The following is a 57,671-nucleotide window of genomic DNA, read 5'->3' as shown; positions in this document are numbered from 1 at the left end:
GTGCGAGATCTGGCAGGCCGTGCTCGGGCTGGAACAGGTGGGCGTCACGGATAACTTCTTTGCCCTTGGCGGCGACTCGATCATCTCTATCCAGGTGGTCAGCCGTGCACGTCAGGCCGGCCTGCGTATCACCCCCAAGGATTTGTTCCAGTACCAGACCGTGCAAGGTCTGGCCCGGGTCGCCCAGCGTGGCGACGCGGCGTTCGGCATCGAGCAGGGCGCCGTCACCGGCAGCACGCCGTTGCTGCCGTTCCAGCAACGATTCTTCGAGCTGGCGATTCCCGAGCGTCAGCGCTGGAACCAGTCGTTGCTGCTGAAACCTTCGCAAGCGGTCGACGCCGATGTCCTCGAGCACGCCTTGCAGGCACTGGTTGCGCATCACGACGTCTTGCGCCTGAGCTTCAGCGAAGGTGCCGAAGGCTGGACGGCCACGCACCGCGCGCCGGATAACCGGCCGTTGCTGCAACAGGCGAGCGTGCAGCACGCCGACGAAATCGAAGCGGTGTGCGACGCCGCGCAAGGCAGCCTCGATCTGCAAGACGGCCCGCTGTTGCGCGCCGTGCTGCTGAATGTGGCCGATGGCAGCCAGCGCCTGTTGCTGGCGATCCATCACCTGGTGGTCGACGGTGTGTCCTGGCGCGTGTTGCTGGAAGATTTGCAGAACGCTTGCGAGCAGCTGCAGAACGGCCAGACAGTCAAACTGCCGGCCAAGACCAGCCCGTTCAAGGACTGGGCGCAACGCCTGCAAGCGTTCGCCGGTGGTGAGCTGCAACAGGAACTGACGTGGTGGGCCGGCCAGTTGGGCGAAGCGCCCGCCGATCTGCCTTGTGACAACCCTGCGGCAAGCTTGCAGAACCGTCACGCGGTGAGCGTGGAAACCCGCCTGAATGCGGATCAGACCCGCCAACTGTTGCAGCAGGCGCCCGCCGCCTATCGCACGCAGATCAACGATCTGCTGCTGACGGCGCTGGCGCGAGTGATCTGCCGCTGGACCGGTCAGGCCTCGACCCTGATCCAGCTCGAAGGTCATGGCCGTGAAGCGCTGTTCGACGACATCGACCTGAGCCGCACCGTGGGTTGGTTCACCAGCCTGTTCCCGGTGCGTCTGACCCCGGCCATGGGCCTGGCCGACTCGCTGAAGGCGGTCAAGGAACAGCTGCGTGGCGTACCGAACAAGGGCCTGGGTTTTGGTGCCCTGCGTTACCTGGGCGACGAACACGCGCGGCAGACGCTCGCCGCGCAGCCGGTGCCGCGCATTACCTTCAACTATCTGGGGCAGTTCGACAGCCAGTTCGACGAGGCCGCGCTGTTCGTGCCCGCCAGTGAAAGCACCGGCCGCGAGCAGAGTTCGCTGGCACCGTTGGCCAACTGGCTGGACATCAACGGCAAGGTCTATGGCGGTGAGCTCAGCCTCAGCTGGTCGTTCAGCCACGAAATGTTCAATCAGGCGACGATCCAGCGTCTGGCTGACGACTATGCACAAGAGCTCAATGCGCTGATCGCCCATTGCTGTGAGGCGCACAACCGCGGTGTGACGCCGTCGGACTTCCCGCTGGCTGACCTGACTCAGGCGCAGCTCGATACGCTGATCACCGATCCGCCATCGGTGAACAACATCTATCCGCTGTCGCCGATGCAACAGGGCATGCTGTTCCACACCCTGTACGAACAGGGTTCGGGCGATTACATCAACCAGATGCGGGTGTCGGTGGAAGGGCTTGATGTCGAGCGTTTCCGTCAGGCCTGGCAAGCGGCGCTGGAGGCCCATGACATTCTGCGCACGCGGTTTGTCTGGGGCGGGGCGCAGGCTCAGCCGCTGCAAATCGTCGAACGCTCGGCCACGCTGCCGTTCACCGTTCACGATTGGCGCGGCCAACCGGGCGAAGCGCTGGATGCGCTGGCCGAGGCCGAGCGCAACCGTCCGTTCGATCTGAACGAGGTGCCACTGTTGCGCCTGGTGGTGGTGCGCACCGCGCAAGACCGCCACGAACTGCTCTACACCAGCCACCACATTTTGCTCGACGGCTGGAGCAACTCGCAGTTACTCGGTGAAGTGCTGCAACGCTATGCCGGGCAGGTGCCTGCAGCGCCCATTGGCCGCTACAGCGATTACATCGCCTGGCTGCAGCGTCAGGACAGTCAGCTCAGCGAGCAATTCTGGCTCGAGCGTCTGGCTCAATTTGATGAGCCAACCCGCCTGGCCCAGGGGCTGGCGGATCGGTCGACGAGCGCCGAGGGCGGTACCGGGCACTATCAGCAGTGGATCGACGCCACGGGCACATTGCGCTTGAGCGAGTTTGCCCGTCAGCAAAAAGTCACCCTCAACACCCTGGTGCAAGCGGCGTGGCTGTTGCTGTTGCAACGTTACACCGGGCAATCGACCGTGGCCTTCGGCGCCACTGTGTCGGGGCGTCCGGCCAATTTGCCGGGGGTCGAGCAGCAGGTCGGCCTGTTCATCAACACCCTGCCGGTGATTGCCCGTCCAGAGCCGCAACTGACGGTCAGCCAGTGGCTGCAAACCGTGCAGGAACTCAACGTTGGCCTGCGTGATTTCGAACACACGCCACTGGCCGATATCCAGCGCTGGTCGGGGCAGGGCAGCGATGGCCTGTTCGACAACCTGTTGGTGTTCGAGAACTACCCGATCTCCGAAGCGCTGGAGCAAGGCTCGTCGCTGGGTCTGAATTTCGGCGCGGTCGACACCCGTGAACAAACCAACTTCCCGCTGACGGTCGGGGTCAACCTCGGCGAAACCCTGTCGGTGCATTACAGCTTTGCCGCCGCCTGTTTCAGCGCGCAGGCGATTGTGCGTTTGCACGCGCAACTGGCTTCGTTGCTGGAGCAGTTCGTGCAGTCGGCGAATGCGCGTCTCGGCGCGTTGACCCTGCTCAGCGGTGAAGAACAGCGCCGTCTGCAGGACAGCAATCGTGCGCAACCGTGCACGGATCCGTTGCTGGTGCATCAGCGCATCGCGGTGATCGCGGCGCAGCAGGCGCAACGGGAAGCCGTGCGTTGTGGCGATCAGGCGTTGACTTTCGCCGAGCTTGAAAGCCGGGCCAACCGCCTCGCGCATGTGCTGATCCATGAAGGCGTCGGGCCGGAAGTGCGTGTCGGCGTCGCCCTGCCGCGCAGCCCATCGATGCTGGTGGCGTTGCTCGCGGTGCTCAAGGCCGGCGGCGCCTATGTGCCACTGGATGCCGGTTATCCGCGCGAGCGCCTGGCCTATCTGATCGAAGATTCGGGCATCGCGCTGTTGCTCAGCGATTCGCAACTGCGCCCGCGGTTGCCGCTGAGCACCGGTTTGCGCGCACTGGATCTGGACACGTTGCCGACCGCCGAGTGGCCAGACGTGGCGCCGCAGGTCGAGGTGCACCCGCAAAACCTTGCTTACGTGATTTACACCTCCGGTTCCACCGGCCAGCCCAAGGGTGTATGCGTGGAACACGGACCGCTGGCGATGCATTGCCAGGCGATCGGCCAGCGCTATGAAATGACCCCGGACGATTGCGAGCTGCACTTCATGTCGTTCGCTTTCGACGGCGCTCATGAACGCTGGTTGACCCCGCTGACCCATGGCTCGCGGCTGTTGCTGCGCGATGACAGTCTGTGGAGTCCGGAGCAGACCTATGCCGCCATGCAACAGCACGGCGTGACGGTGGCGGCGTTCCCGCCGGTGTACTTGCAGCAATTGGCCGAGCACGCCGAACAGGTCGGCCAGCCGCCAGCGGTGCGCATCTACTGTTTCGGCGGCGATGCCGTGCCCAACGACAGTTTCGAACGGGCGCGTGCGGCGCTGGCGCCACAGCACATCATCAACGGTTACGGGCCGACCGAAACCGTGGTCACCCCGTTGATCTGGAAGGCCGGGCGCCACGACGAGTGTGGCGCGGCCTATGCACCGATCGGTACGCGGATCGGCGACCGCAGCACCTGCGTGCTCAGCGCTGACCTCAACGCATTGCCACAGGGCGTGATGGGCGAGTTGTATCTGGGCGGCACCGGACTGGCCCGGGGTTATCTGGATCGCCCGGCGATGACCGCTGAACGCTTCGTACCCGATCCGTTCGGGGCGCCGGGCAGTCGTCTGTACCGCAGCGGAGACCTGGTGCGTGAACGCGCCGATGGCGTGTTCGACTATCAGGGCCGCGTCGACAATCAGGTGAAAATCCGTGGTTTCCGCATCGAATTGGGCGAAATCGAAGCGCGCCTGCTGGAGTTGAGCCGGGTGCGTGAAGCCGTGGTGCTGGCGCACGCCGGGCCGAGCGGCAAGCAACTGGTGGCCTATCTGGTACCGACGCAGCCGGTGGAGGAGGCACAACTGGGCGAATGGCGCGACAGCGTGCGCGACGCCCTCAAGGAGAGTCTGCCGGCGCACATGGTGCCGGCGCACTTGATGGTGCTGGCGAACCTGCCGGTGACCCCGAACGGCAAACTGGACCGCAAGGCGCTGCCGGCACCGGACGCCAGCCTGATGCAGAACAGCTACGTGGCGCCGCGCAATGACATGGAGCAACGCATCGCCACGATCTGGGCCGATGTCCTGCGCCTTGAGCGGGTCAGCGCTACGGACAACTTCTTCGAACTGGGTGGTGATTCGATCATCTCGATTCAAGTGGTCGGCCGTGCGCGGCAGGCCGGTATCCAGTTCACGCCCAAGGATCTGTTCCAGCACCAGACCGTGCAGGCACTGGCGGCGGTCGCACAATCGGGCGGCACGGTGCTGAGCATCGATCAGGGGCCGGTCAGCGGGGCGACGCCGTTGTTGCCGTTCCAGCAATGGTTCTTCGCCAGCGAGATCCCCGAGCGGCATCACTGGAACCAGTCGCTGCTGCTCAAACCGGCGATGACTCTGCATGCCGGGACCGTCGCGCAGGTGCTTCAGGCACTGGTTGCGCATCACGATGCCTTGCGCCTGTCGTTCATTGAAACGACTGAAGGCTGGACCGCCACGCACCGCCCGCTCGAGCCTGTGCAGGAACTGCTCTGGCAGCGCACGCTGACGGATTCGGCTGACATCGAAGGGATCTGTCAGCAGGCCCAGGGCAGTCTCGATCTGCTCGACGGGCCGCTGCTGCGCGGTGTGTTGTTCGATCTGCCGGATCACACTCAGCGCTTGATGCTGGTGGTGCATCACCTGGTGGTCGATGGTGTCTCGTGGCGGATCCTGCTGGAAGATCTGCAAACCGCGTTCAGCCAGATCCAGGCCGGGCGCGAGGTCGCGTTGCCGGCCAAGACCAGCGCCTTCAAAGCCTGGGCCGAACGCTTGCAGGCACACACCGCCACCCTCGATGACGAGCAGGCCTTCTGGCGTGAGCACTTGCGCGGGGCGACCGCCACTTTGCCGTGCGAACGTCCGGACGGCAGCCTGGAAAACCGCTACGCGCAAAGTGTGCAGACGCGCCTTGCGCCGGAGCTGACCCGACAATTGTTGCAACAGGCCCCGGCGGCTTATCGCACGCAGGTCAACGACTTGCTGCTGACCGCACTGGCGCGGGTCATCAGTCGCTGGAACGGGCATGCTTCGGCACTGATTCAGCTGGAAGGTCATGGTCGTGAAGACCTGTTCGACGACATCGATCTGAGCCGCACCCTCGGCTGGTTCACCAGCGTGTTCCCGGTACACCTGACGCCGGCCAGCGGTTTCGCTGAATCGATCAAACAGATCAAGGAGCAACTGCGTGCGATTCCCGACAAGGGCATCGGTTTTGGCGCCTTGCGTTATCTGGGCGATGCCTCGGCGCGTCAGGCTCTGGCAGCGCTGCCTGTGCCCAAAATCACCTTCAACTACCTTGGCCAGTTCGATAGCCAGTTCGACGAAGCCGCGCTGTTTCTGCCGGCCGGCGAAAGTGCCGGCAGTGACCTCGGCGAACAGGCCCCGCTGGGCAACTGGCTGTCGGTCAACGGTCAGGTGTATGGCGGTGAACTGAGCCTGTCGTGGAGCTTCAGCGAGCAAATGTTCGACAGCGCGACCGTGCAGGCCGTGGCCGATGAATACGGGCGTGAACTGACGGCGCTGATCGAACACTGCGTGACCCCGGGCAACCACGGCCTGACGCCGTCGGACTTCCCGCTGGCAGCGCTGGACCAGGCACGTCTGGACGGTTTGCCGGTGCCGGTCGCGGACATCGAAGACATCTATCCGTTGTCGCCGATGCAGCAGGGCATGTTGTTCCACACCTTGTCCGATGATGGCGACGATCTTTACGTCAACCAGCTCAACCTGTCGGTCGAAGGCCTCGATATCGAGCGCTTCCGTGCCGCGTGGGAATGCGTGGTGCAGCGTCACGAAATCCTGCGCACGTCGTTCCACTGGCAAGACAGCCAGGCGTCACCGGTGCAGGTCGTCCACCGTCAGGGCATTGTTGACCTGCAAGCGCTGGACACGCCGATGGATGAGGCGCAACTCGCCGAGTTCGCCCGCCAGCAGCGGGTTCAGGGTTTTGAGCTGGATCGCATGCCGTTGCAACGCACGCGCCTGATTCGTCTGGACGCCGACAAGTACCAGTTGATCTGGACCAGCCATCACATCCTGATGGACGGCTGGAGCAGTTCGCAGTTGTTCGGCGAAGTCCTGCAGCACTACGCCACCGGCCAGATCGAGGGCGAGAGCGGTCGTTACCGCGACTTTATCGCGTGGTTGCAGCAGCAGGATTCGGCGCAACTCGAGCAGTTCTGGCGCGGCCACTTGCAGACACTGGTGGAACCGACCGCGCTGAGCCAGGCGATGCACCCGCGTCACGAATCCGCCGAGCACGGCCACCAGGCGTTGTACACCCGTTGGGATGCACAGCAGACCGCCTTGTTGCAGCAGCATTGCCGGGCTCAGGGCATTACCGCCAACACCTTGATTCAAGGCGCATGGTTGCTGCTGTTGCAGCGCTACACCGGTCAGCACAGCGTGGCATTCGGTGCCACCGTGGCCGGGCGCCCGGAAGGGTTGCCGAATGCCGGCAACATGCTGGGGCTGTTCATCAACACCTTGCCGGTGATCCAGACCCTCGATCCGGCGCAGCCGCTGAATGCCTGGCTGAGCAGTCTGCAGGCCTATAACCTCGATCTGCGTGAACATGCTCACGCACCGCTGGCGGATATTCAGCGCTGGTCGGGGCAGGGCGGGCAAGCCTTGTTCGACAGCATCATCGTGTTCGAGAACTACCCGATCGACCAGCGTCTGGAACAGGCACCGGGCGGCCTGCGCTTCGGCGCCTCGGCGAGCCATGACGTGACCAACTTCCCGATGGACCTGGCGGTGCATCTGGGAGAAGAGTTCTCCATCGAGTACCTGTTCCTGCGTGATCGTTTCAGTGTCGAAGCGGTCGAGCGGATCCGCCAGACCATGGAAGTGTTGCTGCACAGCATGATGCGGCAGCCGACGGAGCGTCTGGGCAACCTGCAGCGTCTGGCCGCGGCACAATGGCAGGCCTTGCAGCAGTGGGGCGCAGAACCGGCGGCGGTGCATCGGCGCGCGCTGTTGCCGGCGATGATTGCCGCGCAACGCCCTGAGGCCATTGCCGCCGAATGTGGTGCCGAACAGTTGAGCTACGCGCAACTCGAGTGCCGTGCCAATCAGCTGGCGCATCATTTGATCGCCGCGGATGCCGGTCCGGAAGTGCTGATCGGTGTCGCACTGGAACGTTCGCTCGACATGCTGGTGGCTCTGCTCGCCGTGTTCAAAAGCGGCGCTGCCTATGTGCCGCTGGACATCGACTATCCGGCCGATCGCCTGGCTTTCATGATCGAAGACTCCGGCATGCGTCAGATGATCAGCCGTGGCGCCGCCAGCCAGCGTTTGCCATTGCCGGCGAACCTGCCATTGCTTGATCTCGACCTTTTCGACGGCAATCAGTACCCCGACACGGCCCCGCAAGTACAGACCTGTGATGACAGCCTCGCCTACCTGATCTACACCTCGGGCTCCACCGGTTTGCCCAAAGGTGTGGCGGTGACCCACGGACCGCTGAGCATGCATTGCCAGGCAATCCGTGAGTTGTACGAGATGGATGCCGGCACGCGCGAATTGCACTTCATGTCGTTCGCGTTCGACGGCGCCCATGAACGCTGGCTGACCACCCTGGCCTTTGGCGGCACGCTGGTGCTGCGCGATCATGAACTGTGGACACCGGAGCAGACCAGCCACGCCTTGCTCAACCGTTCGATCGATATTGCCTGCTTCCCGCCGGCCTACCTCAAACAGGTGGCCGAGTATGTCGAGGCCAGCGGCATGGCCGTGCCGAAGGTGCGCATTTACTGCCTTGGGGGTGACGCGGTGCCGGAGCAGACCCTGGCGCAAGTGCGCCGCGTGTTGCAACCGCAGTACATCACCAACGGTTACGGCCCGACCGAAACCGTGGTCACGCCAATGCTCTGGAAAGCGCCGAACAATGAAGCCTGCGCTGCCGCCTATGCGCCGATCGGGCGAGTGGTCGGCCAACGCTCGCTGTGGGTACTGGACGACGATCTCAATCCGCTGCCACAGGACTTGTCCGGCCAGTTGTATATCGGCGGCTACGGGGTTGCCCGTGGTTACCATGGCCGTGCGGCCATCACCGCCGAGCGCTTCGTGCCGGATCCGTTCGGGGCACCGGGCAGCCGTCTGTACCGCAGCGGCGACCTGGTGCGCCTGCGCCATGACGGCATCCTCGATTACGTCGGCCGCGCCGACCATCAGGTGAAGATTCGCGGTTTCCGCATCGAACTGGGTGAAATCGAAGCCTGCCTGCGCGCTCAGGACGGTGTCACCGATGCCGTGGTCATCGCCCGTGACGGCGTCTCCGGCAAACAGTTGATCGGCTATGTGGTCAGCACCGACGACAACGCCGGCGAGCGTCTGAAGACCCTGTTGCGCGCACAGTTGCCCGAATACATGGTGCCGCTGCAGATCATGAGTCTGGCGCGCCTGCCGATCTCGCCGAACGGCAAACTGGACCGCAAGGCGCTGCCCGAGCCTGAGTTTTGCGCCGATCAATATCAGGCGCCGCGCAACGAGCAGGAAGCGTGGCTGGCCGAGATCTGGGCCGATGTCCTGCAAGTGGAGCAGGTCGGCATCAGCGACAACTTCTTCGAGTTGGGCGGTGATTCGATTCTCAGCCTGCAAGTGATTTCCCGGGCGCGGAACCATCCGCAACTGAAACTGGACATCAAGCTGCGCGACCTGATGCGCTTCCAGACCATTGGCAACCTGTTCGACCAGCAAGCGGTCGCGCGCTCGAGCCAGACCGCCGACAGCAGTCATGTAGCTCAGGCGGGGGCGTTTGGTCTGTTGCCGATCCAGGAATGGTTCTTCGCCGAGGGGATGAGCGAACCGCATCATTTCAACCAGGCGATGATGCTGCGTTCGCGCCAGGCGCTGGATGCCCCGGCGCTGGAGCAGACGCTGCGGTTGATGCTGGCGCAGCACGACTCATTGCGGCTGCGCTTCTATCAGGATCAGGGCCGCTGGTTGCAGCACTATCAAACGCTGCAGGACAGCTTGTGCATCGCCGGGCACAACCCGTTGCTGTGGCAGCGTGAGATCAGCGACATCGAGCAACTCGACGCACTGGTCAATGAAGCCCAGCGCAGCCTCAACCTGCTCGAAGGGCCACTGATGCGCGGCCTGCTGGTGAATCTGCCGGACGGCGAGGTGCGCTTGCTGTTGGTGGTGCATCACCTGGTAATCGATGCGGTGTCGTGGCGGGTGTTCCTGCAAGACCTGCAACTCGCGTACGAGGCGTTCAGCCAGGGTCGCGAGCCGCAACTGGCGCAGCGCACCAGCAGCTATCGCGCCTGGGCCGATGGCCTGGCGGCGCAGGTGCCGGCACTGGTCGGGCAAGAGCTGGATTACTGGCTCGGACAACTGGATCAGCCGGGCAAGGATCTGCCGTGTGACAACCCGCGCGGCAAGAACCTGGTGCGTTTTCGCGAAGAAACGTTCATGGGGCTCGACGCCACCCGCACCGGGCAACTGCTCAAACAGGCGCCGGCGGTGTACGGCACCCAGATCAACGATCTGCTGCTGACCGCCCTCGGTCGTGTGCTGTGTCGCTGGAGCGAGGCCGAGTCGGTGCTGGTGCAACTGGAAGGGCACGGTCGTGAGGACCTGGTCGAAGGTCTGGATCTGAGCCGCACGCTTGGCTGGTTCACCACCATGTTCCCGGTGCGGCTGGCGCCGTTGGCGGAGCAGGATTTTGGCGCTTCGATCCTGGCGGTCCGCGAGCAGTTGGCTGCTGTGCCGCAGAAAGGCGTCGGCTACGGCGCGCTGCGCTACATGGCGGATGCATCGGTGCAACAGCGTCTGGCGGCGTTGCCCCAGGCGCGGCTGACCTTCAACTATCTGGGACAGTTCGACCAGACCTTTGACGAGCAGGCGATGTTGATGCCGGCGCACGAGCACATCGGCGATGTCTACAGCCTGGATGCCAACCTCGGCAACTGGCTGGAAATTGTCGGTCAGGTGTTCGACGGCAAGCTGTCGATGCGTTGCATGTACAGCACCCGTCGCTTCCGCCCAAGCACCATCGAGACCTTGATGCAGCAGTATCAGGCCGAGCTGGAAGCGCTGGTCGAGCATTGCCTGCAACAGTCGGCGGGTTGAGCCGGTCTTTAACTTTTTGAGAGGGCCGGTGCGCATTGTGCGCATCGGCCCGGGATGGGGTGCATGTCATTGAATTCGGAAGTAGCGGCGTTTCTTGATCTGGTCGAAGACAGTCGGAACGTTGCGTTTCACCAAGGGACACCCGAGCAGGCCCGGGAGGCGTTCGAGCAGTCCTCGCAACAGATGCGTTGGGAGGTGCCGGATGTCGAAGTGAGTGAGGTGCGACACCTTGCCCGCGACGGCGCCGAGCTGACCTTGCGGCTGTACCGTCCGTTGCACAAGGACGGTGTCTTGCCGGTGCTGCTGTTTTTGCACGGCGGTGGTTTCGTCGTCGGCAGCCTCGACTCCCACGACGGTATTTGCCGTGAGTTCTGCGCGCACACCCCGTGTGCGGTGCTGTCGGTGGGTTACCGCCGCGCGCCGGAACACAAATTCCCGGTGGCGTTGCACGATTGTGCCGATGCCCTGGATTGGCTGCGCGAACAGGCCGGCGAATTCGATCTCGATCTGTCGCGCCTGGTGTTTGGCGGCGACAGCGTCGGCGCCACGCTGGCGACCGTGCTGGCGCTTGAGGCGCGCGCGCCCGGCGCGCTGAAGCCGTGCCTGCAATTGCTCTGCTACCCGGTGACCGACGCCTCGCAGCGCCGAGAGTCGATGGACTTGCTCGGTGAAGGCTACCTGCTGGAAAGCGAAACGCTGGAATGGTTCTACCAGCACTACGCCCGCAGCATCGAGGATCGCCGCGACTGGCGCTTCTCGCCACTGCTGAGCCCCGACCTCCAGGGCGCAGCCCCGGCCTACGTGGCGCTGGCCGGTTTCGATCCGCTGGTCGATGAAGGCCGCGCCTACGCCGAGCGTCTGGCGGCGGCGGGCGGCTTGCTCGAATGCCGCGAGTTCGGCGGCCACGTGCATGACTTTTTACGCATGCGCATGGTCACCGAAGAGGTCGAGGCGATCTATCAGGAACTGGTGAGCGTGCTGCGCACCGTGATGTATCCCGAAACGGTCTGATCCGCCCTGGCCTGATGTGCGCTTCATTCCACATCAGGCCTTCAATACCCGTCCCTGTGGGAGCGAGCCTGCTCGCGAAGAGGCCGGTCGTGACGTCCGGTTTCAGGCGCTTGGCTGTTCCGGTTTGAAACCTTGTCTGCCGTTGGTGTAGTTCGAATTACACCTGGCTTCCTTCCGCATGCTTTGCTGTGTCATTAAACGTTCATCCCAAAAAAAAGCGCCACGGTCAGACCGGGGCGCTTTTTGTATTGCAGCGGTTAAATCAGAACGTGTACTTGAAGCCGGTCATGATGTTGCGCGGTGCGCCGTACATGCCGTGGTCGCCGGCGTAGCTGAGGTATTCGCGGTCGAATACGTTGTTCAGGTTGACCGAGGCGCTGAGGTTTTTGCTGATGTCGTAGCGTGCCAGCAGGTTGGTGACGGCGTAGCTGCCTTGCTGGAAGGTATGCAGGTCGGCACCGGTCTTGCTCTGCCAGTTCACGCCGCCGCCGACGGTGACTTTGTCCAGGATGCCCGGCAGGCGATAGCTGGTGAAGGTCTTGAGGCTGTGACGGGGCAGGGTGGTGACGATGCGGTTGTCATCGGCATCGGTGCTGACGGCATAGGCGTAACCGGCAGACGCTTGCCAGCCTTCGGCCAGTTCGCCATCGAGGGTGAATTCAGCACCTTTGGTGGTGGTGCCCTGTTCGGACTTGTAGGTGTTGCCGCCCGGGGTGTCGATCCAGATCGCCAGGTTGTCCTGCTCGATCTTGAACAGCGCGAAGCTGGAGTTCAGCTTGCCATCGAAGTGGCTGCCCTTGACGCCGACTTCGTAGCCGGTGCCTTCCATCGGATCCAGAGGCTTGTTGTTGATGTCGCGAACCCAGGACGATTGCGGGTTGAAGATCTTGGTGTAGCTGGCATACAGCGACCAGGTGTCGTTGACGTCGTAGACCACACCCGCGTAAGGAATGTAGACACCGGTTTCCGATTCTTTGGTCTTGGTTTCTGCTGCGCCGTACGGCTTGTCTTCGGTGTCACGATGCCAGTCGACCACGCGGCTGCCGAGCAGGATGCTCAGGTCATCGGTGGCGCGCAGCCGGGTGGCCAGGTAAGCGGCGTATTGCGTTTCATCGACGGTGGATTTGCCGGTGACGTTGAATTCGGGTTTGACCGAGTTGCCGTTCCAGTTCAGCAGGTTGTCGATGGCACCGGCCGGGGAATTGGAGTAGTCGGTTTTCCAGCCACCGTAGCTCGGCACGTTTTCGTAGTAGTTGGACAGGGTCACACCGGCAATCAGCTCGTGCTCGCGTCCCAGCAGGCCGAACGGGCCGGTCAGGTAGGCGTCGATGTTGTTCTGGCGCGGGGTGCCGGAGAAGCGTACCGGCAGTTGGGTGGTGCCGCTGCCGTCTGGGTTCAGGGTGCCGTTGACGTAGTTGAAGACCTCGTCGAATTTGTTTTCGGAGTGAGTCAGTTCGACCTTGCCGCTCCAGCCATTGCCGAACTGTTGTTCGATCGAGGTGAAGAAGCTGGTTTGTTCGTGGTCGTTGTAAGACCAGGTCTGCGCCGAGTTCAGGGAACGCTTGAGGTTGGTGCGCGAACCGTCGGTGAAGCGCGTCGGCAGGCCCGAACGCATTGGCGAATCGACGTCGGTGCGCTGGTAGCTGAAGCCCATGGTCAGCAAGGTGTCTTCGCTCAGGTCGAATTCGGTGATGCCATACATCAGCTGCGAATCCTGCTTGTAGCGGTCAATCCAGGACTGTTCGGTCTTGAAGTCGCCGACCAGACGGCCACGGATGTTGCCGGTTTCGGTCAACGGCCCGGAGACATCGAAACCGGTGCCGTAGCGATCCCAGTTGCCGGCCTCGGCGGTGACGCTGGCCTGAGCCTCGGCGGTCGGGCGCTTGCGGATCAGGTTGATGGTGGCCGAAGGGCTGCCCAGGCCGCTGATCAGGCCGGTGGCGCCACGCACCACTTCCACCCGGTCGTACATCGCCATGCTCTGGGTGTAGTTGTCCATGCGCTTGACGGTCGGCACGCCGTCGATTTCGAAGTTCTGGATCTCGAAACCACGGGAGAAGTAGCCGTCGGACTCGGCGCCCTGACCGTCACGCAGCACGATGATGCCCGGAGTGGCGTCGAGGGTATCGCTGAGGTTGGTCAGGTGCTGGTCGTCCAGGCGCTGACGGGTCATGACGGTCAGGGACTGCGGGGTTTCCTTGGGAGTCAGGTTCAGGCGCGTCGAACTGCTGGACGAGTACGTGGTGTACAGCCCGGACCCTTCAGTGGTCGAGCCCGGCGCCTTGCCGGAAATCGATACCGCGCCCAGCTCCAGCGCGTTTCCCGCGTCTGCACCGGTGGCCGGCACCAGCGAAACCGAGTTGCCGGTCAGTTGATAGGTCATGCCGCTCCCCAGCAGCAAGTTGTCCAGCGCCTGTTTCGGTTCCAGGTGACCGGATACCGCGGTCGAGTTCAGGCCAGCCAGGGATTCCGGGCTGTAGAGAATCTGCAGATTGGCTTGTTGCCCAAGCTGTTGCAGTGCCCGGGACAGCGGTTGCGCAGGGATGTTGACGTCGACCGGCGTCGCTTGAACCTGGGTGCTGCCCAATAGCATCAGCGTCAGCAGAGCACCTGACAGCATTGCGCCACGCGGATTGCGGCGGGAGATGGCCTCGGCCAGAGGGGTGCGGGACAACTTTAAGGCTTGCATTTGCTCGGGATGCTCCTGAAGTGCGAGTGCAGTTTTATTAGTTAATGATAATTAGACGCAACACTGCGTAAAAACCGGAAAAAATCCCGCGACCCGCGAAGAACTCTGCTATCGCGCGAAAGCGGGATCAGCTCATCCCTGAGCGGTTGGCGTATCAGGCCGGGTTGAGCGCGGTTTTGACTTTGCCGGCATCCATGCGCACCAACTGGTCGGCGACATCGAAATAACGGTCATCGTGGGAGATCACGATGATGGTCTTGCCCAGTCGTTTGAGGTCGGGCAGCAGCTCGGTGTAGAAGATCCGGCGGAAGGTCGGGTCCTGATCCGCGGCCCATTCGTCGAACACCAGCACCGGGCGCTCCTCCAGCCACGCATTGACCAGCGCCAGACGCTTGCGCTGCCCGGTGGACAGGTCAGTGGTGGTGAAGCTGCCGTCCTGCACGCTGACCTTGTGGGCGATTTCCAGGCGTTGCAGGTATTTGTTGGCGTCGTCGGGAATGTGCGTATCGCCTTGCACCACGTCATCGAACAGGTAGTAGTCGGCAAAGACCGTGGTGAACAACTGGCGGTAATCATCGCGGGTGAGGGCGGTCACGCATTCGCCGTTGAGGCGGATTTCTCCCTGCTGCGGCGGATACAGACCCAGCAGCAGTTTGATCAGGGTGGTCTTGCCGCAGCCGTTCTCGCCGACGATGAAGACGATGTCGCCTTGTTCGATCTTCAGGTTCACCGGCCCCAGCGTGAACGGGTTGGCCTCGCCCACGGCCGGGAAGGCGTAGCGCACGTCTTTGAGTTCCAGGCTCTGCACCGGCTCGGCTTTCTGGCCCTGATCGCTGAGCAGCAGATGCGGCTCGGGCGAGGAGAATTGCGCCGACAGTTCAGCGATGCGGCGGAAGGCGATCTGCGCGCGGCTGACCACCGGCAAGGTGCCGACCAGGTGTTCCAGCGGACCTTTCATGTACAGCAGCACCAGAACAAAACCGCTCATCACGGTTTTGTCAGCGCTGGGCCAGAACGATTGCAGGGCCAGCGCCAGACCGATGACCACAAAGAACAGCATCGAGCCGAAACTCTTGGCAATCACGAACGTGTTGATCGATTTGATCTGGGTCTTGCAGATGAAATCGGCAGTGCCCTTGATGCCGCTGTTGAACATGCGCTGGCGGCGCGGGCGATGAATGCGCAGTTCCTTGGCGCCTTCGGCAATCGCGTTGTAGTGCTTTTGCAGTTCGTCTTCAGCGTCACGGGCGGCGAAGAAGCCCTTGATCCCGCGACCCTGGGCGAAGTACTGGATGCCAGTGCCGATCAGGATCGCCACAACCATGATCAGGAACATTGGCCACGACAGCATCGCCAGGTAGCCCATGCAACCGAGGGTGACGGTCAGCGAGATGGCCAGGGGGGCGAAGGCGAAGGCGAAGTCGCTGATGGTGTCAACGTCATGCGTCAGCACCGGAATCAGGCGATGGCTGCGATAGCGTTCAATCTGCTCGATCGGTGCCGACAGCACTTTCTCACCCAGCTGTTTGCGCAGGGTGGCGATGATGTGCTGGCCGACATAGTTGGTGCCGATGTCGGAACAGATCGAGCTGAGCAGTGCCAGCACGCACAGGCCGCCGAACAGCGCGACTACGCCTTGGGTCAGACCGGATTCGGAGTGCAGCGCATTATTGATGGTGGCCAGCAGGACCGTGACACTCAGGCCACCGACCATACCCAGAATGACCGACAGTGCGACGACGAGCCGAAAAGGTTTGAGTAGGGTGAACAATTCATGAATTGCACCGCGCGTAGGCTGGGTCATGACAGGACAGTTCCTTGGGTCGTAAGGCAGATACCCAGTAGAACGTCTGATCAGGTGCGTAATTTAGACGGTCGCCGACTGGCGGCGACCGGGGGAGGGGGAGAAGCGTTACTGCCGATTACAACTCACGCACGACACGGAAACCGATCCAGTCGCCACGGGTTTTCGGATCGATGTCGTTGCGGTTGCCCGAGCGGGAGAATACCGGCGCCTCACCCCAGTCATTGCCGCGAATGCGCAGGGTCTCGCAGTTGGGTTCAAGCCACGCGCTGCCATCGGTTGGCGCACCGTTGTAGTCCGGGTGATAGCAGTCTTCGACCCACTCATAGACATTGCCGTGCATGTCGTACAGGCCAAAGGCGTTGGCCGGGTAGCTGCCCACCGGCGAGCTGAAGCTGTAACCGTCCGCCGGGCCGTAGGTGTTGGCGTGTTTGGCGATGCTGTAGCCCTTGCCCTCGTCGAACGGGAAGGGGAACGGTCCTTTGGATCCTGCCCGGGCACCGTATTCGCGCTGGGCTTCGCTGAGCATGCTGTATTTCTGCCCGGTTTTTTTCGACAGCCAGGCGACGTAGTTCTTGATGTCCTGGAAATCCATGCACACGGCCGGCTGACGCGGGGTTTGCGGGTAGCGCGGTTTGCTTGCGATGCACTCGCGACCAGGGCGCGTGTCGCCGTTGGCGATCACCGCACCGCTCTCGCGAATGTAGCTGTCCCATTCACCTGCGGTGATCTGGAAGCGGCTCATGGCGAAGGGTTTGGCGAAGGTCACTTCGTGCATCGGGCCCTCGTCGGGTTCGCGGCCCACTTCATCCTCCGGCGTGCCCATGGTGAAGGTGCCGGCAGGCAGTACGACCATTTCCGGGCAGTCTTTGCAGTCCTTGAATACTTTGCCTGCGGCGGGCGGTGTCGCGGCCTGCGCGGCGCTCGGCAGCAGACCGGTCATAAGGGCGGCGAGGGCCAGTGCCTTGAGCGCGCTGGCGCCGTGGGCAGGGGTCAACAGATCACGTTTCATGAGTCATCTCGTTTAAAGGAAAGCGGGGTCTCACAACTGTTTGTCGAGTACGGCCATGAAACGCTCAATGTCGTTTTCGCTGTTCAGCAGGCCGGGCGCAATGCGGATCACCGGGCCGACGTCGCGCTCCACCGCGTCACACACCACGCGGTTTTGCATGAGCCGGGCGGCGACCTGATCGCAGTCGCGATCCTTGATCCGGAAGAAGGTGAAACCGGCGGACAGATCGGTGCTGCGGGGTGTCACCAGTTCCATCGAGCGGTGTTCCAGCAAGCGGTTCTTGGCGTAGGTGTTGAGTTCGTGAATGCGCGTTTGCACCTCGCGCTTGCCCAGCGACAAATGCAGCTTGAACGCTTCGTCCAGCGCCCAGCGGTGTTCGAAACTGTGATACCCGCCGGGGGTCATGATGGTCGAGAACGTGGTGGCTTCAGAGAAGGTCGGGATGGTCGGGGTGACGTCCTTGAGTTCGCTGGAACGTGCGCAAATGATCCCGGTGCCGCGGGGGCCGAACATCCACTTGTGGGTGCCGGCGATAAAGAAGTCGCAGTGCATGTCGGGGAAGTCGAGGTCGTCGACACCGAAACCATGCACGCCGTCGACGACGTACAGGATGCGATCCTTTTCCTCTCGCTGGCGATTGTGCCGGTCCACCAGTTTGCCGATCTCGCCGATCGGCAGTTTCACGCCGCTGCCCGATTGCACCCAGGTCATGCCCAGTACGCGGGTTTCGGGGCGAATGCCCTGGTCGATACGGGTCAGTATTTCGTCGACGGACGCCTTTGCGCTGCTGTCGAACAACTTCAGTTTGCGCACCTTTACGCCATCTTTCTGTTGGCGATAACCCAGCGTGTAGTGGGTTGAGTAGTGCTCGTGTTCGGTGGTGAGAATTTCCTGATCGGCACGCACATGGATGCCGCCATAGATCAGCGCCAGACCTTCGGTGGTGCTGCCGGTGAGTGCGATCTGTTCGGGCTTGGCCTTGAGGTAGCGACCGGCCCATTCGCGCACGGCTTGCTCGCGTTTTTCGGTTTCACCCAGATCCCAGTCCATCGCTCGTCCGGGATTGCGGTCGAGGGTCACTCGATAGCGTTCGATGGCTTCGCGTACCGGGCGCGGATGGGATGTCACGAGGAAGTTGGCGAAATGCAGATAATCCGGATCCTGATCGAACAGCTGGCGCAATCGGTCCCATTTGTTCCCGGCGAGCGGTTGTGGGTTGGCGGCGCGGGCCGGCAGGTTGATGGCAGCGCCCAGGGGCAGGCCGGCGGCAAGGATGCCGGCCTGCTTGAGGAAAGAACGACGGTTGGTCATGAGTTCTGATCGCTTGTTCGAGAGGTGTCAGCGGTTGACGACAGGTTTGGAGGATTTTTGTACCTGTTCCCAGACTCGCAGGAAGTTGCCGCCCCACAATTTGGCAATGTCGGCCTCGCTGTAACCACGGGAGATCAACTCGGCGGTTACGTTGCGCGCTTCGCTGACGTCCTTCCAGCCGTCCAGGCCGCCGCCGTCGTTGAAGTCGGAACTGATCCCGACATGGTCGATACCGATTTTCTTCACGGCGTAATCAATGGCGTCGCCGAAATCCTTGAGGTTGGCTTTGGGCTCTTCGTCGACGATTGCGTAGAGCTGGCCGGCGTACTCGCCAAAGCGTTGTTCCGGCCACACGGTGATGATCGGGTCGCCCGGCATCAGCGCCATCTCCAGGCCCTGCAACGGCTGCAGGTCAAACCTGGCCCGCAATGCGTTGAGCTTGTCCCGGGTCGCCTGGCTCAACGGACGCAAGTAAGTCGGGAAACCGACGATCTGCACCACGCCGCCGCTGTTCTTGATCAGTTGCATTTCCTGGTCGCTGATATTGCGCGGGATATCCACCAGCGCCCGCGGTGCCGAATGGGAGGCCACGATCGGTGCGCGACTCAGCTGTGCGACCTGTTCCAGTGCCTTGGTCGACATCTGCGAGACATCGATGATGACGCCCAGATCGTTGAGGCGATGCACGGCCTGTTTGCCAATGTCCGACAGACCGCCAAGCGCATCGCGGGTGTCATTGAAAAACGGCAGTGGTCGTGAAGAATCGGCCCAGTCGTTGTTGCCCACGTAACTGAAACCGAACATGCGCATGCCGCGTGCGGCCCACTTGTCCAGGGCGTTCAGATCGTTGCCCAGTGGATAGGCGTTGAGCATGCTCATGAAAATCGCAAACTTGCCTTCGCCATGCAGGCGGCGGAAATCGTCCGGGGTGTAGGCGATGGCAACCTGATTGGGGAAATCGCGCACCAGGGAGCTGATGATCTTGTAGCGGGTTTCCTGTTCCAAGCGTGCTTCTTCGACAAATCCGGCAGTCGGACGGTGTGGCGCGTTGGCGCCGTTCCAGATTTCCGGCCAGCCGAAGATCGTCAGGGCGGCCCCGGACAGGCGTCCGCGGGCGGTTTTCACCAGATCGAACTGGCCGCTGCCATCCTTGTCGGCTTCGTTGCCGGCCGTGCCGAAATCCAGCGGCACGGTGATGTGGCTGTCGAAAGAGAGGATGCGATCCTGCAGCGCATCGGCTTGCTGCATGACTTTGACCGGGTAACCGGGATTGTCCTTGAACCAGTGTTCCCAGACCGCAAAGCCTGCGGCAGCACTGATCGCCAGGGCCAGCGGCAGGCCGATGTAAAGAGCCTTTTTCGAACGTGGTTTTGTCATTGCCATCTCAGTCAGGTTCGCCGTCGAGGTGCAGGCGCAAGGGCCTTTGCTATCTGGGTGGAACGACTGAGCAGCCGGGTAATTTAGGTCTGGCGCAAAAGAACACAGCTTGAGGCAGGCACTGCCCAGGGCTGCGATCTTTCCGGGACGCCATAAATTTCCCTCTGCAACAAACGTTCTAGCTTGGATAAAGCCTGCTTCATGGCTGACACAGGTAGGGCAATGAAGATTTCTCGACGATGGTTCATGGCGGGCCTGGCATTGACCGGCGCCGCTGTGCCTGCAGCGTATTTTGGGCATCGTGAATGGACGAAGCCGGATCCGACGATCACCCCGGGTGAGGCGTCGTTCGATGTCGCGGATGTCGCCGGGCAACGCCTGGCGGATGCGTTGCGCGGTGTCTGGCAGATTCGTTTCGAGGGCCATGACGCCGGTATCGCGGGTTTGCCCAGAGACGGTCTGGAAGTGTTTCTCGATGTTGCCCACAAAGGGCGCGGCGTGACCGGTTTTCTCGACACGGCCGAGCGTTTGCGCTCGTCACAGGCGCCGCGCTATCGAATTCTCGCGGACCTCGCCGACGTCAAAGCCTCGCAATTGAGTTGGCGTCTGGTCAGCACATCGGCGGCCGACGGTGCACCGGACTACGAATTCAACATGGCGCTGGATGAAGTCTGGGGCGGTTTCGGCAACGCCGGCAGCGGCAGCCTCAGCGGGCGCGTCCTCAACCTTGATCGACCCTTGATGCTGCCGGCGCAGGACCATCGTTTCATTGCCGTCAAGCGTGTGTTCCCCGAGGCCCGCGAACGCACAGGGTTGAACCCGACGTTGCTGGCCTGGCTGATCTCTCCCGAGCACCGCTTGTTCCATCAGCTCTGGCACGCCAGCCGCGACAAGTGGCATACCTTGAGCGAGGAAAAACGCGGCGCCCTGCGCGGTATCGGCTGGCAGCCCGGCCCGCGTGACAAGGAGCGTGACGCCCGTGGCCCGCGCAAGGATCGCAATGGTTCGGGGATCGATTTCTTCTTCATGCACCGCCACATGCTGGGCACGGCGCGTTCAATGCAGGATCTGCCGTCGTGGCAGCATTTTCCGCTGCCGCAGCCGGAGTTGATCCGCGATCGCCAGGGTTTCGCCGCCTACTTCGACAACCACGACGGCACTTCGCTGCCGCCGACCTGGCTGGCCGAGGACGATGACGAATATTCGCAATGGGTCAGCGACATCAAGACGGCCGAGACGTATCACAGTAATTTCCTGGTGTGGGAATCGCGCTACCGTGACCCGCGCTACCTGGCCAAACTGACCCTGGGACAGTTTGGCTCGGAAGTTGAACTGGGGCTGCACGACTGGCTGCACATGCGCTGGGCGTCCGTGCCGCGCGATCCTTCCAACGGGCAACCGGTGCCGTTTGCGCGTGATCCGGCCGATTTTTCCGCGCGCTGGTACGCCGCTGAAAACGATTTTCTGGGTGATCCGTTCTCCTCTCATGTGAGCCCGGTGTTCTGGGCGTTCCATGGCTGGATCGATGATCGCCTGGAGGACTGGTTCCGCGCGCACGAACGCTTTCATCCGGGCGAGGTCAGTCGCTTGCAGGTCAATGGTGTGCCGTGGTTTGCACCGGGACGCTGGGTGGAAGTCGCCGACCCGTGGCTCGGGCCGATCACTCACGGCTGCAGCACGGTGCCGGGCCTGCAGCCTGGCAAGTCCGTGGAGATGGATCCGGAAACCATGAAGCTGGCCCTGCGCATCACCTTCAGCGACGACGAGAAGGTGTTGTCGTCGTTGTTCCGCAAGGTGCCGCGGCGTCCATGGTATGCGCGTCATCTGAAGCCCAGACAGACGCCGGTCTGAGACGCTCTTCACTGCACTCGCCGGCAGGTCGACGCCCACGCATTCAGTTGCATCGATGAATGTTGTGGGCTTCGGCCTGCTGGCGATTGCATTTGCAGGTCAGCGTGATGCCAGTGTCTGCCAGCCGCCGCCCAACGCCTTGTACAACGCGATGCTTGCCTGCATTCGCGACAATCGCAACTGCACATTCAAGTCCTGCGCGGCATAGAGCGTGCGCTGGGTTTCCAGTACCGTCAGCAAATCCTCTGCGCCGGCCTGGTAGCGACTCTGGGCGATGTCGAACGCCGTCTGCGCTTGCCGCAGTTCCTCGCTTTGCCATTGCCGTTGTTCATCGAGGCCGCGAATGCTGTTCAAGGCTTTTTCGACATCGGCGAAGCCGTTGATGATCGCGCCGCGATAGTTCTGCAGCAGTTCATCCTGACGTGCAGTGGCCTTGTCGCGCTCTGCGCCGAGACGACCGTTATTGAAGACCGGCCCGATGAGTCCGGCGGTCAGGTTATAGAAGGGGCTGCGCAGAACGTCGCGGAACTGGTCGGCCCCCGAGCCGATACTGGCACTCAAAGTGACAGTGGGCAGCATCGCGGCGCGGGCGACTTTGACGTCGGCCTTGGCGGCGGCCAGTTGTGCTTCGGCGCGGGCGATGTCCGGGCGGCGATTGAGCAGATCGCTTGGCACGCCCGCGGCGATTTCCGGCCAATGCAGTTGATCGAACGATTCCCGGTTCAGCGCAAGTTCCTGAACCGGGCGGCCCAGCAGGGCTGCAAGGCTGATTGAAGCGTCCCGGGCCTGTTGCTGCACCCGCGGCAATTGCCGTAGCTGGGCGGCTACCAGGCTTTTCTGCTGAGCCAGTTCCAGGGCGGTTGCCGAGCCTGAGTCAAAACGCGTTTGCACCAGTTTCAAAACGTTTTGCGCGTTGGCCAGATTGAGTTCGGCAATGCGGCTCTGCTCGCGCAGCGACAAGGTTTGCGCATAGGTGTCGGCGACACTGCCGAACAAGGTCAACTCCACCGTGGCACGGTCGAACTCGCTGGCCTGCAAGGCGAATTGCGCACTGTCGCGCAAGGCCTGTTTGCCACCCCAGAAGTCGATTTCGTAACTGGCATTCAGATTGGCGTCGAAGTAATCCACGGCCTTGTTGCTGCTGTCGGCGTCCAGTTGGCTGTAGCCATTGCCGCGCAACAGTTTCTGCCGATTGGCATTGAGCCTGGCCTGCACTTCAGGCAGTTGTGAGCCGCCGGCGATCACGGTGCCGGCCCGGGCCTGGCGTACCCGGGCCATGGCGGCGGCGAGGTCGAAACTGCCGGCGCGAGCCTGTTCGATCAGACGATCAAGTTCCTGGCTGCCGAATTGTTTCCACCATTGCGCATTGATGCGGTCGACGCTGGCGCCGTGGGGCGATTGCCAGTTGGCGGGCGGTTGCAACCCGCTGTCGGGACGCTGGGCGGGACTGCCGCAGGCGCTGAGCAACAGGCACACGGTCAATAAACTGAGGCGCGGTTTCATAGATCGATCATTCACTGGTAAGGGCCGTGACCGGGTCGAGCCGGGCAGCTTTGCGGGCCGGCATGAAGCCGAAGACAACGCCGGTGACAAGGGCGCAGCCAAAAGCGCCGAGCACCGCCAGCAACGAGAAGGCGACGGCAACGTCGCTGAGGATCAGCACGCCGCCGACGATCAGCGCCAAGCCAATCCCGGTGATCCCGCCGACCACCGAGAGCATCACCGCTTCGGTGAGGAACTGCCGCAGAATGTCGCGCTGGCGAGCGCCGGTGGCCATGCGAATGCCGATCTCGCGGGTGCGTTCGCGCACGGTCATGAGCATGATGTTCATCACGCCAATCCCGCCGACCAGCAGCGAAATCGCCGCAATCGAGCCGAGCATCAGCGACAGGGTATTTTGCGTGCGCGCTTCGGCCTGGATCATGGCGGCGTTGTTGGTCAGTTCGAAATCCTTTTTGCCGTTGTGCAGGCGCAGCATCAATTGCTCGATGGCGTGTTCGGCTTCCTTGACCTTGCGTGCATCCGCCGCGGCGATGGCGACGTATTCCGGATTGCGCGTGCCGAACAGCCGCACGCTGGCAGCGGAGTAGGGGATGGCGATGCGGTCGTCGCTGTCCTGATCGCCGGAGCTGGCGCCTTTTTCCTGGAGCACGCCGACCACCTGGAACGGCACGTTCTCGATCAGGATGTATTGGCCGATGGGGTCGAGCACATCCTTGAGCAGTTTGTCGCGAACCTTCTTGCCGATCACCGCCACCGCGCTGGCGTTGCGCTCATCGGCATCGGTGAAGTAGCTGCCCTCGACCACCGGCCAGTTGAAGATCGCCGGGAAGTTGGTGTCGTTGCCGCCGACGTAACTCATGTGGTCGGCGTTGCCAAACCGCACACCAGCCTCCGCGCCGTTGACCGGCATGATCCGTTTGACCTGCGGCAGGCTGGCCAGCGCCGCCACGTCATCGAGGGTGATGATGCCCGGCGGCGTGCGCGGATTGGGTGCCGAGCCGCTGAGGTAAATGATGTTCGAACCGAAAGCGCCCATCTGCGCCATGACCTGACGCTTGCTGCCTTCGCCCACTGCGAGCATGACCACCACCGAAGCGACGCCGATGATGATCCCGAGCAGGGTCAGCGCGGTGCGGAAGCGGTTGATCCACATCACCCGCCATGCGGCGTGCAGAGCGTCCACCAGTTCGCCTTTCCAGGCCCCCGAGGCTTGTGCGCCCTCGGTCAGGCGTTTGCGCAGGTCGACCGCTTGCAGGGCGCCTGGGCTGGCTGTGGTCCGGGCGTCGGGACTGTCCTGGGCGCTGTCGCTGATGATCAGGCCGTCGCGGATCTCGATAATGCGCTTGGCCCGCGCTGCGACTTCGCGGTCGTGGGTGATCAGGATCACCACGTGGCCCTGGCTCGCCAGTTCGTCGAGCAACGCCATGACTTCTTTGCCGCTGTGGCTGTCGAGGGCGCCGGTGGGTTCGTCGGCGAGGATGATGTGGCCGCCGTTCATCAGTGCCCGGGCGATCGACACCCGCTGCTGCTGACCGCCTGACAATTGATGGGGGCGGTTGCCGGTGCGCGAGGCCAGGCCGAGGCGGTCGAGCAGGGCGGCAGCGCGGGCGTGGCGTTCGGCGGCGGGAGTGCCGGCGTAGATTGCCGGCATCTCGACGTTCTCCTGGGCCGAGCCGGACGGAATCAGGTGATAGCCCTGAAACACGAAACCGAAGGCTTCGCGCCGCAGCCAGGCCAACTCGTCGGTGTCGAGGTCGGCGACGTTTTCCCCGGCGAAACGGTATTCGCCGCAGGTGGGCCGGTCGAGGCAGCCGAGGATGTTCATCAGCGTCGATTTGCCGGAGCCGGACGCGCCGACAATCGCCACGAATTCCCCGGCGTGGATCGACAGGTCGATCCCGCGCAACACATGCACTTCAGGGGCGTCGCCACCGCCATAGGATTTGCGGATGTCCCGCAGGTCGATCAAGGGCGTCTGCATTTAGCCACCGCTGCCGTCGGCCGGGCCGATCAACAGGTGATCGCCTTCGTTCAAGCCTTCCAGCACCTGGACTTTCAAGCGGTCGCTGATGCCGGTGTGCACTTCGCGGGACTGGATGTCGCCATTGGCGGCAATCACCTGCGCGGTCTGCCGGTTCGCGGTGGCTGTGCCTTGCAGGGCGGCAACCGGTGCAGTGAGAACGTCTTTGGCCTGGCTGGCGACGAAGAAAACCTGGGTGGTCATTTCCGCCATCAGTGCGTTGTCGGCGTTGTCGACATCCAGCAGCACGGTATAGAGCACCACGCGCGCGCTGCCGCTTTTGCTGGAACTGGCAGGACTGCCGCCGCCCTGGCTGGTCTGATCCAGGGGTTTGGGCGGTACCGGCAGGATTTGCCGCACGGTGCTGGTCCAGCGTCGATGGCCGGCGCTGAGGGTGGTGAAGTAGGCAGTCATGCCCGGTTTGACGTGGCCGATGTCGGCTTCGGAAACTTCCGCCCACACGGTCATCGGCGACAGCTTGGCGATCCGCAGGATCAGCGGTGTCTGTTGTTGGGCGTTGAGGGTCTGGCCTTCGCGGGCATCGAGGGCAACCACGGTGCCGGCCATTGGCGCATAAATGCGGGTGTAGCCGAGCTCGGCCTGATCGCTGCGCAGGCTGGCTTCGGCCTGACGGATCTGGGCCTGGAACATGTCGATGCGCGCCTGGGTGGCTTTCAGTTCGGCGCGGGCGGTCTGCACGTCTTCTTCGCGGGTGGCGCCGCCAGCGGCCAGGTTCTGCTGACGCTGGTATTTCTGCTGCGCGAGCTCGTGCTGGGCTTTCTGTTCCTGCAACTGGGCCTTGAGGTTTTCGATGGAGAAACGTCCGGCGTCGAGTTTGGCTTTCTGGGTGGACGGATCGATTTCCACCAGCAGTTGGCCTTCCTTGACCACGTCGCCGACTTCCACATGAATCTTGCGGATCTGCCCCGATGCCTGGGCGCCGACGTCCACATAGCGTCGCGGTTGCAGGGTGCCCAGCGCGGTGACGCTGCTTTCGATATCGCCGCGGGTCACCTGCACGGTGGCGAACTTGTCCCGTCCTGGAGGCAGGATCTGCCAGGCGGCGTAGGCGACAACAGGGATCAGACAAAGGACTACGAGCAGGGCGCGTCGGGCGGGGCGGGGACGTTTCATGCAGGGTTCCGGCCAGTGGAAATCGGCCCGTCATTCAGAAAAGTGCGCAGGATCGGGCACCGTTGAACGCTGCCGCAGGGCGCGACAGACACGGGGAGCTGTCCTGTAAACGATGAAAGCGCAGGGGAATTTAAGCGGCGACACAGGTTGTTACAGCAATCTGTAGGTATAGCCGGACACTATTTGTCGGGCAACGACAAACACCACTTTAAATCTATATGAGAATTACTATAAATTACGCGCCTCAAGTTGCCACTATCTTGCTACTGCCTTGTGCGGCTCAGCAGAACGGTGTGCTCAAGGACAGAACCCGCATTCAGGCGGCCGGGAGTCATGTTGGAAAACTACTATCGAGAGCTGGTGTGTTTCCTGAACGCCAAGCTCGGCAACCGTCAGGTGGCCGAAGATGTGGTGCATGACGCTTATGTGCGGGTCCTGGAGCGTTCCAGCGATACGCCGATCGAACAACCCCGGGCCTTCCTTTATCGCACCGCGCTGAACCTGGTGATCGACGACCACCGGCGCAATGCCCTGCGTCAGGTCGAGTCGCTGGAAGTGCTCGACAGCGAAGAGCGCTATTTCACCCCGTCCCCCCACAGCACCCTCGATCATGGTCAACGTCTGGAGATGTTGCAGCGTGCGCTGGCCGAGCTTTCACCGCTGTGCCGCGAGAGCTTTCTGTTGCGCAAGATCGAAGGCCTGTCGCACCCCGAGATCGCCGAGCGCCTTGGCATTTCCAAGGCTCTGGTGGAAAAGCACATCGTCAACGCCATGAAACATTGCCGCGTGCGCATCAAGCAATGGGATGCCCATTGAGCCGTCGTCGTTAAATTTCATTTCACTGTCCTCGTTCCTACTCAACAGACGATCTGCTGTCCTGCTCCGGGCCGGCCGGTCACCCAAGCTCTTCCTCCGCGCTGTTCGGGGGTTCATCCAGAGGACACTGGAAATGACACAGGCAATTGCATCGCCCATCGTTCACGACCTGATCGGCGTCGGTTTCGGCCCTTCGAACCTGGCGCTGGCCATCGCTCTGCAAGAGCGCGGCCCGATCCAGGGCGAGCTGGATGTGCTGTTTCTCGACAAGCAACCCAACTACAGCTGGCACGGCAATACCCTGTCGACCCAGAGCGAGCTGCAGATTTCCTTCCTCAAGGATCTGGTGACCCTGCGCAACCCGACCAGCCCTTATTCGTTCGTCAACTACCTCAAGCACCACGGCCGTCTGGTGGACTTCATCAACCTCGGGACCTTCTACCCGTGCCGCATGGAGTACAACGACTACCTGCGCTGGGTGGCCGCGCAGTTCACCGAACAGAGCCGCTATGGCGAAGAAGTGCTGACCATCGAGCCGGTGCTGCACAACCATCAGGTTGAAGCGCTGCGGGTGATTTCCCGTGGTACGGACGGCCAGCAGTTCGTGCGCACCGCGCGTTCCGTTGTGGTCAGCGCCGGCGGCACGCCACGCATTCCCGAGGCGTTCAAGGCGCTGAAGGGCGACGGTCGGGTGTTCCACCACTCGCAGTACCTGGCGGAAATGGCCAAGCAGCCGTGCGTGAACAATCAGCCGATGAGCATCGCGATCATCGGTGGCGGGCAGAGCGCGGCGGAAGCCTTTATCGATCTGAACGATTCGTTCCCGTCGGTGCAGGTCGACATGATCCTGCGCGGCTCGGCCCTGAAACCGGCGGACGACAGCCCGTTCGTCAACGAAGTGTTCTCGCCGGAGTTCACTGATCTGATCTTCCAGCAGAAGAGCAGCGAGCGTGAGCGTCTGGTCAACGAGTACCACAACACCAACTACTCGGTGGTCGACATCGACCTGATCGAACGCATCTACGGCATCTTCTACCGCCAGAAGGTCTCCGGTGTTGCCCGTCATGCGTTCCGTACCCTGACCACCGTCGAGCAAGCCACCGCCACCGAACGCGGTATCGAACTGACTGTGCGCAACAACGCCACCGGCGAAGTCACCGTGCGTGTCTACGACGCGGTCGTGCTGGCCACCGGTTACGAGCGTCAGATGCACCGCAAACTGCTCGCGCCGCTGGAAGAGTACCTGGGCGACTTCGAAGTCGATCGCAACTACAAGCTGATCACCGACGAGCGCTGCAAGGCCGGTCTGTACATGCAGGGCTTCTGCCAGGCCAGCCATGGTCTGAGCGATACGCTGTTGTCGATCCTGCCGATCCGTGCGGACGAGATTGCCGGCTCGCTGTATGAGCATGGCAAGAACCGTGGGCACAGCCGTTCGATGGCGGATCTGTTGCTGGCCACGGCCAGCTAAGTATCCTTTCAGCCTCCACACTGATCGTTCCCACGCTCTGCGTGGGAATGCCTCAAGGGACGCTCCGCGTTCCAATGGGGCGCAGAGCGTCCCCGGCTGCATTCCCACGCAGAGCGTGGGAACGATCTCGGCGATCTCGGGGGCAATCCTGAACCCTTCCTGAACACCCGACACATTCCCCGACACACTTCCTTTTCCGGGTTTACTCTCCAGATATCGGGGCGTAAGCTTCGCGCGTTTTCATCAATAGCGGAGACCCACAGTGGGTACTTGTTCGAGTGACAGTTGTCGGCCGGTCCTTGTAACCGGCGGATTCTCGGCAAGATAACGCGCATTCCTTTGTGCCGTTGTCTCGCCGAACAGCGAGCAGCGGCATCCCGATCATGACCGGTTCCGGCCATGTCCCGACGTCCTTCTCATCGACACTGAAAAGCCTGTGAAGTCGACTTCATCGTCGTCATTGCAGCCTATCGACACGCCTGTCTTTCTGACTGGCGCGCCACGCCTTGCCGTGCCGGTTTTGCGGTGCCCAGGACGAGGACGTACCTGCTCGACGGTTTCCCGGCTGACCATAGGGGCAACAGCCATGAAACTTACGCTCAAGGAATTTTTCGCAGGCTTCCTGCGGACCCGTCACATCGCCCGGCACTTCCGTCGCCTGGCCTTGCTGGAAACCCTCGGCGACACCACGGTCAGCCGTGAAGTGCCGCCCACTCTGGCCAATACACTGGTGGACGCCGCCCATTGCGACAGCGGCGTGCTGCTGACCAACCTCGGCACCCACACCGACGGCCTGACCGATTTCGAAGTCGATGTGCTGCGTGCGCAGCATGGCCTCAACGAAGTCGAACACGAGCAACCGCTGCCGTGGTGGACCCACCTGTGGCATTGCTACAAAAACCCTTTCAATCTGCTGCTGACCCTGTTGGCGGTGATCTCGTGGCTGACCGAAGACCTCAAGGCCGCCATCGTGATTTTCTCGATGGTGGTGTTGTCGACGCTGCTGCGCTTCTGGCAGGAAAGCAAATCCAATCAGGCGGCCGATGCGCTCAAAGCGATGGTCAGCAACACTGCCACCGTGCTGCGCCGGGATGCGCCGCGTGCTGAACTGCCGATCAAACAACTGGTGCCCGGCGATCTGATCGTGCTGTCGGCCGGCGACATGATTCCTGCCGATTGTCGGGTGCTCAGCGCCAAGGACCTGTTCGTCAGCCAGGCAGCGATGACCGGTGAATCGATGCCGGTAGAGAAATTCCCGCGTCAGGCCGATCGCGATACGCGCAATCCGCTGGAGCTCGACAACATTCTGTTCATGGGCACCAACGTGGTCTCCGGCACGGCGGTGGCGGTGATTCTCACCACCGGCAACAGCACCTATTTCGGTGCGCTGGCGCAGCGGGTCGGGGCGACTGATCGCGCGGTGACTTCGTTTCAGCAAGGCGTGAATAAAGTCAGCTGGCTGCTGATCCGCTTCATGTTCGTGATGGCGCCACTGGTGTTGTTCATCAACGGTTTCACCAAGGGCGACTGGACCGAAGCACTGTTGTTCGCACTGTCGATTGCCGTGGGCCTGACCCCGGAAATGCTGCCGATGATCGTCACCTCGACCCTGGCCAAAGGCGCGGTATTTCTGTCGCGCAAGAAAGTCATCGTCAAACGCCTGGACGCGATCCAGAACTTCGGCGCCATGGACGTGCTGTGCACCGACAAGACCGGCACCCTGACCCAGGACAAAATTTTCCTGGCACGCAACGTCGACGTCTGGGGCGAAGACTCCGATGACGTGCTGGAAATGGCCTACCTCAACAGCTACTACCAGACCGGCCTGAAAAACCTGCTGGATGTGGCAGTGCTGGAGCACGTGGAAATCCACCGTGAGCTGAAGGTCGGCACGGCGTTTCGCAAGGTCGATGAAATCCCGTTCGACTTCAACCGCCGGCGCATGTCGGTGGTGGTCGAAGGGCGCGGTCAGCCGCATCAACTGATCTGCAAGGGTGCGGTGGAAGAGGTTCTGTCGGTGTGCAGCCGGGTTCGTCACGGTGAAGTGGACGAAGCCTTGAGCGATGAATTGCTGGCGAAAATCCGTCAGGTCACAGCAGCATTCAACGCTGAAGGCCTGCGCGTGGTAGCGGTGGCGGCCCGCTCGATGCCCCAAGGGCGCGACACTTACAGCCTGAACGACGAGCAGGAGCTGACGCTGATCGGTTACGTGGCGTTTCTCGATCCACCCAAGGAAAGCACCGCGCCGGCGCTCAAGGCCCTGGCCGAACACGGCGTGGCCGTGAAAGTGCTGACCGGCGACAACGAACTGGTGACCGCCAAGATCTGCCGCGAAGTGGGCCTGGCCCAGCAAGGCCTGCTGATGGGCAATGACATCGAACGCATGAGCGATGCTGAACTTGCGGTGGCGGTGGAAACCACCAACGTGTTCGCCAGGCTGACGCCGTCGCACAAGGAGCGCATCGTGCGCATCCTCAAGGGCAACGGTCATGTGGTCGGGTTCATGGGTGACGGCATCAACGACGCGCCGGCGCTGCGCACCGCAGACATCGGGATTTCCGTGGACAGCGCGGTGGACATCGCCAAGGAAGCGGCCGACATCATCCTGCTGGAGAAGAGCCTGATGGTGCTGGAGGAGGGCGTGCTGGAAGGGCGCCGGACCTTCGCCAACATGCTCAAGTACATCAAGATGACCGCCAGCTCGAACTTCGGCAACGTGTTCTCGGTGCTGGTGGCCAGTGCGTTCATTCCGTTCCTGCCGATGCTGCCGATGCACCTGCTGGTGCAGAACCTGTTGTATGACATTTCGCAGATCGCGATCCCGTTCGACAACGTTGACGACGAAATGCTGAAACAGCCGCAGCGCTGGCAGCCGGGTGATGTGGGGCGCTTCATGCTGTTCTTCGGCCCGATCAGCTCGATCTTCGACATCACAACGTTCGCCTTGATGTGGTACGTGTTCGATGCCAACACCCCGGATCACCAGACCCTGTTCCAGTCCGGCTGGTTCGTCGTGGGACTGCTGACCCAGACGCTGATCGTGCACATGATCCGCACGCCGAAGATTCCGTTCCTGCAAAGCCGTGCGGCCATGCCGTTGCTGGTGATGACCGCAATCATCATGGCCGTGGGCATCTTCCTGCCGATGGGACCGCTGGCGCACTACTTCAAATTGCAGGCGCTGCCGTCAATGTACTTCGTGTTCCTGCCGGTGATCCTGCTGGCGTACATGGCACTGACTCAGGCCGTGAAAGGCTTCTACATCCGCCGGTTCGGCTGGCAGTAACAGGCAAGTTTCCCCCCCTTGTGGGAGCAAGGGGGGCGGTTTCAAGGAGTTCGACATGCAAGCCATCAACAATCTCAACCTCACCTCATTGCTCGACACCCTGGTCAGTCTCAGCGCGGCCTTCATCCTCGGCGGCCTGATCGGCTTCGAACGCCAGTACCGGCAACGCACGGCGGGTTTGCGCACTAACGTGCTGGTGGCGGTCGGTGCGGCGATTTTCGTCGACATGGCCAACCGTCTGGCCGGTGCCGAAGGTGCGGTGCGGGTGGTCGCCTACGTGGTGTCCGGTATCGGCTTTCTCGGTGCCGGCGTGATCATGCGCGAAGAGGGCAACGTGCGCGGCCTCAACACTGCCGCCACGCTCTGGACCTCGGCGGCGGTCGGCGCCTGTGCCGGCGCCGACCTGCTGGCCGAAGCGGTGCTGGGCACCTTGTTCGTGCTCGCCGCCAACACCTTGCTGCGGCCGATCGTCAACAACATCAACCGTCAGCCGCTCGATGTGGTCTCGGCAGAAGTCACCAACATCGTTTACGTCATCGCCCGGCGTTCGCAGCAGAAAGCCGTATTTGCGCTGCTTGAAGCCGAGCTGGAACGCAGCAATTACCCGGCCAGTGATGTCGATGTGCACGCTTTCGGAGCCGATGAAATCGAGATCGAAGCCACTCTGGCGACGACTTCGGTGGACGGTGATGAGCTGGATGCGCTGGTAGCGCGAATCTCGACCTCGGCGCTGGTGGTGCAGGCATTCTGGAGTCCGAGTACCACGGAGTAACTTTTTTGTCCGGATGAGTGACATCTTTTTTCGGAAAAGTCCTACAGAGCATGCCTCGGCGCTTGGGTAGTCTTGCCGCCACTTGAAGCGACTACCCGGACTTTCACGTTGACCGACAAAACCCTGCGCATCCTGATCGCCGACTTGCAGCACTTTCACCGGATGAAGATCGAGCGCCTGTTCAATGGGCTCGATTACTACCGCATTGCCCCGGTGCAAAACCTTGCCGAACTGCTGACGCTGGTCGATTACGGCTGTGAGCCATTCGATGTCCTGGTGATCAATGCCGAACTGGCGGGCGGGATAGCGGATCTTCGTGGTTTCCTGTTTGATCATCCGCAAGTCCGGCGGGCGCTGGTCTACGGTGAACCGGCGAACGCCTCAGGGGTTCCCGAGCACTTTGGCGCAAAGATCATCACCAGTCCTGCGCCTCTGCCTTCAATCCGCGCGATCGAGCAGCTGATGACCTCGGTCGAGGCTTCGTTTGGGCCCTCATCGGGTGCTCAATCACAGATCGCTCTATCGAACAACTGTCAGATCTGACAGGTGATCCAGCGCTCACACCGTGCAACAGTTGTAGCGCGGCTACCAATAGTCCCGTTCATGCAAGATCGGCGGCGTCATGGCATGTATTCGCCTCGGGAGTGGTCATGGGTTCAGCATTGATCGTCGATGATCATCCGGTGGTGGTGGGTGCCCTTCGCCTGGTTCTGGAGTCGGCGGGTTACCAACCGATTCATGTGACTACCAGCGGTGTCGATGTGGTGCCAATGCTCCGGGAGCACGCGCCGGAACTGGTCGTGCTCGACCTGAAGCTCAACGGATTCGGTGGTCTGGAGGTATTGGCGCGCATCAGGGCCGTCGGGCTGGTCTGCAAGGTGGTGATTTTCACCTCGGCCGATCCTGAACACTATCTGATGCGCTGCCGACGTGCGGGGGCGATGGCTTTTGTCGCCAAGTCCGCCTCGATGCAGCATTTGCAAAATGCAATCAAGGCCGTGCGGTCGGGTTATACCTACTTCCCCGAAATGCCTGCGGTCAATACCGGGCAAACCGAAGCGCATCGCGATGAGCGAGAGCTGATCGCACTTCTGTCCACCCGTGAAATGGAGATCATGCTGAAGCTGGCCAGAGGCGAGTCCAACAAGCACATTGCTCTGGCGATGAACCTCAGTCACAAAACCATCAGTACCTACAAGACCCGCTTGATGCAGAAACTCGGAGTGACCTCGCTGGTGGTCTTGCGAGAGTTTGTCAAACGCAACGGCCTGTTTTGATCGGTTGCCCCATGATAGGTCGTCTGCGGGTTGTGCTTCTGTCGATACTGTTGCTTGCAAGCGCAGTGCACGCCTCCGAGGCGCAAAGGCTGGAAATCGTCTCCCGCACCCGTCTGGAGGGGGTGCAGATTCGTCTGGATGAGCAGGACAGACAGTGGCTGAGCGCGCACCGGGTATTGCGCATCGGTGCCTCCTGGCCGGATTACCCGCCCTTTGAACTGACCCGCAAACGCCATGAACTGGAAGGTCTCACGGCCGATTACGCCGACGCGATCGCCCAGATACTTAACATTGCCGTCGAGGTCTGGTGCTATCCCGACCGCGAAAGCGCCATGGCCGCGCTCAAGGCCGGGGATCTTGACCTGCTGGGCACGTCGAACAACTTCGAAATCGCCGATCCCCAACTGATGCTGTCGCGCGCCTATGCCGAGGATCAGCCGATGTGGCTGACCCGGCTCAATGAGGCGTTGCCGAGTGATCTCAACGGCAAACGCATCGCCATGGTGGACGACTATCTGCCCGCTTCGACCATCGAAGAGGCTTACCCGCAAGCTTCCCTGCAGCGCTATCGATCGATCCTCGATGCCCTCGGCGCCGTCGCGTTTGGCCGGGATGATCTGTACCTCGGCGATTTCATCAGCGCCAGCTACCTGATCAACACCCATTTTCAAAACGACCTGCAACTGGCCGGGCCCTCGGGCCTGGACGCCAACCCCTTCGGTTTTGCCCTGACCCGCAGCAACAACCGCTTGAAACGTCTGGTCGACAAAGCCCTGCTGGCGATTCCCATGGAGCAGCGGCTGGCGATGGAGCTGCGCTGGAGTGCCGGGCGTGCCGACAGGGCGGCGCAGTCGCGGGTAAGCCTGAGCGATAGCGAGCAACAATGGCTGGATCAGCATCCGGTAGTGCGGGTCGGTGCTGTCGATGACTTTGCGCCACTCGCGTTCTTTGACGCCGACGGTCGCTTCAGTGGGCTGGCGGCCCAACTGCTCAACCTGATCAGTCAGCGCAGCGGGCTGACGTTCGAGGTGGTGCGCGGTCAGTCTCTTGATCGTCAGGTCGAACAACTCAGAAGCGGAAAACTGGACCTGTTGTCTGTGATGACACTGAGCCGCGAGCGCGAAACAGAAATGCTGTTCACCCGGTCGTACGTCAACAGCCCCTTTGTGCTGATTGCCGATTCGAAGGCACAGGGGCCGCGTAGTCTGGACGACATGACGGGCAAGCGTGTGGCGCTTTATCGCGGCGATCCGTTGCGTGATTACCTGCTGGAGCATGTGCCGCAGATCAACCTGATCGAGTTGCCGAGTCCGGCCGATGGCACACGGGCGCTGCTCGATGGTCGGGCTGATGCGACATTGAGTTCGTTGCTGGTAGCGCGTTACCAGATCGATCACCAGTACCGCGATCGCTTGCGGATTGTCTCCACGCTGGGCGATCAGCCGGCCCGGGTTGCCATGGCCACGGCGCTCGACTCGCCTCAGTTGCAATCGATTCTGAACAAGGCACTGCTGAGCATCGCGCCGCAGGAAATCGACGGCCTGGTCGCACGCTGGAGTCGTAACGTGGTGCTGCAAGACAGCTATTGGCAGCGTCATCGCGAGCAAATATTGCGCGGGTTTGCCGTTGCTGCCGGGTTGCTGTTGCTGGCATTGGGCTGGATCGGTTTTCAGCGTCGGCAGATCCGCCAGCGTCAGCAATGGCTAAGTCAGTTGCAGGAGGCCAAGGAGGCGGCCGACGAAGCCAATCGTGCCAAAAGTACGTTTCTGGCGACCATGAGTCATGAAATCCGCACACCGATGAATGCCCTGACCGGCATGCTCGAACTGGCGCTCAAACGTGCCGATGAAGGCGTGACCGATCGCCAGGCTATCGAAGTCGCGTCCACTGCCGGGCAGCAATTGCTGGCATTGATCGGCGACATTCTCGACATCGCACGCATCGAGTCCGGGCATTTGTCACTGGCCCCCGAGCGCGCCAATCTGCGCGAAGTGGTCGTGTCGGTGTGTCGGATTTTCGAGGGTCTGGCCCGGCAGAAACAATTGTTGTGGCATGTCGAACTGGATGAGCTCAGCAACGTCGAGGTGATGCTCGATCCCCTGCGTTTCAAGCAAGTGCTGTCGAACCTGTTGAGCAATGCCATCAAATTCACCGACAACGGCGAGGTGAGCCTGCGCTTGCGCGTGTTTTCAGAACGGGACGGGCTGATTGAAGTGGGCGTGATCATCGAAGACAGTGGGCGGGGGATCAGCATTGAGGATCAGCAGCGACTGTTCAATCCGTTTGTACAGGTCGGCGATCATCAGTCCGTGGCGCATGGCGGTTCAGGTCTGGGGTTGGTGATCAGTCGCAACCTGTGCCGGATGATGGGCGGTGATTTGTGGATGAGCAGCGAGTTGAACCGCGGCACTCAGCTCATGCTGCGCCTGGAGCTGCCTGTGCTGGCGCCACTCGGGCAAGAAGCTGCACCGCCGCCAGTGGCGACGACGGTGAAGTCGCTGAACGTGCTGGTCGTGGATGACCATCCGGTGAATCGCCTGTTGTTGTGTCGGCAGTTGAGTGAACTGGGGCATCGCGCCGTCGACTCCGGTGGCGGTGAAGAGGGGCTGGTGCTGTGGCGCAGGCAATCCTTCGATGCGCTGATCACCGATATCAACATGCACGGGCTCAACGGTTACGAGCTGGCGCGAGCAGTGCGCCAGGAAGAAGCCGCGACGGGCAGGGCGCCCTGCCTGATCCTCGGCTTTACCGCCAATGCACAGATGGAAGAAAAGCAGCGATGCCGGGCGGCCGGGATGGACGATTGCCTGTTCAAACCGGTGCTGCTGCACGAATTGAACCAGGCCCTGATGGCCGCCGTACCGGAGGGCGCGCAGGCCGCCAGCGTGGACGATTCGGCAGTGGCCGAGTTCGACCTGAGTGCGCTGTTGCAACTGGCAGGCGCCGACAATCCGCTGATCGAACAGTTGCGTGGGGAAATGCTGAGCAGCTTGCGCATCGACCTGCAGCGTCTGGACGAATCAGGCCGACACGGTGATCGCGCGGGATTGCGCGATCTGGCGCATCACGTCACGGGCGGGGCACACATGATCGGTGCCGAGCGCGTGATCTCGGCGTGTCGAGGACTTGAGCAAGCCTGCCATGACGATCAACCCGACGCGGCATTGACGGCCGCCATCGATTTGCTGCGCGTGGCCATGCAAGACCTCGCGCAGCAGCTTCAGGCCTGACCGGTCAGTCCCACTGCGGCGCGATGCCTGTGGGGCTGGTCAGGCGATGGCCGCGATCCAGTGTGGCGATCAGCGCCATGTCGGCGTCGCTCAGGGTCAACGCCGTGGCGCCCAGGTTGCCTTGCAGGTTGGTGCGTTTGGTCGACGACGGAATCACCGCGTATCCCGACTGCAGCGCCCACGCCAGGGTGACCTGAGCCGGAGTGGCTTGCAGACGCTCGGCGATCTGTACGATCAGCGGATCCTTCAGCACTTCACCATAGGCCAGGGTCATGTACGACGTGATCTGAATGCCCTGACTCCGGGCGAATTCCACGACCTTGCGGTTTTGCAGGTACGGGTGCAGTTCGATCTGGTTGGTGGCGATGTTCTGCGCACCGACCGCAGCAATTGCCTGTTTCATCAGGTCGATGGTGAAGTTGGACACGCCGATCTGCCGGGTCAGACCCAGGCGCTTTGCTTCCAGCAGGGCGCCCAAGAATTCCTCGACCGACACTTGATCTTCCGGCGACGGCCAGTGGATCAGCGTCAGATCGAGGTAGTCGGTCTGCAACTTTTGCAGGCTCTCCTTGAGGCTTTCAATCAGGCGGTCTTTGGCGAAATTGGCGATCCAGATCTTGCTGGTGATGAACAGTTCGTCGCGGGCGATGCCGCTGGCAGCGATGGCCTCGCCCACGTCGGCTTCGTTTTCGTAGATCTGTGCGGTGTCGATGACCCGGTAACCGAGCTCAAGGGCAGTGCTCACCGAATCGATGACCACCTGACCTTGCAGACGAAACGTACCAAGACCGAAAGCGGGAACAGACATGCAGGACTCCAGGGTTGCAGTGGGAATGAGCAGGAGTATCCGCGTCTGATTCCTTGGGAAAAACCGCTGTCGGCACAAAGTACTGTTGACTGAAAGTCACGAATCACCACGCTTGCTCATCGTTCCATTAATAGAACGATGAGGACGGTTTTGGCCGACTAGTGCTAAATACGTAGCGAATTTATGATCGGCCCCCACGATCAACCTGATGACGGAGTCCACCATGAAAAACCTTATCGGTATCTACACCAGCCCTCGCGGCCACTGGGTCGGCGATGGGTTTCCGGTGCGTACCCTGTTTTCCTACGACAACCTGGGCAAGCACATCAGCCCGTTCCTGCTGCTGGATCACGCCGGGCCTGCGCAATTCACCCCGACCACCGAACGTCGTGGCGTGGGCCAGCATCCGCACCGTGGCTTCGAGACCGTCACCATCGTGTACGAAGGCGAAGTGCAGCACCGCGACTCCACCGGCAGTGGCGGCACCATTGGCCCGGGTGATGTGCAGTGGATGACCGCGGCTTCGGGAATCCTGCATGAAGAATTCCATTCGGAAAATTTCGCCAGAACCGGCGGCAACCTGGAAATGGTGCAGCTGTGGGTGAATCTGCCAGCCAAGGACAAAATGGCCGCGCCGGGTTACCAGACCATTCTGGACAGTGATATCCCGCAAATCGCGCTCAAGGACGGCGCCGGCAGCCTGCGCCTGATCGCCGGCGAGTTCGACGGTCAGAAGGGCCCGTCCCGCACGTTCACGCCTATCGATGTGTGGGATCTGCGACTGAACACCGGCAAGTTGCTTTCGCTGGATCTGCACGAAGGCCGTAACACGGCGTTGGTGGTGTTGAAGGGGTCGGTCCGGATCAACGGTGTGGAGTCGATGCGCGAAGGGCAACTGGCGCTGTTTGAACGTGATGGCAAGCGAATCACCCTCGAAGCCAGCCAGGACGCGGTGGTGTTGCTGCTCAGTGGCGAGCCGATTGACGAGCCGATCGTCGGCCACGGCCCGTTCGTGATGAACACCGAGCAGGAAATCCACCAGGCTTTTGCCGACTTCCAGTCCGGCCGCTTCGGCCAGATGCACGGCTGAAAATCCCGGCAGGCGCCACGCGCGCCTGCCGGTTTTTTTCGCGCGTGCGCAGTGGCACTCATCCGGCCAAATCAATTACTCCTACACTGAGCCCAATCTGTGCGATCTTCTCGCGATTGGCCCCTGTCGGAGTTGTTTGATGCTGTCTCTGCTCACCGATCATCCGTTGTTTTGCGCCTTGATCTTGATCCTGATCGATCTCGGTCTGTGGCGTCTGATCAGCTCCCACGGCAGTGCGTGGAAACTGTTGGTACGGGTGCTGATCTTTGCTCTATTCAGCTTTCTGCTGTTCAACGAAGGGCTCAACCCGATGGAGCCTGCGCCGTGGGCCGACAACGTGCCGTTGCACCTGGCGGCGACCGGGTTGCAGATCGGCTGGTGGCTGTTCGGCGCGCGCACCCTGACGGTGTTGATCGGCGCGGTGATGATGCAGCGGGTCGGGCACACCGGGCGGCTGTTGCAGGATCTGCTGGGTGCGGTGATCTTCCTGATTGCGATCATCGCGGCGCTGGCCTACGTGCTGGACCTGCCGGTCAAAGGCGTACTGGCGACGTCCGGGGCGTTGGCGATCATCGTCGGTCTGGCGTTGCAGAGCACCTTGAGCGACGTGTTTTCCGGGATCGTGCTCAACACCACCAAGCCTTATCAACTGGATGACTGGATTTCCATCGACGGTACGGAAGGGCGGGTCACCGACATCGACTGGCGCGCCACGCGCCTGCAAACCAGTCAGGGCAGCATGGCGGTGATTCCCAACTCGCTGGCGGCCAAGGCCAAGATCATCAACTTCAGCCGGCCGAGCAATATGTTCGGGGTTGCCGTCAGCGTGCAGGTCAGCCCCCATGCGCGGCCCAGCTCGGTGATCGATGCCCTGGAACGGGCGATGCAGGGCTGTCGCCAATTGCTGGAGAGCCCCGCGCCGAGTGTCGCGCTGAAGAGCTCCAGCAGTGCCGGCACCGAATATGAAATCAGCGGGTTTGTCGCCTCGATGAGCGAAAAACGTATGGTGCGCAATCAGCTGTTTGATCTGGCGTACCGGCACCTGCAGGCGTCCGGGGTCAATCTGCTGTCGAGCGTTGAGCCGGGCGTGTCGAGCAATCTCTCGCGGCCACGGGCGTTGCTCGACAGCTCGCCGATTTTCTCTACGCTTCGTCAGGAAGAGAAAGAAACCTTCAGCCAGAACATGACCCTGCAAACTTTCCGTGCCGGCGAGGTGATTCTTGCGGGCGGCGAGGTCAGTGATCACCTGTTCATCATCGAATCCGGTGTGGTCTCGGTGACGCTCAAACGCCACGGCACGCCGTTCGAGTCCGGACGGATGGGACCGGGCGAAGTGATCGGCGAAGCGGGAATACTGTCCGATACGTCATTGCCGGCCGACTTCTCCGCCAAGACCTTCTGTGCGCTGTATCGCATCGAGAAGTCTTATCTCAAACCTTGTCTGGACGCCCGTCACGACATCAACGACGCGATGAAGGCGCTGCTCGATTTCCGCCTGCACAAGGCGCAATCACTGACGGAAGAAACACCGGTGACAGTGCCGAAAAAAGGTTTCCTGCAATGGTTGCGCAACCGCGTGTAAACGGAGGATCCAACGCAACCGTCGCGGTGCGCCTGGTGTCACAGTTTTTATCGGTCAATGGCAGGAACCCGGACGATGAAAAAAATGCGCATTGCCACGTTCAACGTCAACGGCCTGCGGGCCCGTCTGCCGAATCTGCTGGAGTGGCTGAGGCGCGAGCAGCCGGACATCGTCTGTTTGCAGGAACTGAAGCTGGTGGACAGCGCGTTTCCTGCCGCCGATCTGGAAGCCGCCGGTTACGGCGCCATCTGGCACGGTCAGGCGTCATGGAACGGCGTGGCAATTCTTGCCCGCGATGCGCAACCGCTGGAGAGCCGGCGCGGTCTGCCCGGCGATCCTGACGATAAACACAGTCGCTATCTCGAAGCGGCGGTGCACGGGGTGTTGGTGGGGTGCCTGTACCTGCCCAATGGCAATCCGCAACCGGGGCCGAAGTTCGACTACAAACTGGCCTGGTTCGAGCGCCTGATCAATTACGCCCGGGATCTGCAAAGCAGCGATCACCCGGTGGTGCTGGCCGGCGATTACAACGTGGTGCCCACGGATCTGGATATCTACAACACTCGATCCTGGCTCAAGGATGCGTTGTTGCAACCGCAAAGCCGCGAGTGCTACCAGCGATTGCTGGATCAGGGCTGGACGGATTCGTTGCGGCATATTTATCCCGAAGATCGGCTGTATACCTTCTGGGATTATTTCCGCCAGCACTGGCAGAAGAACTCCGGGCTGCGGATCGACCATCTGCTGCTCAATCCCAAGCTGAGCCCTTATCTGCATGAGGCCGGTGTGGATGCCTGGGTGCGCAACGAACCGCATGCCAGCGACCACGCGCCGACGTGGATTCGCATCGACTCCCGTAAACGACGCTAAAAAGGTGATTGGTTAATTCAATTGTCGATTCGATGCCCGGATCCCGTATACATGGCGACCATCGGCGGAACGATCCGCGCCCATGCAAAAGGACCCGGCAATGAGCGAGCCACGCCTGACGAATCTGAAACAGTATCTGCAACGCCTGGGATTCGATGCGCCTCCGGCACCGACCCTTGAAACCCTGCGCCTGTTGCAATTGCGCCATACCGGCGCCTTTCCTTTCGAAAACCTGTCGACGCTAAGCGGCGAACCCGTTCTGATCGATCTGCCCTCCATCGAACGCAAGGTCTTTAACGACGCCCGTGGCGGCTACTGCTACGAGCTGAACAATCTGTTTCTGGCGCTGTTGCTGGAACTGGGGTTCGAGGCGCGGGGCATCAGTGGACGTGTGGTCATTAATCGGCCCGAAGGCAGCTGGACGGAGCGCACCCATCGCTTGAGTCTGGTGACCCTCGACGGCGTGCGCTACATCACCGATGTCGGCTTCGGCGGCATGGTGCCGACCGCACCGCTGGTGCTCGATACCGACGCCGAGCAATCCACGCCGCACGAACCGTATCGCATCGAAGTGCAGGCCGATGGCTACATGCTGCGGGCCAGGGTCGCTGGCGAATGGCGGCCAATGTACCTGTTTGACCTGCAACGCCAGGAAGACATCGATTACACCCTCGGCAACTGGTACGTCTCGACTCACCCGGACTCGCCATTCGCCCAGCGCCTGATGGTCGCGCGGACCGGCGACGGCTGGCGACGTACGCTGAACAACGGCAGTTTCGCGATCCACCGCATGGGCGCCGAGAGCGAGCGGCGTGAGGTAACGGATATCGATGAGCTGATCGAACTACTGGAACGGGAATTCGGCTTGCGCTTGCCGCACCAGCCCGGTGCACGTCTGGCGCTGGCGCGCTTGATTCAGCCAGTCTGAAACCTAAGGTTTTGCCTCCGGCTCCAGCACCCGCCGGATCTCGTTCACGGCCGCCGACAGTTTTTTCTCGAGGCTCTTGAGGTCGGTGGCGCTGAATTGCCCGATTGAATGTTCGAGTTCCTCAGTGGCGCCACGGCTGTCGAGCAACGCGCGGCGCAGGGTGTTGTTGATTACCGTCTGATAGCCATAGCCCTCGCTCTCAGCGACCTCGCGCGCGGCTTCGATCACCGCGTCATCGAGCATGATGGTGATGCGGGTCTTGCCCTTGGTGGGCGCGATGGCGCCGCGTTTACCTTGGCTGAAATCGTACTCATCCTTCATTGATCACCTCTGCGCAAAGTTGCCCTCGCTCGCTGGGCTCGAATGCGTTGGCAGCATTCTTGCTTTTGTCGAACTGAATCTTGAATGACTTAATTATGCATACTTTATATGTATAAAAAAGGGTGCGACCGCGCCGTCGGTCGCCATGAACACTTCAGCCTGGGCGGATAAAACGTGGACTCGAATGAGGATGTGTTGCCGGATTTGTGGGGGATGAAAGCAGCGGGATAGAAGGTTGGGTGGCTAGCTAACCATTATGTGACTGATAAGTTGTATACAAGTCTATGGACATTTGTCCTGACTCTTGCATACAGTGTGCGCATAACAAAAACCAGGGAACTCCCCCACCATGAAAACGCCCCATGTTTCACACCAACGGCCCGAGGACGAGAATCTCGGGGTCGGCGCGAATATGGCTTACGGCCTGCAACACGTTCTGACCATGTATGGCGGTATCGTCGCGGTGCCATTGATCATCGGTCAGGCCGCCGGGCTTTCGCCTGCGGACATTGGTCTGTTGATTGCTGCTTCATTGTTTGCGGGGGGGCTGGCCACGTTGCTGCAAACCCTGGGTTTACCGTTTTTCGGATGTCAGTTGCCGCTGGTGCAGGGTGTGTCGTTCTCCGGCGTTGCCACTATGGTGGCGATTGTCAGCAGTGGCGGGGAGGGCGGCTTCCAGTCGGTGCTTGGCGCGGTGATTGCGGCGTCGCTGATTGGCTTGCTGATCACGCCGGTGTTTTCACGAATCACCAAGTTTTTCCCGCCGCTGGTCACGGGCATCGTGATCACCACCATCGGTCTGACGCTGATGCCGGTGGCTGCACGTTGGGCCATGGGCGGCAACAGTCACGCGCCTGACTTCGGCAGCATGCAGAACATCGGTCTGGCGGCGGTCACGCTGGTGCTGGTGTTGCTGCTGAGCAAAGTCGGCAGCTCCACCATCTCGCGTCTGTCGATCCTGTTGGCCATGGTGATCGGTACGGTGCTGGCGGTGTTCCTCGGCATGGCGGACTTCTCCAACGTCACCCAGGGCCCGATGTTCGGCTTCCCGACACCTTTCCATTTCGGCATGCCGACCTTCCACTTCGCTGCAATCCTGTCGATGTGCATTGTGGTCATGGTGACTCTGGTGGAAACCTCGGCGGACATCCTGGCAGTCGGTGAAATCATCGGCACCAAGGTCGACTCCAAGCGTCTGGGCAACGGCCTGCGGGCGGACATGCTGTCGAGCATGTTTGCGCCGATCTTCGGCTCGTTCACCCAGAGCGCCTTCGCCCAGAACGTCGGGCTGGTGGCGGTGACCGGGATCAAGAGCCGTTATGTGGTGGCCACCGGCGGTATCTTCCTGGTGATCCTCGGCCTGCTGCCGTTCATGGGCCGGGTCATCGCGGCAGTACCGACTTCGGTGCTCGGCGGCGCCGGTATCGTGCTGTTCGGCACGGTGGCGGCGAGTGGCATCCGCACGTTGTCCAAGGTTGATTACCGCAACAACGTCAACCTGATCATCGTTGCCACCTCGATCGGCTTCGGCATGATCCCGATTGCCGCGCCGAACTTCTACGATCACTTCCCGAGCTGGTTCGCGACCATTTTCCATTCGGGCATCAGCTCGTCGGCGATCATGGCAATTCTGCTGAACCTGGCGTTCAACCACTTCACGGCGGGCAACTCGGATCAGCAGTCGGTGTTTGCGGCGGCAGAAGAGCGGACCCTGCGTTATCGCGATCTGGCAGCGTTGCGTGAAGGCGACTACTTCAGCGACGGCAAGCTGCATGACTGCGACGGCAACGAAGTACCGGTGATCGATCCGGATTCGGATCACGGTCATGGCGCGCCAAAGGTACACGCCAAGAGCAGCGAGCATGTCTGACCGCTGTTGCTGAATAGAAAAGGGCCGATCAGTTGCGAAACTGATCGGCCCTTTTTATGGCGCCGACTTTTTCAATGCCGACAAAAAAGCCCCTGAATCTTTCGATTCAGGGGCTCTGTATTTGGCTCCACAACCTGGACTCGAACCAGGGACCCAGTGATTAACAGTCACTTGCTCTACCAACTGAGCTATTGCGGAATTGGTGCGTATGTTACTGATTTAAAAAGACTAGTCAAGCATCGGCGTGATTTTTTTACCGAACGGCTTTCAGCCACCGAAAGTAAAGGTCCCCATCAGCAGTTTTGCGTACAACGCCGTGGCCGCCAGTTGCACGAGCCACAAGGCCAGTCCGCCGAGAAACACCCCGGCCGCCACTTGCAGCACCAGGCTCTTTTCGCGTTTGCCCGAGGTGCGGGGTGGATAGTAGTCCAGCTCATCGCGGTCGGCGCGCAGGTCATCGTTTTTCATGTCGGCTCTCTGAAATATCGTCTGTGTGCAGTCTAGAGGGTGTAGCGGCATTTCTTCAGACAAATAAAAAACGGGAAGCCCGAAGGCTTCCCGTTTTCAGTGCGGCGCCGGATCAGATGACCTGAACGATGGCGTCTGTCACGGCTTCGATGTTGCTCTGGTTCAGCGCGGCCACGCAGATGCGGCCGGTGTCCAGGGCGTAGATGCCGAACTCGTTGCGCAGGCGGTGAACCTGTTCGGTGGTCAGGCCGGAGTAGGAGAACATGCCGCGCTGACGACCGACGAAGCTGAAGTCACGCTGCGGGGCTTTCTTCGCCAGCAGAGCAACCATCTGCTCGCGCATGCCGCGAATGCGCAGACGCATCTCGGCCAGTTCGGCTTCCCACTGGGCGCGCAGTTCCGGGCTGTTCAGCACGGCGGCGACCACGCTTGCACCGTGGGTCGGCGGGTTGGAGTAGTTGGTGCGGATCACGCGTTTGACTTGCGACAGGACGCGGGCGCTTTCCTCTTTCGATTCGCTGACGATCGACAGCGCACCGACGCGCTCGCCGTACAGCGAGAACGACTTGGAGAACGAACTCGACACGAAGAAGGTCAGGCCGGATTCGGCGAACAGGCGCACGGCAGCGGCGTCTTCGGCAATGCCGTCACCGAAACCCTGGTAAGCCATGTCGAGGAACGGCACGTGACCTTTGGCCTTGACCGCCTCCAGCACGTTGTTCCAGTCCGAAGGGCTCAGGTCGACGCCGGTCGGGTTGTGGCAGCAGGCGTGCAGCACGATGATCGAGCCGTTCGGCAGGGCGTTGAGATCTTCCAGCAGGCCGGCACGGTTCACATCGTGGGTGGCGGCGTCGTAGTAGCGGTAGTTCTGCACCGGGAAACCGGCGGTTTCGAACAGCGCGCGGTGGTTTTCCCAGCTCGGGTCGCTGATCGCCACAACGGCATTCGGCAGCAGTTGCTTGAGGAAGTCGGCACCGATTTTCAGCGCGCCGGTCCCGCCGACGGCCTGAGTGGTGACAACGCGGCCAGCTGCCAGCAGTGGCGAATCATTGCCGAACAGCAGCTTTTGCACGGCCTGATCGTAAGCGGCGATGCCGTCGATTGGCAGGTAGCCGCGCGAGGCGTGCTGAGCGGCGCGAATGGTTTCGGCTTCGATGACGGCGCGCAGGAGTGGAATTCGCCCCTCTTCGTTGCAGTACACACCCACCCCGAGATTGACCTTATTGGTCCGGGTATCGGCGTTGAATGCTTCGTTGAGGCCCAGGATTGGATCGCGGGGTGCCATTTCGACAGCGGAGAACAGGCTCATTTTTACGGCAGCTCTAATGGAGAGTGGAGGGACGTGTGGCGCTCCAGCCGAATGCACTAGAGCGGTGCACAAACGGGGAGCTAGTATAGAGGCCATCATCGATCAATGGCGACAGGCGAATCGGCTTTTAAGGTAAGTTTTTCCGATTATTTCTCGACCGTTAGTCGAATGGATTTGTCAGAAGCTTTACCGGATGTAGGACGTTTGCCTTGAAAGGCGAGGCAATCGGCTCCACATTCAGCACAATCTTCGTTTTTCCTTGCGCGACATCGGTCGTTTGCGGTCTTTCTCGTGGGCCTGCGCTTTGTCGTCGGCGTCGCGACTCCAGAGGTGTTTATGTCTGAATTCCAGCTCGTCACCCGTTTCGACCCCGCCGGCGATCAACCCGAAGCCATTCGCCAGATGGTCGAAGGCATCGAAGCCGGGCTGGCGCACCAGACGCTGCTCGGGGTGACCGGGTCGGGCAAGACCTTCAGCATCGCCAACGTGATCGCGCAGGTGCAGCGTCCGACCCTGGTGCTGGCGCCGAACAAGACCCTGGCTGCGCAGTTGTACGGCGAGTTCAAGTCGTTCTTCCCGAACAACGCCGTCGAGTACTTCGTTTCCTACTACGACTACTACCAGCCCGAAGCCTATGTGCCGTCGTCCGACACCTTCATCGAGAAGGATGCGTCGATCAACGACCACATCGAGCAGATGCGGCTGTCGGCGACCAAGGCCTTGCTTGAGCGCAAGGACGCGATCATCGTCACCACGGTGTCGTGCATCTACGGCCTTGGCAGCCCGGAAACCTATTTGAAAATGGTCTTGCACGTCGATCGCGGCGACAAGCTCGATCAGCGTGCGCTGGTTCGGCGCCTGGCCGACCTGCAATACACCCGCAACGACATGGATTTCGCCCGGGCGACGTTTCGGGTACGCGGCGACGTGATCGACATTTATCCGGCCGAATCCGACCTCGAAGCGATCCGGATCGAGCTGTTCGATGACGAAGTAGAAAGTATTTCCGCGTTCGACCCGCTGACCGGTGAGGTCATCCGCAAGCTGCCGCGCTTCACCTTTTACCCGAAGAGCCACTACGTGACGCCCCGGGAAACCTTGCTCGACGCCATCGAGGGGATCAAGGTCGAGTTACAGGAGCGCCTGGAATACCTGCGCAACAACAACAAACTGGTGGAAGCCCAGCGGCTGGAGCAGCGCACCCGGTTCGACCTGGAGATGATCCTCGAACTCGGCTACTGCAACGGCATCGAGAACTACTCGCGCTACCTGTCGGGCCGGCCGGCTGGCGCGCCGCCGCCGACCCTCTACGATTACCTGCCGGCCGACGCGTTGCTGGTGATCGACGAGTCCCATGTCAGCGTGCCGCAGGTCGGCGCGATGTATAAGGGCGACCGTTCACGTAAGGAAACACTGGTGGAATACGGTTTCCGCCTGCCATCGGCGCTGGATAACCGGCCGATGCGTTTCGACGAGTGGGAAGGGGTGAGCCCGCAGACGATCTTCGTTTCGGCCACGCCCGGCAACTACGAAGCCGAGCACGCCGGTCGGGTGATCGAGCAAGTGGTGCGCCCGACCGGTCTGGTCGATCCGCAGGTTGAAGTACGTCCGGCGCTGACTCAGGTCGACGATCTTTTGTCGGAAATCACCAAGCGGGTGGCGCTGGAGGAGCGGGTGCTGGTCACCACGCTGACCAAGCGCATGGCCGAAGACCTGACCGATTACCTGGCCGACCACGGCATTCGTGTGCGTTATCTGCACTCCGATATCGACACCGTCGAACGGGTCGAAATCATCCGCGACCTGCGTCTCGGCACGTTCGATGTGCTGGTGGGGATCAACCTGCTGCGTGAAGGCCTGGACATGCCGGAAGTGTCGCTGGTGGCGATTCTCGACGCGGACAAGGAAGGTTTCCTGCGTTCCGAGCGCTCGCTGATTCAGACCATCGGCCGGGCGGCGCGTAACCTCAATGGCCGGGCGATTCTCTACGCGGATCGCATGACTGGTTCGATGGAGCGCGCCATCGGCGAAACCGAGCGCCGTCGCGACAAGCAGATCGCCTTCAACCTGGCTAATGGCATCACGCCCAAGGGCGTGTTCAAGGACGTCGCCGACATCATGGAAGGCGCCACCGTGCCCGGTTCGCGCAGCAAGAAGCGCAAGGGCATGGCCAAGGCCGCCGAAGAGAGCGCCAAGTACGAAGCCGAACTGCGCTCGCCGAGCGAGATCACCAAGCGCATCCGCCAACTTGAAGAGAAGATGTACCAGTTGGCCCGCGACCTGGAGTTCGAAGCGGCGGCGCAAATGCGCGACGAAATTGCAAAGTTGCGTGAGCGCCTTTTGGCCGTCTGAAGGTTTGCAGTGTTTGGTCGGGCCTCTTCGCGAGCAAGCTCGCTCCCACATTGGAGTTGTGTCGTTCACAAAAAAACTGTGGGAGCGAGCTTGCTCGCGAATGGGGCGACTCGGTCTTAATGAGACTCCCCGGCCTTCAGTCCGGCGGGCAGTTTCTTGGTGAGCAAGATCGCCAACATGCTGATCCCCAACGCAATCCCGACAAAATGAAACGCATCGTTGTAGGCCATGATCAGCGCCTGCTGATGAACGATCTCGCTTAATTTGCCCAACGCCGCCGTGTCACTGCCGAACCGATCGGTCATCGACGCCAGGCGTTCGGCCACCTGCGGATTGGTCGGCACCACCGCTTCACGCAAGTAATCGAAGTAAGTCTTGGTGCGCGCGTCCAGCAACGTCGCAAGCAGGGCGATGCCGATGGCGCCGCCGAGGTTGCGCAAAATGTTGAACAGACTTGACGCCGAGCCCGCGTCCTGCGGCAGGATGTAAGCCGTGGCGATCAGCGAAATGGTCACCATGATCAGTGGTTGACCGAGGGCGCGGATAATCTGGATCTGATTGAACTGCGGCCCGGCAAAATCCGGGTTTAGCACGCCAGATGAAAAACTCGCCAGCCCGAACAGGCCAAAACCGATCGTGCACAGCCATTTTGGCGAGACGAATTTCATCAGCTTCGGCACCAGCGGAATCAGAAACAGCTGCGGCACGCCCATCCACATGATCACCTCACCGATCTGCAGGGCGTTGTAGTTCTGGATCTGTGCCAGGTACAGCGGCAACAGATAGATCGAGCCGTACAGCCCGACGCCCATGCCGAGGCTGGAAATACTCGACAGACCGAAATTGCGGTTGCGCAGGATGCCCAGGTTGATCAGCGGATTGGGCTTGGAGATCTGCACGATCACGAAGGTGATCAGGCTCAGCAGGGCGATGCTGCCCAGCGTCACGATCAGATTCGATTCCAGCCAGTCCTTGCGATGGCCTTCCTCAAGGAAAACCTGCAAGCAACCGAGGCCGACGCCCAGCGTGAGAATGCCGGTGTAATCGGTGCTTTTCAGCAGTTCCCAGTGCGCTTCTTTCTTCTCCAGGCCGTACATCAGCCCGGCGATCATGATCAGTCCCGGCGGGATGTTGATATAGAAGATGTACTCCCAGCCCCAGTTTTCCGTGAGCCAGCCGCCGAGGGTCGGGCCGATGGACGGGGCGAAGGTGGCGGTCATGGCAAACATGGCCATGCCTTTGGCCCGGTGGTGTTCGGGGAGTTTGATCAGCGTCAGGGTGAACGCCAGCGGGATCAGCGCGCCGCCGGTGAAGCCTTGCATGGCGCGAAACACGATCATGCTTTCCAGGCTCCAGGCCATCGAGCACAGCAGCGACGAAATCAGAAAACCCAGCGAAACCCACACCGCCAGCCGCCGGGCCGACAGCAACTGCACCAGCCAGGCGGTCAGCGGAATCATGATGATTTCCGCCACCAGATAAGACGTCGAAATCCACGAGCCTTCTTCCAGCGTCGCCGACAGGGCGCCTTGAATGTCCTTGAGCGATGAGTTGGTGATCTGGATGTCGAGCACCGCCATGAAGGCGCCGAGCATCACGCTCATCACGGCGATCCAGTCCCGCCGGGTCGGTTCGCCGGCCGGGCGGATCAGTTGGTCACCGGCCATTGTCAGGGGCGTCTTTGATATTCACGGTTGCGGTGACCGACATGCCCGGACGGATTTTGCCGTGCAGCGGGTTATCGGCCTTGAAGGTCAACTTGACCGGAATCCGCTGCACGACCTTGGTGAAGTTGCCGGTAGCGTTGTCCGGCGGCAACAGGCTGAACTGCGCGCCGGAGGCCGCGAACAGGCTGTCCACCCGCGCTTCGATCGGCGTATCGCCGTAGGCATCGAAGATCAGCTCGGCCTTCTGTCCCGGTTGCATGTGGCCGATCTGGGTTTCCTTGAAGTTGGCCTGGACCCAGATGTCCTCGTCCGGAACGATCGACAAAAGATAGGCGCCGGCCTGCACAACTTGCCCATTGCGGGCGGCGCGCTGGCCGATCAGGCCGCTGATCGGTGCGTGGATTTCGCTGCGGGTCAGGTTCAGTTCGGCCTGGGCAAGGTCGGCGCGGGCGTTGGCGATCTGCGCGTCGAGGCGTTTGATTTCGGCGGTCAGTGCATTGACCTGCTGGCGCTGGCTCTGGGCATCGGCTTGCGCCTTGGCCACTTGCGAGCGGGCGATGTGGGCTTCGGCAGAAAGGGTGGTGACACGCTCCTCGGAAACGTAGCCGGGTTTGCGCAGGGTTTCTGCCCGCGACAAATCCACCTGCGAGCGGCCGAGTGTCGCCTGGGTGCTGGCCACCTGTGCGTCGCTGGCGGCGATCAGGCTGGCTTGCTGGGTCAGTTTGCTCTGGGCTTGCAGGCGCTCGGCCTCGCGGGTGGCGAGGGCGGCGTTGGCCCGATCGACGGCAAGGCGAAAGTCATTGCCTTCGAGACGGATCAGCAGTTGGCCTTTTTCCACGTGCTGATTGTCCTGCACCAGCACTTCGTCGATACGCGCGCTCAACTGGCTCGACACACGGGTGATTTCACCCTGGACATAAGCGTTGTCGGTGCTTTCATAAAAGCGGCCCTTGAAAAACCAATGGGCGAAAAAGCCCCCGGCAATCAACAGGACCAGCAACAGGAAAATGAACAGGCGACGCTTGAGTTGGGCAGGCATGGGCAAACTGTAGTCGAGGAATTGTAAGGAAAGTTATCAGCAGGCGAATCTGGCATACAGCCGATGAGCGGTAAATGCCGTCTGTTGATAATCGGCCATTCATCACGACCAACGGGCGTTCCAGACGCAACCTTGGCTTAAATGCCCTGCCCGCTGGAGCGGGGCGGGTGTCGCCTGTTACCATTCGCCGCTTGATTGTTCTTTGCTTTTCATTCTTTTCGAGACATGCCATGACCACCGTCCGCACTCGCATCGCGCCATCGCCTACCGGGGATCCCCACGTAGGTACCGCTTACATCGCACTGTTCAACTACTGCTTTGCCAAGCAGCACGGCGGTGAGTTCATCCTGCGGATCGAAGACACCGATCAGTTGCGTTCGACCCGCGAGTCCGAACAGCAGATCTTCGACGCTTTGCGCTGGCTGGGTATCGACTGGAGCGAAGGCCCGGACGTCGGCGGCCCGCACGGTCCATACCGTCAGAGCGAGCGCGGCGACATCTATCAGAAGTACTGCCAGCAACTGGTCGACATGGGCCACGCCTTCCCGTGCTTCTGCACCGCCGAAGAGCTGGACCAGATGCGCGCCGAGCAAATGGCGCGCGGCGAAACCCCGCGTTACGACGGCCGTGCGCTGCTGCTGTCCAAGGAAGAAGTCGCCCGTCGCCTGGCTGCCGGCGAACCCCACGTGATCCGCATGAAAGTGCCGACCGAAGGCGTCTGCGTGGTGCCGGACATGCTGCGTGGCGACGTCGAGATCCCGTGGGATCGCATGGACATGCAGGTGCTGATGAAGACCGACGGCCTGCCGACGTACTTCCTGGCCAACGTGGTCGACGATCACCTGATGGGCATCACCCACGTGCTGCGCGGTGAAGAATGGCTGCCGTCGGCGCCGAAACTGATCCTGCTCTATGAATACTTCGGTTGGGAACAACCGCAGCTGTGCTACATGCCGCTGCTGCGTAACCCGGACAAGAGCAAGCTGTCCAAGCGCAAGAACCCGACCTCGGTGACGTTCTACGAGCGCATGGGCTTCATGCCGGAAGCGATGCTCAACTACCTGGGCCGCATGGGCTGGTCGATGCCGGACGAGCGCGAGAAGTTCTCGCTGCAGGAAATGGTCGACAACTTCGACCTCAAGCGTGTGTCGCTGGGCGGGCCGATTTTCGACATCGAGAAGCTGTCGTGGCTCAACGGCCAGTGGCTGCGTGATCTGCCGGTGGAAGAGTTTGCCGCTCGCGTACAGAAGTGGGCGTTCAACTCCGAATACATGATGAAGATCGCGCCGCACGTTCAGGGCCGTGTCGAAACTTTCAGCCAGGTTGCACCACTGGCCGGATTCTTCTTCGCCGGTGGCGTGAATCCGGATGCCAAGCTGTTCGAGTCGAAAAAGCTCTCGGGTGATCAGGTTCGTCAACTGATGCAGTTGATCCTGTGGAAACTGGAAAGCCTGCGTCAGTGGGAGAAGGACAGCATCACCGCGACGATTCAGGCGGTGGTCGAATCCCTCGAGCTGAAGCTGCGTGATGCGATGCCGTTGATGTTTGCGGCGATCACCGGTCAGGCGAGCTCGGTGTCGGTGCTTGATGCGATGGAAATCCTCGGGCCGGACCTGACCCGTTTCCGTCTGCGCCAGGCGATTGACCTGCTGGGCGGCGTGTCGAAGAAAGAAAACAAAGAGTGGGAAAAGCTGTTGGGCGCCATCGCCTGATTGGGTTTGACTCTGCAGGATGCGCCGCAGGTCAGGATCTTTTGATCCCGTCCTTCGGCGTTTTCTCCCGAATTTATGGGGGGAGGGTGGTAAGTGATTGTTATGCCGACAAAAAATTTTGAAATTTTTCAAAAATAAGTTTGACAGCCTTTCGATACGCCCTTAAGATTCGCCCCGTCCTCAGCGATGACATCAACGATGAGGGGCTATAGCTCAGCTGGGAGAGCGCTTGCATGGCATGCAAGAGGTCGACGGTTCGATCCCGTCTAGCTCCACCAATTTACACTTCGAAGCCTGGCCACACCGGCTTCGAAGCGATCAACACTCAGCGTTGATCAGTTGTATAGAAGGGTTTGCGTCCCCTTCGTCTAGTGGCCTAGGACACCGCCCTTTCACGGCGGTAACAGGGGTTCGAGTCCCCTAGGGGACGCCAGTTTTACAGAAGCGATGTTGCAAGATGTCGCTCCGCCGAGAGGCGAAAAATCCGGGGCTATAGCTCAGCTGGGAGAGCGCCTGCATGGCATGCAGGAGGTCAGCGGTTCGATCCCGCTTAGCTCCACCAATTTACAGTTCAAGGTCTGGCCACACCGGCCTTGAATCGATCAGTACTCAGCGCTGATCAGTTGTATAGAAGGTTTGTGTCCCCTTCGTCTAGTGGCCTAGGACACCGCCCTTTCACGGCGGTAACAGGGGTTCGAGTCCCCTAGGGGACGCCACGATTACCCGCTTTGCGGGATTTTATAAGGGTCATTCAATTATTGAATGGCCCTTTTGTTTGTCTGGCGTTTGGCCAAATCCTCTTTTTCCTTAACACTGTGCTTCAGACCAGCGGTCACGCGTGTGACTTGCGGAATATTATTATGAGAATAATATTGCTATCGTAATATTCGGAGGCGACGATGAACGACAAGAAAGCTCAAACCCGCGAACGCATTCTCAAGGCCGCCAGCGCTGCACTGATCCAGCGCGGCCCCGCTGAACCGAGCGTGGGCGAAGTGATGGGCGCTGCCGGCCTGACCGTCGGTGGCTTCTACGCACACTTCGAAAGCAAGGACGCAATGATGCTCGAGGCGTTCAAGCAATTGCTCGGTCGCCGTCGCGACCTGATTGCGGACATGGACAGCGAACTGACCGGTGAAGAGCGCCGCGCCCTGGTGGCTGCGTTCTACCTGTCGCGCAAACATCGCGATTCCAGCGATTCAGCGTGCCCGATTCCGGCCTCCATTGGTGAGCTGGGCCGTCTGCCAGAAGCGTTCCGGATCGCATTGAACGAACACCTGGAATTGATGATTGCGCAGTTGGCCGCAACGCCGGAAGACACCGATAAAGCGTTGGCCGACGTGGCCTTGATGGTAGGTGGTCTGGCGCTCGCGAGGGCGTTGGGCCCTGGGGATTTATCCGATCGATTGCTGCGCGCTGCCAAGTCGGCGGTGCGTTGACCTGAAGGCTACAAGCCCGAGGAGAGAGCGATGAGCACGTTGAAGTGGGTTCGTGGCGTTAATGGCACCTTGGGCTGGTTTGCACCGAAACTGGTGGCGAGCAAAATGCGGCTGGCGTTCATGACGCCGCGCGCGAATGCGCCGCGGGACTGGGAATTGCCGCTGCTGGAGAAATCCGAGCGCATCACGTTGCGTTTCGGTCTCTCGGCCCTGCGTTGGGGGCAAGGCCCGACTGTCTTGCTGATGCACGGCTGGGAAGGGCGGCCCACCCAGTTTGCCGCGTTGATCACGGCGCTGGTTGAAGCGGGTTACACCGTTGTCGCGCTGGATGGCCCGGCCCACGGCCGCTCGCCGGGGCGCGAAGCCAATGTGGTGTTGTTCGCTCGTGCGATGCTTGAGGCCGCTGCAGAGTTGCCACCGTTGCAAGCGGTCATTGGCCACTCCATGGGCGGTGCCAGCGCCATGCTCGCCGTGCAATTGGGCTTGCGCACTGAAACCTTGGTGAGTATCGCCGCTCCGGCGCGAATCCTTGGTGTTTTGCGCGGATTCGCCCGTTACGTCGGCATGCCACCCAGAGCTCGTTCCGCGTTCATTCGTCAAGTCGAGCAGGACGTTGGCATGCGCGCAGCCACTCTCGATGTCGCCCACTATCAACTGGATATGCCAGGCCTGATCGTACATGCCGAGGACGACACGTTCGTCCCGGTCAAGGAATCCCGACTGATCCACGAATCCTGGTTCGACAGCCGCTTGCTGCGTCTGGAAACCGGCGGCCATCAGCGAGTGCTGGCCGACCCTCGGGTGATTGATGGTGTGTTATCACTGCTGGCCGGGCGAAGCCTTCAGGCGCGGCAATCGGCGTAGTCATCCGTTACACTGCCCCGGTTGAATAATCTGACCGGGAGTAGGGCATGGGCTGGGATCGGGCGACGCCGTTTACCATTGATCTGCAAGTGGGCGCCGAGGACATCGACGGGCTGGGCCACGCCAATAACGCGGTGTACGTGACCTGGCTCGAACGCTGCGCCTGGCGCCACTCGCAGCGCCTGGGTCTGGATCTGGTCGAGTACCGGCGTCTGGATCGGGCAATGGCCGTTGTACGACACGAAATCGATTACCTGGCGGCCGCCTACGAAGGCGACGAGCTGCAACTGGCGACCTGGATCGTCGATTGGGATCAGCGCCTGAAAATGACCCGTCACTTCCAGTTGATTCGCCCCAGCGACAACGCCACGCTGCTGCGCGCCCAGACCACCTTCGTCTGCATTGAGCTGTCGACCGGCAAGCCCAAGCGCATGCCTGCCGAGTTCGTCGAAGGCTACGGCCCGGCCATACAGACGGCGGACATGGGTTTAACCCGCGAAACCCAGTAAACTGCCGCACGTTTTTCCTTGAGTGTGTGTTTCCCATGCAAATTGCTCTGGCGCCGATGGAAGGGTTGGTCGACGACATCCTGCGCGATGTCCTGACCCGTGTCGGCGGTATTGACTGGTGTGTGACCGAGTTCATCCGGGTCAACGATCAGTTGCTGACCCCAGCCTATTTCCACAAGTTCGGCCCCGAACTGCTCAACGGTGCGCGCACGGCTTCCGGCGTGCCACTGCGCGTGCAGTTGCTGGGTTCCGATCCGGTGTGCCTGGCGGAAAACGCGGCACTGGCCTGCGAGTTGGGTTCTGAGGTGATTGACCTGAACTTCGGCTGCCCCGCCAAGACCGTTAACAAGTCCCGTGGTGGTGCGGTTCTGCTCAAGGAGCCGGAACTGCTCAACCAGATCGTCGAGCACGTCCGTCGCGCTGTCCCTGCGCACATTCCGGTCACTGCCAAGATGCGCCTGGGGTTCGACAGCCCCGATGGTTCGCTGGTATGCGCCACGGCGCTGGCCGAGGGCGGTGCCGAGCACATCGTGGTTCACGCCCGGACCAAGATGGACGGCTACAAACCGCCGGCGCATTGGGAGTGGATTCCGCGTGTGCAGGACGTGGTCAAGGTGCCGGTGTTCGCCAATGGCGACATCTGGAGCGTCGAAGACTGGCGTCGCTGCCGGGAAATCAGCGGTGTCGAAGACATCATGCTCGGTCGTGGCCTGGTGTCGCGTCCGGATCTGGCCCGTCAGATCGCCGCCGCTCGTGCCGGCGAGGAAGTCGTCGAGATGACCTGGTCCGAGCTGCTGCCGCTGATCCAGGACTTCTGGCTGCAAGCCAAGGCACAGATGACCGCGCGTCAATCGCCGGGCCGCCTGAAGCAATGGCTGGCGATGCTGACCCGCAATTACTCCGAAGCCACCGAGCTGTTTACCGTGCTTCGCCGCGAAACCGAACCGGATCAGGTCTCGCGTTTGCTGGGCTTGCCGGTCGCCGAAGCGGCCTGAAAAAAATCTTCAAATCGTCTCTTGAAAACAAAATGCAGGTCCCTATCTAAGGGTTACGCGATGCCGAATTCGGGTCGCGGAGACAAAAAAACTTGCTGATTGTTTTCAGGAGATTTGAACCATGAGTACTGCATTTTCCCTCGCTCCACTGTTCCGTTCCTCGGTAGGTTTCGACCGTTTCAACGACCTGTTCGAAACCGCCCTGCGCAACGAGCCAGGCAGCAGCTATCCTCCTTACAACGTCGAAAAACACGGTGACGATCAATACCGCATCGTCGTGGCGGCGGCCGGTTTCCAGGAAGAAGACCTGGAACTGCAAGTCGAGAAAGGTGTGCTGACCATCAGTGGCGGCAAGCGTGACGCGAACGAAGGTGTCACTTTCCTGCACCAGGGCATCGCCCAACGTGCATTCAAGCTGTCCTTCCGCCTGGCCGATCACATCGAGATCAAGGCTGCCGACCTGCGTAACGGTCTGTTGAGCATTGACCTGCTGCGAGTGATCCCGGAAGAAGCGAAAGCCAAGCGCATCCCGATCAACGGGGCGGAGAAGCCGGTCCTGCAATAAGCCGACCGGGAAGAAGGGCGCCGAAAGGCGCCCTTTTTTGTGCCCGTTGTCTCGTCCTGAATAAGGTTTACACCTTCTGACCCATTCTCAGGAGGGAGTAATGAATACAGGAAAAAGGCGCAGTCAGCGTGATTACACGCGGACCT

At 61.3% G+C, this 57,671-nt stretch carries 36 protein-coding genes and 5 tRNA genes (1 of these 41 running past the window's edge); 26 read left to right on the top strand and 15 right to left on the bottom strand.

The window, feature by feature from the left end; translation table 11 throughout:
• Both CAF79_RS21450 and CAF79_RS21445 read left to right on the top strand, forming a co-directional pair.
• On the top strand, window positions 1-10,573 hold the 3' portion of the coding sequence (locus CAF79_RS21450) for a non-ribosomal peptide synthetase (protein ID WP_085700191.1). It extends 3,050 nt beyond the left edge of the window; 10,573 of the gene's 13,623 nt are visible here — the last part of the coding sequence; the start codon falls outside the window, past its left edge; the stop codon is at window positions 10,571-10,573.
• A 63-nt stretch (window positions 10,574-10,636) separates the two neighbouring features.
• Window positions 10,637-11,584, top strand: a complete 948-nt coding sequence (locus CAF79_RS21445) for an alpha/beta hydrolase (protein ID WP_085700190.1) — start codon at window positions 10,637-10,639, stop codon at window positions 11,582-11,584.
• 262 nt (window positions 11,585-11,846) lie between these two features.
• Here CAF79_RS21445 and CAF79_RS21440 read toward each other — a convergent pair whose 3' ends face one another.
• The 5 genes from CAF79_RS21440 to pvdM all read right to left on the bottom strand — a co-directional run bounded on the left by CAF79_RS21440 (window position 11,847) and on the right by pvdM (window position 19,777).
• Window positions 11,847-14,273, bottom strand: a complete 2,427-nt coding sequence (locus CAF79_RS21440; RefSeq protein WP_085700189.1) for a TonB-dependent receptor — start codon at window positions 14,271-14,273, stop codon at window positions 11,847-11,849.
• A gap of 154 nt (window positions 14,274-14,427) precedes the next feature.
• Window positions 14,428-16,077, bottom strand: coding sequence for a cyclic peptide export ABC transporter (locus CAF79_RS21435; protein WP_085700188.1), 1,650 nt, complete (start codon window positions 16,075-16,077; stop codon window positions 14,428-14,430).
• 118 nt (window positions 16,078-16,195) lie between these two features.
• Window positions 16,196-17,089 (bottom strand): formylglycine-generating enzyme family protein, encoded by an 894-nt coding sequence (locus CAF79_RS21430; protein WP_085700187.1) that lies wholly within the window; start codon window positions 17,087-17,089, stop codon window positions 16,196-16,198.
• A gap of 30 nt (window positions 17,090-17,119) precedes the next feature.
• On the bottom strand, window positions 17,120-18,400 hold the full coding sequence (locus CAF79_RS21425; RefSeq protein ID WP_085700186.1) for an aminotransferase class V-fold PLP-dependent enzyme: 1,281 nt from the start codon (window positions 18,398-18,400) through the stop codon (window positions 17,120-17,122).
• Window positions 18,401-18,427: 27 nt separating this feature from the next.
• Entirely contained in the window at window positions 18,428-19,777 is a 1,350-nt protein-coding gene (pvdM, locus tag CAF79_RS21420; RefSeq protein WP_085700185.1) for a pyoverdine-tailoring dipeptidase-like protein PvdM, read from the bottom strand.
• Between the two features lie 222 nt (window positions 19,778-19,999).
• Here pvdM and CAF79_RS21415 point away from each other — a divergent pair, with 222 nt between their 5' ends.
• On the top strand, window positions 20,000-21,628 hold the full coding sequence (locus CAF79_RS21415) for a PvdJ/PvdD/PvdP-like protein (protein WP_085700184.1): 1,629 nt from the start codon (window positions 20,000-20,002) through the stop codon (window positions 21,626-21,628).
• A 99-nt stretch (window positions 21,629-21,727) separates the two neighbouring features.
• On the opposite strand, the gene CAF79_RS21410 is transcribed toward CAF79_RS21415, so the two are convergent.
• From CAF79_RS21410 to CAF79_RS21400, 3 genes are read right to left on the bottom strand one after another with little or no spacing between them, the layout of a single operon-like run.
• Complete coding sequence (locus tag CAF79_RS21410) at window positions 21,728-23,131, bottom strand: efflux transporter outer membrane subunit (RefSeq protein WP_085700183.1); 1,404 nt, start codon at window positions 23,129-23,131, stop codon at window positions 21,728-21,730.
• A gap of 7 nt (window positions 23,132-23,138) precedes the next feature.
• Window positions 23,139-25,112, bottom strand: coding sequence for a MacB family efflux pump subunit (locus tag CAF79_RS21405; RefSeq protein WP_085700182.1), 1,974 nt, complete (start codon window positions 25,110-25,112; stop codon window positions 23,139-23,141).
• Window positions 25,113-26,285, bottom strand: a complete 1,173-nt coding sequence (locus CAF79_RS21400) for an efflux RND transporter periplasmic adaptor subunit (RefSeq protein ID WP_085700181.1) — start codon at window positions 26,283-26,285, stop codon at window positions 25,113-25,115. It abuts the gene before it with no gap.
• 333 nt (window positions 26,286-26,618) lie between these two features.
• Between CAF79_RS21400 and CAF79_RS21395 the strand changes: the two genes are divergently transcribed.
• From CAF79_RS21395 to CAF79_RS21365, 7 genes are all read left to right on the top strand, one after another.
• Window positions 26,619-27,101, top strand: a complete 483-nt coding sequence (locus tag CAF79_RS21395; RefSeq protein WP_085700180.1) for a sigma-70 family RNA polymerase sigma factor — start codon at window positions 26,619-26,621, stop codon at window positions 27,099-27,101.
• A gap of 133 nt (window positions 27,102-27,234) precedes the next feature.
• Window positions 27,235-28,572, top strand: coding sequence for a lysine N(6)-hydroxylase/L-ornithine N(5)-oxygenase family protein (locus CAF79_RS21390; protein WP_085700179.1), 1,338 nt, complete (start codon window positions 27,235-27,237; stop codon window positions 28,570-28,572).
• A gap of 586 nt (window positions 28,573-29,158) precedes the next feature.
• On the top strand, window positions 29,159-31,858 hold the full coding sequence (mgtA, locus tag CAF79_RS21385) for a magnesium-translocating P-type ATPase (protein ID WP_085700178.1): 2,700 nt from the start codon (window positions 29,159-29,161) through the stop codon (window positions 31,856-31,858).
• 55 nt (window positions 31,859-31,913) lie between these two features.
• Window positions 31,914-32,630 carry an MgtC/SapB family protein gene (locus tag CAF79_RS21380; protein WP_064594791.1) on the top strand — a complete coding sequence of 239 codons (717 nt, stop codon included), beginning with the start codon at window positions 31,914-31,916 and terminating at the stop codon, window positions 32,628-32,630.
• A gap of 108 nt (window positions 32,631-32,738) precedes the next feature.
• Window positions 32,739-33,173 (top strand): chemotaxis protein CheY, encoded by a 435-nt coding sequence (locus CAF79_RS21375; RefSeq protein WP_085700177.1) that lies wholly within the window; start codon window positions 32,739-32,741, stop codon window positions 33,171-33,173.
• Between the two features lie 107 nt (window positions 33,174-33,280).
• Window positions 33,281-33,907, top strand: a complete 627-nt coding sequence (locus CAF79_RS21370; RefSeq protein ID WP_085700176.1) for a response regulator transcription factor — start codon at window positions 33,281-33,283, stop codon at window positions 33,905-33,907.
• An 11-nt stretch (window positions 33,908-33,918) separates the two neighbouring features.
• Window positions 33,919-37,137 carry a transporter substrate-binding domain-containing protein gene (locus CAF79_RS21365; RefSeq protein WP_085700175.1) on the top strand — a complete coding sequence of 1,073 codons (3,219 nt, stop codon included), beginning with the start codon at window positions 33,919-33,921 and terminating at the stop codon, window positions 37,135-37,137.
• Between the two features lie 4 nt (window positions 37,138-37,141).
• On the opposite strand, the gene dkgB is transcribed toward CAF79_RS21365, so the two are convergent.
• Entirely contained in the window at window positions 37,142-37,945 is an 804-nt protein-coding gene (gene dkgB / locus CAF79_RS21360; RefSeq protein ID WP_085700174.1) for a 2,5-didehydrogluconate reductase DkgB, read from the bottom strand.
• A gap of 223 nt (window positions 37,946-38,168) precedes the next feature.
• Here dkgB and CAF79_RS21355 point away from each other — a divergent pair, with 223 nt between their 5' ends.
• The 4 genes from CAF79_RS21355 (at window position 38,169) to CAF79_RS21340 (ending at window position 42,415) form a co-directional block, all read left to right on the top strand.
• The gene (locus tag CAF79_RS21355) at window positions 38,169-39,035 is read left to right on the top strand and encodes a pirin family protein (RefSeq protein ID WP_085700173.1); all 867 of its coding nucleotides are present in this window, start codon (window positions 38,169-38,171) and stop codon (window positions 39,033-39,035) included.
• Window positions 39,036-39,174: 139 nt separating this feature from the next.
• Window positions 39,175-40,617 carry a mechanosensitive ion channel family protein gene (locus tag CAF79_RS21350; protein ID WP_085700172.1) on the top strand — a complete coding sequence of 481 codons (1,443 nt, stop codon included), beginning with the start codon at window positions 39,175-39,177 and terminating at the stop codon, window positions 40,615-40,617.
• Between the two features lie 75 nt (window positions 40,618-40,692).
• A complete protein-coding gene (gene xth / locus CAF79_RS21345) occupies window positions 40,693-41,487 on the top strand; it encodes an exodeoxyribonuclease III (protein ID WP_085700171.1) in 795 nt (264 codons plus the stop codon).
• Between the two features lie 100 nt (window positions 41,488-41,587).
• Window positions 41,588-42,415 (top strand): arylamine N-acetyltransferase, encoded by an 828-nt coding sequence (locus CAF79_RS21340; protein ID WP_085700170.1) that lies wholly within the window; start codon window positions 41,588-41,590, stop codon window positions 42,413-42,415.
• A 3-nt stretch (window positions 42,416-42,418) separates the two neighbouring features.
• Here the strand turns inward: CAF79_RS21340 and CAF79_RS21335 are convergent, their stop codons facing one another.
• Complete coding sequence (locus CAF79_RS21335; protein WP_085700169.1) at window positions 42,419-42,736, bottom strand: BrnA antitoxin family protein; 318 nt, start codon at window positions 42,734-42,736, stop codon at window positions 42,419-42,421.
• Between the two features lie 349 nt (window positions 42,737-43,085).
• On the opposite strand from CAF79_RS21335, the gene CAF79_RS21330 reads away from it, so the two are divergent.
• Window positions 43,086-44,606, top strand: a complete 1,521-nt coding sequence (locus tag CAF79_RS21330) for a nucleobase:cation symporter-2 family protein (protein ID WP_085700168.1) — start codon at window positions 43,086-43,088, stop codon at window positions 44,604-44,606.
• Between the two features lie 122 nt (window positions 44,607-44,728).
• Here CAF79_RS21330 and CAF79_RS21325 read toward each other — a convergent pair.
• The 3 genes from CAF79_RS21325 to CAF79_RS21315 all read right to left on the bottom strand — a co-directional run bounded on the left by CAF79_RS21325 (window position 44,729) and on the right by CAF79_RS21315 (window position 46,383).
• Window positions 44,729-44,804, bottom strand: a tRNA-Asn gene (locus CAF79_RS21325).
• Between the two features lie 69 nt (window positions 44,805-44,873).
• Window positions 44,874-45,074, bottom strand: coding sequence for a hypothetical protein (locus CAF79_RS21320; protein WP_065257405.1), 201 nt, complete (start codon window positions 45,072-45,074; stop codon window positions 44,874-44,876).
• Window positions 45,075-45,186: 112 nt separating this feature from the next.
• Complete coding sequence (locus CAF79_RS21315) at window positions 45,187-46,383, bottom strand: amino acid aminotransferase (protein ID WP_085700167.1); 1,197 nt, start codon at window positions 46,381-46,383, stop codon at window positions 45,187-45,189.
• 336 nt (window positions 46,384-46,719) lie between these two features.
• Here CAF79_RS21315 and uvrB point away from each other — a divergent pair, with 336 nt between their 5' ends.
• Window positions 46,720-48,735 (top strand): excinuclease ABC subunit UvrB, encoded by a 2,016-nt coding sequence (gene uvrB / locus CAF79_RS21310; RefSeq protein WP_085700166.1) that lies wholly within the window; start codon window positions 46,720-46,722, stop codon window positions 48,733-48,735.
• A gap of 116 nt (window positions 48,736-48,851) precedes the next feature.
• On the opposite strand, the gene CAF79_RS21305 is transcribed toward uvrB, so the two are convergent.
• Window positions 48,852-50,342: an MDR family MFS transporter gene (locus CAF79_RS21305; protein ID WP_170929767.1), complete on the bottom strand. Its 1,491-nt coding sequence runs from the start codon at window positions 50,340-50,342 to the stop codon at window positions 48,852-48,854.
• 49 nt (window positions 50,343-50,391) lie between these two features.
• Window positions 50,392-51,441 (bottom strand): HlyD family secretion protein, encoded by a 1,050-nt coding sequence (locus CAF79_RS21300; protein WP_085700164.1) that lies wholly within the window; start codon window positions 51,439-51,441, stop codon window positions 50,392-50,394.
• A 230-nt stretch (window positions 51,442-51,671) separates the two neighbouring features.
• Between CAF79_RS21300 and gltX the strand changes: the two genes are divergently transcribed.
• From gltX to CAF79_RS21250, 10 genes are all read left to right on the top strand, one after another.
• Entirely contained in the window at window positions 51,672-53,153 is a 1,482-nt protein-coding gene (gene gltX / locus CAF79_RS21295; RefSeq protein WP_085700163.1) for a glutamate--tRNA ligase, read from the top strand.
• Between the two features lie 202 nt (window positions 53,154-53,355).
• Window positions 53,356-53,431 (top strand) — tRNA-Ala (locus tag CAF79_RS21290).
• Between the two features lie 79 nt (window positions 53,432-53,510).
• Window positions 53,511-53,586, top strand: a tRNA-Glu gene (locus CAF79_RS21285).
• A gap of 53 nt (window positions 53,587-53,639) precedes the next feature.
• A tRNA-Ala gene (locus CAF79_RS21280) sits at window positions 53,640-53,715 on the top strand.
• 78 nt (window positions 53,716-53,793) lie between these two features.
• Window positions 53,794-53,869: transfer RNA gene (locus CAF79_RS21275), tRNA-Glu, on the top strand.
• 183 nt (window positions 53,870-54,052) lie between these two features.
• Entirely contained in the window at window positions 54,053-54,592 is a 540-nt protein-coding gene (locus CAF79_RS21270; RefSeq protein WP_011333341.1) for a TetR/AcrR family transcriptional regulator, read from the top strand.
• Window positions 54,593-54,622: 30 nt separating this feature from the next.
• Window positions 54,623-55,456, top strand: coding sequence for an alpha/beta fold hydrolase (locus CAF79_RS21265; protein ID WP_085700162.1), 834 nt, complete (start codon window positions 54,623-54,625; stop codon window positions 55,454-55,456).
• A 47-nt stretch (window positions 55,457-55,503) separates the two neighbouring features.
• Window positions 55,504-55,965 (top strand): thioesterase family protein, encoded by a 462-nt coding sequence (locus tag CAF79_RS21260; protein ID WP_085700161.1) that lies wholly within the window; start codon window positions 55,504-55,506, stop codon window positions 55,963-55,965.
• A 35-nt stretch (window positions 55,966-56,000) separates the two neighbouring features.
• Window positions 56,001-56,960 carry a tRNA-dihydrouridine synthase gene (locus CAF79_RS21255; protein ID WP_085700160.1) on the top strand — a complete coding sequence of 320 codons (960 nt, stop codon included), beginning with the start codon at window positions 56,001-56,003 and terminating at the stop codon, window positions 56,958-56,960.
• 121 nt (window positions 56,961-57,081) lie between these two features.
• Window positions 57,082-57,525, top strand: coding sequence for an Hsp20 family protein (locus tag CAF79_RS21250; RefSeq protein WP_065261390.1), 444 nt, complete (start codon window positions 57,082-57,084; stop codon window positions 57,523-57,525).
• Window positions 57,526-57,671: the final 146 nt, after the last annotated feature.

The organism is Pseudomonas sp. B26(2017) (assembly GCF_002113045.1).
Classification (GTDB): domain Bacteria; phylum Pseudomonadota; class Gammaproteobacteria; order Pseudomonadales; family Pseudomonadaceae; genus Aquipseudomonas.
Note: the sequence above shows the minus strand (reverse complement) of the source record. Positions and strands in the feature narration are given on the sequence as shown.

Excerpts from the sequence above, each read along its gene's own strand:
- dkgB (WP_085700174.1), bottom strand. The coding sequence starts at position 37,945 with ATGTCTGTTCCCGCTTTCGGTCTTGGTACGTTTCGTCTGCAAGGTCAG.
- CAF79_RS21425 (WP_085700186.1), bottom strand. The coding sequence starts at position 18,400 with ATGACCAACCGTCGTTCTTTCCTCAAGCAGGCCGGCATCCTTGCCGCC.
- CAF79_RS21395 (WP_085700180.1), top strand. The coding sequence starts at position 26,619 with ATGTTGGAAAACTACTATCGAGAGCTGGTGTGTTTCCTGAACGCCAAG.
- CAF79_RS21365 (WP_085700175.1), top strand. The coding sequence starts at position 33,919 with ATGATAGGTCGTCTGCGGGTTGTGCTTCTGTCGATACTGTTGCTTGCA.
- xth (WP_085700171.1), top strand. The coding sequence starts at position 40,693 with ATGAAAAAAATGCGCATTGCCACGTTCAACGTCAACGGCCTGCGGGCC.
- CAF79_RS21355 (WP_085700173.1), top strand. The coding sequence starts at position 38,169 with ATGAAAAACCTTATCGGTATCTACACCAGCCCTCGCGGCCACTGGGTC.
- pvdM (WP_085700185.1), bottom strand. The coding sequence starts at position 19,777 with ATGACAAAACCACGTTCGAAAAAGGCTCTTTACATCGGCCTGCCGCTG.
- CAF79_RS21265 (WP_085700162.1), top strand. The coding sequence starts at position 54,623 with ATGAGCACGTTGAAGTGGGTTCGTGGCGTTAATGGCACCTTGGGCTGG.
- CAF79_RS21400 (WP_085700181.1), bottom strand. The coding sequence starts at position 26,285 with ATGAAACGTCCCCGCCCCGCCCGACGCGCCCTGCTCGTAGTCCTTTGT.
- CAF79_RS21255 (WP_085700160.1), top strand. The coding sequence starts at position 56,001 with ATGCAAATTGCTCTGGCGCCGATGGAAGGGTTGGTCGACGACATCCTG.
- CAF79_RS21300 (WP_085700164.1), bottom strand. The coding sequence starts at position 51,441 with ATGCCTGCCCAACTCAAGCGTCGCCTGTTCATTTTCCTGTTGCTGGTC.
- CAF79_RS21315 (WP_085700167.1), bottom strand. The coding sequence starts at position 46,383 with ATGAGCCTGTTCTCCGCTGTCGAAATGGCACCCCGCGATCCAATCCTG.
- CAF79_RS21260 (WP_085700161.1), top strand. The coding sequence starts at position 55,504 with ATGGGCTGGGATCGGGCGACGCCGTTTACCATTGATCTGCAAGTGGGC.
- CAF79_RS21440 (WP_085700189.1), bottom strand. The coding sequence starts at position 14,273 with ATGCAAGCCTTAAAGTTGTCCCGCACCCCTCTGGCCGAGGCCATCTCC.
- CAF79_RS21415 (WP_085700184.1), top strand. The coding sequence starts at position 20,000 with ATGAAGATTTCTCGACGATGGTTCATGGCGGGCCTGGCATTGACCGGC.
- CAF79_RS21405 (WP_085700182.1), bottom strand. The coding sequence starts at position 25,112 with ATGCAGACGCCCTTGATCGACCTGCGGGACATCCGCAAATCCTATGGC.
- CAF79_RS21390 (WP_085700179.1), top strand. The coding sequence starts at position 27,235 with ATGACACAGGCAATTGCATCGCCCATCGTTCACGACCTGATCGGCGTC.
- uvrB (WP_085700166.1), top strand. The coding sequence starts at position 46,720 with ATGTCTGAATTCCAGCTCGTCACCCGTTTCGACCCCGCCGGCGATCAA.
- CAF79_RS21370 (WP_085700176.1), top strand. The coding sequence starts at position 33,281 with ATGGGTTCAGCATTGATCGTCGATGATCATCCGGTGGTGGTGGGTGCC.
- CAF79_RS21350 (WP_085700172.1), top strand. The coding sequence starts at position 39,175 with ATGCTGTCTCTGCTCACCGATCATCCGTTGTTTTGCGCCTTGATCTTG.
- gltX (WP_085700163.1), top strand. The coding sequence starts at position 51,672 with ATGACCACCGTCCGCACTCGCATCGCGCCATCGCCTACCGGGGATCCC.
- CAF79_RS21335 (WP_085700169.1), bottom strand. The coding sequence starts at position 42,736 with ATGAAGGATGAGTACGATTTCAGCCAAGGTAAACGCGGCGCCATCGCG.
- CAF79_RS21340 (WP_085700170.1), top strand. The coding sequence starts at position 41,588 with ATGAGCGAGCCACGCCTGACGAATCTGAAACAGTATCTGCAACGCCTG.
- CAF79_RS21270 (WP_011333341.1), top strand. The coding sequence starts at position 54,053 with ATGAACGACAAGAAAGCTCAAACCCGCGAACGCATTCTCAAGGCCGCC.
- CAF79_RS21250 (WP_065261390.1), top strand. The coding sequence starts at position 57,082 with ATGAGTACTGCATTTTCCCTCGCTCCACTGTTCCGTTCCTCGGTAGGT.
- CAF79_RS21435 (WP_085700188.1), bottom strand. The coding sequence starts at position 16,077 with ATGACCCAGCCTACGCGCGGTGCAATTCATGAATTGTTCACCCTACTC.
- CAF79_RS21410 (WP_085700183.1), bottom strand. The coding sequence starts at position 23,131 with ATGAAACCGCGCCTCAGTTTATTGACCGTGTGCCTGTTGCTCAGCGCC.
- CAF79_RS21320 (WP_065257405.1), bottom strand. The coding sequence starts at position 45,074 with ATGAAAAACGATGACCTGCGCGCCGACCGCGATGAGCTGGACTACTAT.
- CAF79_RS21330 (WP_085700168.1), top strand. The coding sequence starts at position 43,086 with ATGAAAACGCCCCATGTTTCACACCAACGGCCCGAGGACGAGAATCTC.
- CAF79_RS21445 (WP_085700190.1), top strand. The coding sequence starts at position 10,637 with ATGTCATTGAATTCGGAAGTAGCGGCGTTTCTTGATCTGGTCGAAGAC.
- CAF79_RS21380 (WP_064594791.1), top strand. The coding sequence starts at position 31,914 with ATGCAAGCCATCAACAATCTCAACCTCACCTCATTGCTCGACACCCTG.
- mgtA (WP_085700178.1), top strand. The coding sequence starts at position 29,159 with ATGAAACTTACGCTCAAGGAATTTTTCGCAGGCTTCCTGCGGACCCGT.
- CAF79_RS21430 (WP_085700187.1), bottom strand. The coding sequence starts at position 17,089 with ATGAAACGTGATCTGTTGACCCCTGCCCACGGCGCCAGCGCGCTCAAG.